We start from the raw sequence: 57,671 nt of genomic DNA, 5'->3' as shown, positions 1-57,671 counted from the left end.
GTAAACGGGAGTTCCCAGTCCGTATTGTTGACCAGCAAAACCTCTACTTCCCGCACGCCCCCGCGTTCGCTCGTCGGAACAAAAGCCAGGTAAATACCGACATTACCGATGATTTCTGTTTTGGCCGGTTTTTTCGGGTCAACCGTCGGTTCGGGTTTAAACCGGGTGGCCTCCATGGGCGACACCACCACTATCTCCGACCGCAGGACGGGTATTCGAAAACCGTCTTCAATTTCAATTTCTACCTGATTGCCGGGCAGAAACCGGGTCACAATGCCCTGCTCCTTGGCCCGCAGCATTCGTACTTTATCTCCAATATTCATAGTTAATGGTCATGTACCTACCTTACATCGTACGTACGTCAGTAATATAACGTGTGAAAACGAAAACCGTTCCGACCGTTGTATTCCAGCGTCGGCGCGGGCATTTTCAGGGTGTTCAACAGAAAAAACACGGTTTTTAACGTCTTGTTCCGGGTTTTTATCCGGGTAAAATCCACATCGAGGGAGAGGTAACACTGCCGGTACGGCCGAAAACCGCGCTCAATGCTTCCGGCAACTTCGGCTGATACCATGTCGTGAATGCCATAACCAACGGCTACATTCAACCACTTGGGGAATTTGGACTCCCGCCCGGCAAACGACGACGGATTGACTGAAAGCCAATAGGTTTGCCCGTTATAATCTTTCAACCATCGATCATTCCAGTGTTTTCCCAGCAAATTCGGGCGTTCTTTCGCTAACCGTGTGTAATGAAACGAGAATTTCGGCTGAATCCGCAATTCGCCCCAGGCCAGATATTGGCCCGTATATAGGGCTGGTCCGGCCACATTGGCAATCATATCGCCTACCGAAAAACCGTATTCGGGAGAAAAACCGTCCAGAATTTCAATCGGTGTTTGGAAAATCACGCCCGTAAGACCGGCATAAAGAGCGGCTTTTCGGTCCGAGACACCGGCCCAGCGGTAAGCCTGCGCCGAAACCCGGGCTATCTGGTAGGCCGTCACCATATGGCCGATTTTATCAAGTTGCAGCCACTCACGGTTGTCGTTGAAGAATTTGAAATTCGTCAGGGGGTTATTATACCACGCCCGGCTTAAACTGTAGAGTGTTCCGGCATACACAACAGACTCGCCAATGAGTAAACCCCGAAGCCGACAGCGGTAACAGGGCTCCTCAACCCGGCTGGTAGAATCCTGCGCAATGACCGCTGGTGCGCCGGTATGCAGAAGTAAAAAAAGCAAAACGACCTTCCATACGGTTTTTCCTTTGACGCTGCTCACTTCACTTCTATTAATACGCTCCATGGTACTTTCGCAGACCCCACTCGGCACTGATTAACAGGAGAATCAGGAAGAATATCCACCGTAAGCTGATGAGTTCATTCAGGGATTCGTTGCTGCTCAGGCGTCCGGCGGGTTTGCGGCTTGCCAGATCGTCGGCCAGCGATGCCAGGGTGGCGGCATTGTAAAAACGGCCACCGGTTTGCTGCGACAACTGCCGCAACATCAGGTGGTCGGCGGTGGTATTGATGGCTTCCAGTTGCTGCTCGCGCACGATAAACTCACCCGTTGCCGTCTCGGTTCGTCCGTTGAGCGATGCGGTTGCCCGGAAACGGTACACGCCTTCGGGCAGGCTGCTGACTTCGAAGCGGGAATTGCTGGCGGTTGGGGTGTAATTAAAACTCCGTGGTACATCCCGCTCGTTCGTAATTTCCAGCCGCACCGGCCGGTCGTACAGCTTCTCGTAAATATCGTTGTACATCTCCGTCTCGAAGACTACTTTCTCACCGGCCAGAAATTCGTTGCGGGTCGGATAAACCCGAAGCTTCCGACGGTCCTCCTTGATCGACACCAGTTGCATGACTTTCTGAAGCAGTTCGTCGATTACAGCCTGGTTATCGGTCAGGGCAAATTCTTCCAGACGCCACTCCCACAGGCCCTCGCCCGCCAGCACGGCAGCTTTGCGCTGGGAGGAAATATTCAGCGCTAGCAACGGTTTGCTCGTCCGCACGCTCCCGACCTGCTGCCACAGCACCACCTCGCTGCCCGGCGACAGTTTGAAATCGCCAAACGGTACGAGCAGGGGCGGCAACCGATCCAGCAGGGTCAGCTTTTGGGCATCCAGATTCAGTTGGCGGAAATCGGGGTTAAACCGTCCGGTCACTTTGTCAGTCTGCCCGCCCCCGGCTACGATCTGCATCACCGGGTTCAACCCGTTGAACGACTGCAAGCCGGACTGGTTGCCCAGCACAAAAAGCACCGGTCTATTTTTTTGCAGCGCCTTCTGAACCACCGCAGCCCCGGCATTCTGATTATCGGGCAACTGGTGCAGAATGACCAGATCATAGGCTTTGTCCGGAATCTCGGCGGTGCCGCCGTTCAGGATGCGGATGTCAAGTTCGTAGTTCTGATTTCGCTCGATGATGTTGCGTAGGGCCTTAATGTCTGGGTGCGGACTCAGGGCCAGCAGCAGAATCTTCTCCTTGCCGTCAATAATGTCGATGTAAACGTCCCGGCGGTTATTTCGGGGCGAAAATTCACCGCTCAGCGGCAACACCTCCACCACATAATGCTGCATTCCCTTCTGGCTGGACGAGGTCTGAAACGTCAGTTGCTGAAACGTTTCGGGCCGGTTGAAAGCAACGGTCTGCCGACCCAGTTCCCGGCCGTTCTGCCGCAAAACCACCGTACCGTTCTGGCCCTGAAAACCGTAGCTGGCCACATCCACCTGAATCGGAAACTGGTTGCCCAGGTACGCAATTTTGTTGGCAACGGCGTCTTTCAGCTGCACATCCCGTTTCGGAATGGTATCCCCCACACCAACGGTATGCACCGCAAAGTTGTAGCGCCCGAACGTCGGTGACAGGCCCTGATTGGCAATACCGTCCGAAATCAAAACCACATCGGTCAGGTTACGGCCTTCGTAAGCCGTCCGGATACCGCCCAGCAGGTTCGACAGGTCCGTAGTCCGTCGGTTGAAGGCCACGGTTTTCAGATCGCCCGCAACTAGGCTGTCGCCCAGCGTTTGCACCGACACATCAATATCTTCGCTCGTCAGCCGTTCGCGCAGTTGGCTGGCGGCTTCCAGCGCCCGGTCAAGCTGCGCCCGGCCACCCGCCGTCATCGACTCCGAATTATCAATCGCCAGCACCACCTTCGGCTTTTCGGTGACGGTCTGAATGCTGCGTATCAGCGGATTGAGCAGCAGAAAACACACCACGCTGACGACCACAAACCGGAACGCAGCCAGCGACAGATTCATCCGCTGGCTCCACCCCGAATTGGGTTGATACAACGCAAACGCATAAGCCGCACCCACCGCCAGACAAACCAGCAGCCACCAGGGCGACGATTGAAAATACAGTTCGGAGCGCATCTTTTTCAGTTAAGAGTGAAGAGTGAAGAATTATGAGTTGGCTGACGCATTAAACTCTTAATTCTTAACTCTTCACTCATCATTACTACGTAAGCATTCCCCCGTCGACCTGCAGCACCTGGCCGGTGATGTAGCGCGACAGGTCGGAAGCCAGGAACAGGGCGCAGTCGGCGACCTCTTCCGGTTGTCCACCGCGCTTGAGCGGGATCGACTGCTTCCATTCTTCCATGGCTTTCTCGTTGATTTCGCCGGTCATTTCGGTTTCGATAAAACCCGGAGCAATGGCGTTCGAACGAATGTTGCGGGAGCCCAGTTCCAGCGCCACCGACTTGGTAAAGCCGATGATCCCCGCTTTGGAAGCCGCATAATTGGCCTGACCAGCATTGCCCCGCAAACCAACGACCGATGTCAGGTTGATGATCGAACCGCTTTTGGCTTTCATCATCGGTTTGATGACGGCTTTGGTCAGGTTAAAGACCGACTTTAAGTTAACGTTAATAACGGCATCCCATTGTTCTTCACTCATCCGCATCAGCAGACCGTCGCGGGTAATACCGGCGTTGTTGATCACCGTATCGATGGTACCGAAATCGGCAATGACCTGATTAACCAGTTCTTCGGCGGCTTTGAAATCCGAAGCATCGGAGCGGTAGCCTTTCACTTTGCCCCCAAAAGCCGACAGTTCGGCTTCCAGCGCCTGTCCTTTTTCAACGCTTGAGAGGTACGTGAACGCAATATGGGCGCCTTCCTGAGCAAAACGCGTGGCAATGGCCCGGCCGATGCCGCGTGAGGCTCCGGTAATCAGCGCAACTTTTCCTTGAAGTAAACTCATGGAGTAGATTTGAGAGTAACGAAGGTTTATAAGATTGGCCGCAAAAATAGTAGTATATATTCGATCATCCGACTACTTTTGCCCGAAACCTTATAAAGAGTTACGCGACTTTTTTCGTGGTTCTTCCTTCGAAATGCGTAGTTTCAGGCGCATCGTCCGGAGATGCCCGAAAATTTTCCGTTGCCAAACAACCCTTGCTTTCTTCACTGTCATTCCATCCATAACCATGTTACGTTTTGCTCTGCTCGGTTTGATCGTTTGTTGCAGCCTGCAAAGTATCGCCCAGCAAATTCACGCCCATAACGATTACGAAAAACCGGAACCGCTCACCAACGCCATTCGTCACCGCGCCGGGTCCATCGAAGCCGACGTATTTCTGGTTGACGGTAAGTTAGTGGTTGCCCATGAGAAATCCCAAATAAAGCCCGGCCGTACGCTGGATTCGCTCTATCTGAAGCCGATTGCCGATCTGTTTGCCAGGCACAAAAACCGGTATTCGGCTGGTGCCGTCAGTGACGACCGGAAATACACCTTTCAGTTGATGATCGACATGAAGGACAATGGCGTGGAAGGCATCAAGCTCCTGGAAAAAGCCGTGGCCCCCTACCGCACCTGCTTCGACCGGTCGATGAACCCGATGGCAATTCAACTGGTAATCAGCGGCAACCGTCCGCCCATTGCCGACTGGATTGATTATCCGGCCTACATTCTGTTCGACGGACGGCCCAGCGAGCAGTACGACGACGAAACGATCAAGCACGTGGCGCTGTTCAGCGATTCCTTTCAGAACTACTCCCGCTGGAACGGTGAGGGTGACATGCCGGAAAAAGATCGTGAAACGCTGAAACGGTTTATCAAACGGGCGCACAGCCAGAATAAACCCATCCGGTTTTGGGCCACCCCCGACAACGCCAACACCTGGAAGCAACTCGACAAAATCGGCGTCGATTTCATCAACACCGACAAAGTCGAGGAATGCGCCAAGGTGATCAAGTGATCAGTCAAACACGTAATTGATGGTGAAGCTGGGTTGCAGGGTAGCCGATAAGCCGCCGTTCCAGGCAGTAGAACCGGTACTTTGCCGATAAAATGGTTTATTAAAATAGACTCCGCCCAGTTCCGCTTCTACAATAAACCGGTCGCCCAGAAGATACGCTAAACCGGCTCCTACAGCTAAGCCCGCCTGATGGGTGGTGTTCTTTGTCTCATTTACGTTGGACTTATTGCGAGTAGCTGCGTATGATAAATCGCCGGAAACATAAGGACGCAGACGGTTATCCGAAATATATTTCTTTATGTAAGGGTTGATACCGTAAACAAAAGTAGAACCGTCGTCCGAGCTGCTTAAGGCTAGCGGCACGGCTACACCCAATAAAAGATTCTTTTTTACAAACCATCCAATTGATGGTGATAGTGTAAACGTATTCGAGCGGTCCGTTTCGGCTCCGGGTCGGTTGATCGTCTCACCCATGGTCTCTACTTGAAAAGTTCCACCCACAACCCAACGGCCTTTTGTCGTTTGGGGGGCTTCGTACGATTCTACATTGCTGGTCGAGTTGACGCCCGTTAAAATGACCAGACCTATTCCTACCCCACTTACTGAAAATGGAAAGGAGCTAGACGTAGTCGACGCTTCCAGCCCAATACGGTCAGTTAGATAGTAGTTGGCACCTGCCTGAAACATCGGTGCAGCGCTAACTCTATTCTGGTCCTTAACTTGTCCTATGTTTACGTCATTCCCCTCATAATTGCTTCTGGTATAGTTTACCGAAAGACCACCTCCGAGGAAAACCCGCCACTTTCCCTGGCCCCAATATCGCCTAACGAACCCACTTATTCCAGGGTATATAGTCTGATAGTCAATAGTATTGGGCGGATTATAATACGAAGACTTCGAATAGTTGGTTCCGTATCCAATGTTTAAAGTCCCCCCAATCAGCCAATTGTCCCTGAAAAATACTCCTCTGCTAATCCTCAGGTTACTCTGCGATATACTATTTCTAAATCCGCTTTGATTATTCTTTTGCGAAGAATAGGAAAATGACAAGCTTCCGGACCAGAGGCCCTGGCCTTTTTCGGTTTGTGCCTGTGCAAGTGTGGAGACAGCAGCCAGGCTGGCTAAGAATAGTAGTTTTTTCATGATGCAGACAGTTAATCCGCTAAAAATATAGCGGATGCTACCCACATATGTATACTATTTCTTGTTAAAATTCCTTAAGTAGTCTCAAAAACTATCGATAACTTATTAGAAGGAATTGACCGGCAAGCGTATTGTCATGGAATGTCAACCCTAAAAGGGTCAGACTAGCCCGAATTCGTCAGCGGGAAGCTTTAAAATACGTATTGAACCGAAAAAGCCGGTGAGGTGGTCAGGTGCAATCCTTCAAGCCATGATCCGTTTTTTAACTGATTATGCTGCGTTTGCTTACTAACACTTAAATTGAGCAGGTTGGCTTCGGCAATGAAGTTTTTGCCCAGCAGGTAGGCCAGACCGCCGTTAAGCGTTCCGCCCACGGTATGACTAATCCGTTCGCGCGGATACGGGTCCTGTTTAAATGAGTAGGTCGAATAGGTGAACGTCGCTCCGGCGTAGGGCCGGAGCCGGGTGCTGGACAGGTACGCCCGCACGTAAGGGGCAAAACTGAGGTCCGTTTCGGCTGTTTTAGTGGTTCCGTTAGCCGTGTTCCAGGTAATCGGTACCGAAATACCGACCAGAAAATTATTGGCGACAAAAAAACCGACAGCGGGGGCGGCCCTCAGGCTGTGCGCGTTGGCCGTCTGGTTGTTTACCTCTTCATTGCGGCTTGAAAACACGATGCTCGCGCCGACCGTAAACCGCCCCGCCCGGGTTTGAGAACCCACCGTCGGCGGGGTGGCCGCCAGAATAGGGCGTTCCGATTGCGTCGAACCGGTCATGTACACCAGCCCGGCAGTCAGACCGCTGAACGTAAACGGAAAAACCGTGCTGCTGGTGGCCACTTCCAGGCCCCAGCGGCTGTTCAGGAAGTAGATACCGCCAACCTGGGTAAACGGGGCAACCTGATACGTATGGGTACGGTTTTCACTCCGGACGCTCGTGCTGGTGTTGTATACCTCCTGCCGAAGCTGATCGAGACTGCCCCCAATCCCGCCCCCGGCAAAAATCCGCCAGTTGCTGGCTCCCCAGTATTTCCGGGCAAATACCGACAAACCGCCCTGCCAGTAGTTCTGGTCCAGTGGAATAGTACTGGCGTTCCGTTGTTTATAATACGAACCGTTGACGGCCAGCCCCATCAGCCAGTTATTCTGCAAAAACACGCCATGATGAACGGAAAGATTAAGCTGCGGACTTCGGCGGGTATAGCCGTTTGGATATTCACCCGCCAGTTGGGTGGTGTTGATTTGCAGGTTGCCGCTCCACAGCGCCCGGCCCGGCTCAGTCTGGGCAAAGGCGGAAAAGGCAAGCAGAAAAGCAAGACTTAGGGTCGTGGTCGCTTTCATAGTCGTTGAGAGACAGCAGAGGGACGGTATTTCGTCAACCTGCTTCTTTTGATACCCCTAAGTAAAAAAAAATAGGCTGAACTTTCGTCCAGCCTATCGGTATTGATTTATTCAGAAGTTATTCTGATTCGGTTACCGGCTCCGATTTTCTCACCGTAATGGTCAGGTTTTCACCGTTATCATCGTAGTCGGCCTGAATCACATCGCCTTCTTTCAGATCACCCTTCAGGATTTCTTCCGCAACGGGATCCTCCAGGTATTTCTGAATGGCGCGGCTCAGCGGACGAGCACCGTACTGCGGATCGTAGCCTTTTTCTGACAGGAAGTCTTTCGCTTTTTCGGTCAGCTCGACTTTGTATCCCAGGCTTGTTACCCGGCCCAGCAGTTTGCCCAGCATCAGGTCGATGATCTTGTGGATGTCTTCGCGTTGCAGCGAGTTGAACACAATCACATCGTCCAGACGGTTGAGGAACTCCGGTGAGAAGGCTTTCCGCAGCGCGTTCTGAATCGTGCTCTTCATGATCTCGTCCTGATTCTCAGTCTTGCCACGGGTGGCGAAACCGATACCGGTACCGAAATCTTTGAGGTCACGAACCCCGATGTTCGAGGTCATGATGATGATGGTGTTCCGGAAGTCAACCCGGCGACCCAGACCGTCGGTCAGGATACCATCGTCCAGCACTTGCAGCAGGATGTTGAACACATCCGGGTGCGCTTTTTCGATCTCATCCAGCAGAACGACAGAGTACGGTTTCCGGCGGATTTTTTCCGTCAACTGACCACCTTCTTCGTAACCCACGTAGCCCGGAGGAGCTCCGACCAGACGGCTTACGCTGAATTTCTCCATGTATTCCGACATATCGATCCGCACCAGCGCATCTTCTTTGTCGAACAGATACGAAGCCAGTACCTTCGCCAGCTCGGTTTTACCAACCCCGGTCGGGCCGAGGAAAATAAACGAACCGATCGGCTTTTTCGGATCTTTCAAACCAACGCGGGTCCGTTGAATGGCTTTCACCAGTTTCTGAACGGCTTTGTCCTGACCAATCACACGACCGGTTAGCTGATCGGCCATGTTCAACAGCTTGGCACCTTCGTTGGTGGCTACGCGGTTGGTCGGGATACCGGTCATCATGGCGACAACTTCGGCCACATTCTCTTCCGTTACCGTATAGCGTTTTTTCTTGGTTTCTTCTTCCCAGGCCAGTTTAGCGCGGTCCAACTGATCGATCAGGCGTTTTTCCTTGTCGCGCAGTTGAGCGGCTTCTTCGTATTTCTGGCTTTTCACCACCTGGTTTTTCTCCTTCTTGATATTCTCGATGCTTTCTTCCAGCTTCAGAATATCTTCAGGAACCGAGATGTTGGAAATGTGTACGCGGGCACCTACTTCATCCAGAACGTCGATGGCTTTGTCGGGCAGGAACCGGTCAGAGATGTAACGCTCCGACAGCTTCACGGCCGCTTCCACCGCTTCCTGGGTGTAGTTGACGTGGTGGTGATCTTCGTACTTATCTTTGATGTTGTTCAGGATTTCGATGGTTTCTTCTACCGAGGTAGCGTCCACCATAACCACCTGGAACCGACGGGCCAGCGCACCGTCTTTCTCGATATACTGACGGTATTCGTCCAGCGTTGTGGCACCAATACATTGGATGTCACCGCGAGCCAGCGCCGGTTTGAACATATTGGAGGCATCGAGTGAACCCGAAGCACCACCCGCGCCCACGATGGTATGCAACTCATCGATGAACAGAATCACTTCCGGTGATTTTTCCAGTTCGTTCATGACCGCTTTCATGCGTTCTTCAAACTGGCCGCGGTATTTGGTACCGGCCACTAACGAAGCCAGGTCCAGTGTCACCACGCGTTTGCCAAACAGCACCCGCGATACTTTTTTCTGAACGATCCGCAGCGCCAGACCTTCCGCAATGGCGGTTTTACCAACGCCCGGTTCACCAATCAGGATCGGGTTGTTCTTTTTCCGGCGGCTCAGGATTTGGGCCACCCGTTCAATTTCTTTTTCACGACCCACAATCGGATCGAGTTTGCCGAGTTCGGCCAGTTTGGTCAGGTCACGTCCGAAGTTGTCCAAAACCGGCGTCCGCGACTTCTCAGACCCTTTCGGATCTTTTCCCGAGCCGGAGCTGCTGCCTCCAAACATACCGCGGTCGTTGTCGTCGTCGTCAGTTTCGGGGCCCATATGCGGACGTGTACCAGAAGATTGATATTCCAGCATCTCCTTGATTACCTCGTAGTTGACGTTAAATTTGTTTAGGATCTGGGTGGCTACGTTATCTTCATCGCGCAGGATTGACAACAGCAGGTGCTCGGTGCCGATCAGCGGGCTTTTAAAGATTTTGGCTTCCAGGTACGTAATTTTCAGGACTTTCTCAGACTGGCGGGTCAGTGGAATATTGGCCAGATTTTTGACATTGTTGGTTGCGGTTCCTTTGGTCGCCTGTTCGATTGTTACACGGAGTTCGTCCAATGAAATGCCCAATTTTTTCAATAACCCAACGGCTACCCCTTCTCCTTCCCGAATCATACCCAGCAGCAGGTGCTCTGTACCTATGTAATCATGACCCAGACGCAGGGCTTCCTCTCTGCTGAGCGAGATAACTTCTTTAACTCGGTTCGAAAATTTAGCTTCCATTCGCTTAGGGTTGTATTGTAATTGCGTCTTATCTAACTAACGAAAATTTTTTCGGTATTGTTCACTTGATTAATGACTGCCGTAAAACATTAGAGGCTTCGGTCCCCTGGCAGAAAATCAAATCCAGAATGCTTAAGTCCGGTACAAATACGTTGCCAAAGTTTTGCTGGTACGCAACCGGTCGATAAAACCTGCCATTTTGTGTATTCCCCCGGGCGTTAATCTGCGAATGAGCGTCTACGAGTTCGCTACCAAGCTGCTTTTCAAAGGATTCCGTCAAGACGACTTTTTTTTGCCAGCCCAGCCATTTCAGACATAATGTCAGCAGTTCAAGGTTTAGCTCGAACAGATAAACCCATTTCCGGTGAAATACCGATTCCAATTCATCAGCGTAGAACTCAAAAAAAGGAGCTTTGCTGTAAGCCGTTACCAAACACCGCCAGTGACGGTCGGGCCAGGCTTGCCGGTCGTCGATCCGAACCTCGCGAATCAACTGCTTATGCGTCCCATTCAGTACCGGAACCGTCAGGCGGTCGATGCCATTTGCCGTCAGGACATAACACCGATTTCTGTAACTTTGCTTTCCATAATGCTCGGCTGCTTCCAGCCAAACGGTATCGAAGGGTAAAAGTGCGGTGAAATAAGTCAGGCTCGGTAGATAGTGTGCTTCAATCCGAATGCCCTGAGTGACACGATCAACGTGGTACTTTTCCAATATACTCGACCTATTGATGGTATCAAATAAATGAATTTCGCCTTGAACAAGCAAACGGTTTAGCAAAATTTTAATTTGCGGTATGGTTTTGCCGACCAGATTCCCAATTTTACAATGACACTTTATTTTTTTCGCATTCTTTCCCGATTACCGCTTCCTGTATTTTACGCGATTGCCAACGTGCTGTATTACCTGCTGGCGTATGTGATTGGTTACCGAAAAGAGGTTATCCTTACGAACTTAAAACGTTCTTTCCCCGAAAAATCGGATGCCGAGCATCGCCGGATCGCCAAAAAATTTTACCGCAACTTTGCCGACGTGCTGGTCGAAACGGTCAAACTGCCGGGATTGTCTCCCAGCGCGCTGAAAAAACGGGTGCAGTTTACCAATAAACATATCGTGCTGGACAAACTGGCCGCGGGTCAGCCGGTGCTGATTATGGCGTCTCATCAGTGCAACTGGGAATGGGCGCCCTCGGCGTCGGTTGTAAACGGTATGCCCGCGGATGCTGTTTACAAAAAATTAAACAACGAGCTTTCCGAACACCTGGTTCGGTACATCCGCGCCCGGTTCGGCGCCAAACCGGTTCCGATGAAGTCTCTGCTGCGGGAAATGGCCAGCCGTCGGCACGAGCCCCGCTTAATTGCGCTGGTGGCCGACCAGATTCCCGATCAGCCAGAGTACGGGTACTGGACCCCTTTTCTGCACCAGGAAACGCCTTTTTACCCCGGCACGGAGCGGTTGGCCCGCACGTTTAAAATTCCGGTTTTTTACATTGAAATGGAACGCACCCACCGGGGCCATTATTCAATGACCTTCCACCCCATTGCCGAACCGCCGTACGACCATCTCCCAAACGGCGAAGTGATAAACCGTTACCGGGATTTACTGGAAAAAACCATCCAGAAAGCCCCGTCCGACTGGCTCTGGTCGCACAAACGCTGGAAGCATCAACGAAGTCAGTACGAGAAAACACAGGTAAAATGGTAGCACCCTTCTATTCCTCGAAGACTTGAGGAATAGAAGGGTGCGGCTATGCGTTACTGATACTATTGATACTGAATGTACAAGGGCTTGGGGTCAAGCGCCAGGACTTCTTCAGGTTCCATCAGGTGCGGAACTTTGTGTTTGGAGCGTTTATCGACTTTCTTCAGATCGTTCTTGTAGAAGAGTTTGAAACCCGTATACTGAACCGGTTCTTTGACGATGTAATCCCGGTACGAATCGATTTTCAGGGAAGGCGGGCCCCAACCGTCCATGTCAATGACCACGGCCACCCGCGGGTCGAGTTTGATGTTCTGGTAGTTGGTAACCATCCGTTGGGTAAACCGGTGGACTACAAGCACTTTGGGCGGCAGGTTATTTTCTTTCGCCACCCGGCTTAAAAACTGGATCGCCTTATTGATATCAGCGGCATCATAGGTGCCGATCTTGGTACCCGGTTTGGCGCCCGATTTCATCGAAAACTCCGGATCAATGCCCAGGTGAACATACGGCAGTTTCAGATATTTTTCGAGGTATTCCATTTCTCCTTTCAAGTCGGCCAGCCCCACCTGAATATCCAGAAACACAATGGCCCCGTGTTGCGCCCCCCAGCTAATCACTTTCCGGATGGTTTTGTCGCTCATCCGCAGCCGGTATTTGCCGTCTTTCTGCGGGCTACCCTGTGCCGAAATGGCCACCAGATGAAGGGCTTTCTGAATCGGTTTCGACGGATCAGCCTTTTGCCACCGGGCCGCTTCCTGGTCCAGCCGCCGAAGCATTTCCTTGCGGGGATACTCGCCCAGAATGCCCATACGGGTTGAATGCGGATTGCCGTAATACGCTAAAATCCGGTGATTAGGCAGAAGCGTATCGGGTAAGGTGCCCGAAAATTTCAGGGTGTCGGCCTTCAGCGGGTCGGCTTCCGTCGCGGTATCGGCTACTGCCGTTGGGGCTGAAGATTCTTTCCGGACGGAGTCGGCTACCGGAGCCGCGGCCTGCGTGGCAGCACTGTCGGTGGTCGTACTGGCCTTGCTGTCTCCATTACTGGACGAACAACCTGTTAACGCGTTAAATTGAATAAGAATTGAAGCGACTGCAACCATTTTCCATGCCGCCAGGCACGACTTACTCCCTCCGTTTACCACAGTGTTCTTGTTCTTTTTATGAATGTGAATAGAATGGACGCTCCCACAGAAAGGGGTACGTTCTGCCAAAAATAGAAACTCTCTTGTAAATCAAAACAGGAATCGAGAAATAATGAGTGGGTGGGATTCCCCTTCCATCCATCGTCTACTCCTCGAAGCCCCCCAACCCCTGACGCACAATTTCAAAGTCATCCGTGGTGGCATTGATAATCGTAGAGGGCACGTTGCCGCCCATGCCGCCATCGATTACCAGATCGACCTGATGCTGAAACCGTTCGAAAATAATTTCCGGGTCGGTAATGTACGGATCGAAGTCGTCTTCGATGTCCTTGATGGTGGTTGTGATGATGGGGTTGCCCAGTTCTTTGACAATCTCGCGCGGAATGGCGTGATCAGGAATCCGGATGCCCACCGTCCGTTTGCTGGTATGCAGAATTTTGGGTACCCGGTGGCTGACGTCCAGAATAAACGTATACGGCCCGGGCAGCAGCCGCTTCATGGTCTTGAACGCCTGATTGCCTACCCGCGCATAATCGGCGATGTGGCTGAGATCGTGGCAGATAAACGAAAAATCATTTTTCTGCGGCTTAATGCCCTTGATCCGGGCAATCCGCTCAATGGCCCGCGTGTTGTGAATGTCGCAACCAAGACCGTAAATCGTGTCGGTCGGGTAGATAATAACTCCGCCATTGCGCAGGACATCGACAACGTGATGGATTTTCCGCTCCTCGGGCGTATCGGGATGAATTCGCAAAAATTCGGCTGGCATAGTCTTCGGTTAATTACTTTATTAACTAACCGACGGCCATTTGGTTCCAAACAGGCGGTTTTCTACCCTTGCGGTACGGCATGAGTGCCGACTCAACCGTCTACATCAGGGGTTGAACAGTCCCCCGGCGGAGCTGTCGGTTCTGCTGCCACCGAGCATACCGTTGGTACAAACCGTTGACGGGAATATGCCATTTACAGAACCGTAAAACCAGGGCGGTTTGCCAGTCGGGCTTTTCCATATACTCCAGCAGTTCTTTAAACTGAAAGGCCAGTTCAAATTGCTCGGTGTAAAAACACTGCCGGATAAACCAGCGAATGCGGCCCGCCAGCGCCCGGTACTCTTCCTCAGTCTGGCACTGGTCGAAGGCTTTGTAACACACTTTCAGGGTGGAAGCGAGCAACGCACTGTTGCGGTTCTGAAACTGGGAGGAAAGGGATTGCTGGACGATGCGTTTGCTGGTCAGTACTTCGTCCTGGTAATAATAGCGGTAGTTCCGCGCCGACCGGACCCAGAAATCAAAATCTTCGTAGCTCAGCGATTCGTCGTAGCCGCCCAGGCTTTCCAGCACATCCTTGCGCATCATCATGGTGGGCGTTGACACAAAATAAGATGCCAGAATATCCTTGAATACCCAACCCGACGGTACGGGCCGGGTGGTCATTCCGGTTGGGGTGATCGGAAAGTGATAGCCGGTCAGCTGATCGTTTTCGTCGATGTAAGCCGCGTTGCTGAAAATGACGGCGTAATCGCCCGCCAGCCGCTCAAAACCGGCCACCTGCCGGGCAATCCGCTCCCGGTGCATCACGTCGTCGGCCGACAAATCGATGACATACCGCCCCCGTGCCAGTTTCAGACCCTGATTGAACGCCCGACAGATGCCAACATTCTCACTATTTCGGATGAACTGAATAGCCGGGTGCTGCTGCCTTAGTGCCTCCACCCGCGCCACTGACCCATCGGTGCTGTTGTTGTCAATTACAAGTAACTCAACCGCCGGATAGGTCTGATCCAGCACGGACTGTAAGGCAGCGGTAATAAAACGTTCATGGTTATAACTGATACAAATTACGGATACCAGCGGCCTGATCGACGACAGATAGTCTGCCAGCAAGCCGGAGGGTACGGTTCCAGGAGTTGCAGCCATACAGAATGATGAAGAAGAATACGCGGTTATCGGACATAGAGACTGTAACGCTCCCTAGACAATACTAAAAACTATTGGACAGATAAGTACCATAGTATTTAGCAAACGGTGAGCATAAATCAGACCAAACCGGAAAAATACCTTTTAAAGCCAATTTATTTTTGGCACGGTTTTCGTTACTATTCTTAATCAAGAAACAGTCTGAGCCTCTTGCGAGAGCTAGGCTTGTGATTTTTTGGGTTAGGGTTATCGTAAATGCTCTCTAAGCGGTTTGGGGAGCATTTATTGTTTTATCAGCTACCTGCGGATTTTTGTCGCCTTCCAGCTTATACAGAGCGACGTTCATGTCAAATCCGAGAATCAACAGTAAACAGACCAGGTTGATCCAGATCATCAGGACAATCAACGTACCGATGGAGCCGTAAAGTTTGTTGTAGGAACCGAAATTGGAGACGTAATAGGAGAAACCGTAAGTTGTTATAACCACCAGCACGGAAGCAATAATACCGCCCGGATTGACAAATTTCCACTTCATATCCATGTCCGGCCCAAATTTGTAAATTACCGAAATGGCCCCGACAAATACCGCAAATACCACCAGATAACGGGAAATACTCAACAGCGTAGTCACCACGATATTGTCCAGAATCCGGATCTGCTGGAGGTAATCCATAATGACGCCCCCAATTACCAGCACCGCAATCGCCAGAAACAGAGCAAAAGCCAGCATCAGCGTCAGACCGAAAGCAATCAGCCGGGTTTTCAGAAAACCGCGCCCCTCGTCGGTTCGGTGCGACGAGTTAAACGCCATCATCAGCGACAGAATACCGTTTGTTGCGGCATACATGGCCAGCACAAAACCCAGAGACAGGACGCCCCCCCGCGGACGGCTGATGATGTCGAAAATGGTTGTTTTAACGGTATCGTACGTGGATGCGGGCAATACCCGGGCAAAAAAATCCATTACCTGATTTTCCATATTCGGAATTGGAATGAGCGGAATCAGGGTAAACAGGAAAATGATGGATGGAAATACCGCCAGAATCAGGCTGTAGGCTACCGAAGCGGCCCGTTCGCTGGTGTCGTTGTCGGTTACTTTCGGAAGGAATTTCCGAAGAAAATCAAACCAGTTCTGTTTCGAATCAAAAGCCCGGTGCTTTTGCAGGAATATAATAACGCGCTGAACAGCGTTATACTGCATCAGTTTTTCCATCATACGTGTTGCGCATCATTTCTGGACAGAAATTAAACCGCTGGCTCGAAAAAAGGTTTGAGCCGGGTTGTCAGATCGGTGGGTGCTTTGGTGATCCGCCCCGTGCCCGACTGCATGAACACCAGCGTGGTTTCGCCGGTATTCAGATGCTCGCCGTTCTGGTTGTAAATGTCGTAGTGAAACACAATCCGGACGCCGGGCATCTCCCGAATCGTCACCCGGATGGTCAGCAGATCGTCATAACGGGCCGGGCGCAGGTAGCGCGAACGGTTTTCATATACCGGCATCATCACGCCCGACGCTTCCATTTCCTTGTAATGAAACCCCAGGCTTCGCAGGGCTTCGACCCGCCCGATTTCGTAGTAGCGGGCGTAATTGCCGTAATACACATAACCCATCTGGTCGGTGTCGGCATAGCGAACCCGAACGGGCGGCACATCGTAAGTAAACATTTGTTTTCAGACAAGAGAAGTGAGACGCGGGAAGATGGACAAGAGCGAGGAGACAAAATGCGTTTATCTTTCTTCTCTTGTCTATCCTCTCCTGTCTTATTTCATGATTCCTCTTTTAGTCAGTTCAGCCTGATAAATCCGGGCGTTGTTCAGGTGTTCTTCGTACGTTTTGGCGAAGGTATGGTAGCCGGAAAAATCGGCCCGGGCCACAAAATACAGGTAGTCGTGGTTTTCGTGGTTCAGAACGGCATCAATGGAACTCAGCGTCGGCAGGTTGATCGGTCCGGGCGGCAGACCTTTGAACCGGTACGTGTTGTAAGGCGAGTCGATCTGTTTATGAACGTTCAGCACCCGGCGGATCGTGAAATCACGATGGGCAAACACCAGCGTCGGGTCGGCTTCCAGCAACATACCCCGTTGCAGACGGTTGAGGTAGACCTCGGCCACGCGCGGTTTTTCGTCGTTCTTTTTGCTTTCGGCTTCCACGATGGATGCCAGCGTCTGTACCTGCGTTTGGGTCAGGCCCAGTTCCTTTGCTTTCTGCTGGCGTTCGGGCGTCCAGAATTTCTTGTATTCCTTGCCCATACGATCCAGAAAGTTGTCGGCGCTGGTGGTCCAGAAAAACTCATAGGTGTTCGGCAGAAACATGCACATGATGGTGGTCGTATCAAAACCGTACCGTGCACAAACCGCCGGATCTTTCAGCAGCGAATCCAGTTTCCGAGGCCCAAATTCAAACTTATTACCGAGTTTGGCGATCAGTTCGTCTTTTAGCCGGATGTTGTTGAACGTCAGGTTCATCGGGTCCTGGTCACCCGACCGCAGTTTGCGAATGGCGTCCTGGTTGGTCATCCCTTTCTCAATAACATACCGGCCGTGCTTTACGTGATCGGTGTATTTCATGAAACGGGCCAGAAACCGGAACGACATTTTATCATTCACCACCTCGTGCTTCTGGAGCGAATCCATGACGGTTTCGAAGGTAGCCCCGCGCGGAATCAGCAACGCAAAGTCTTTATCCCCATCCCCAACCTGGAGATTCGGCGTTTTAAAAATTTGCCACGCGTAAAACGAAAGCGTAGCCAATAACATGGAAACGGTAATCAGAATACCAGCAACAAGCTTACGAGACATAGAATGAGTAGTCGATGTACAGGATACGGTTTGCTCTCCTATAAACGATTAACGTTTAGATTAATTGGGACTGCAAAGGTAGCAACCACAGCGGTTCTCCACCAAGTAAATTAAATAGTTGCCTCCGACGACTTAGCCACCGCCCGGTACTTCGGCAGATTGACCAGCAGCACACCCACCAGAATCACCGCCAGTGCCAGCAGTTGCCGCCCCGAAAGCGATTCATTGGCAAACAGCCAGCCCAGCAAAACGGCAATCACCGGATTTACGTACGCATACGTGCTGACAATGGCGGGCGGACGGACTTTCAACAGCCACAGATAAGCCAGATACGTAAGGATAGACCCCATCAGGATCATATACGCCAGGGCCAGCCAGGATTTCAGCGTGACCTCCTCAAACCGAAAACCGGCCAGTTCGCCGGAAACCAGGCTGGTTAAGCCGCTGAAACTGCCCGCAGCCAGCAACTGAAGGCTGCCGTTGAGCGTGTTGGAGGCCGACGAAGTCCTGTATTTGGCGTACAGCGAACCCACCGTCCAGAAGATACCGCCCAGCAGCAACACGCCGATACTGAGCCAGTATGGACCGGTTGGCGGCCTCATCGGCACGGTCTGTCCCGGCTGCGCCAGCAATAAAATCACCCCGATAAACCCGATGATCAAACCGCCGGGAATCAGCCAGCTGGCAAAATAAACAGACCACTGCCGCCGGTCCAGCAGCACAAACCAGAAGGGCATGGTCGTCACCAGAATAGCCGCCAGACCGGACGGAATAAACTGCTCGGCCCAGATGACCGAAACCGTTCCGCCAAACAGCATCAGAATACCGCTCAGGGCATTCCGGCCCACCGTCTGCGCCGTTAGCTTCGCTTCACCTTTCATCAGACACCAGCCGTACAGCAGCAATCCGGCCAGCAGAAACCGCATCGACGCCATCAGAAAGGGTGGAATGCTCTCCAAACCCAGCAAAGCCGCCAGGTAGGTAGACCCCCAGATGATATAAACGGCCGCGAAGGCCAGCAAAACCGCCAACGGTTTCGGGGATGTCTCGTTCATTCGTTCGTTAGGCTCATTCGACGTCCCATTGCAGGTCAAACCGTTCGGCCAGTTCGCGCAGATTCTGAACAACCGGCTCAATTAAGGGCAATCCGTTCTGTTCGCGCTCGGCTTCCATCCCGCGCTCCGGATCGCCGGGAATCAGGACCTGTTTCCCTTCTACGGCGCGGGCGTTGCGGAAAGCCCCAATCCAGTTGTCCATGTGCTGCTTGAACTCATCGGCGGGTCGGAACGCATCCACCCGCATTGCCCCGAAGAAGTGACCCGTTCCGGCCCCAACGCCTTCCTGAGCGGCCATAAAACCCGCTGTGGCAAAGGGCGGCACCCACGGCCCGTAGTTGGCCCCCGACAACACGCCGGAAAAAATATCGACAATGGCCCCTAAACCGTATCCTTTGTGGCTACCGTGTTCGCGGTCAGAGCCCAGCGGCAGCAAAGCTCCGCCGTTCCGGATTGGGTTCGAATCGGTTGATGGCTGGCCCTGCGCGTCCTGCGCCCAGCCCAGCGGAGCCGCCTGCCCTTTCCGTTGCAGGATTTCCATCTTGCCGTAAGCCACCGCCGTAGAAGCAAAATCGGCCACAAAAGGCGGTTGGGTCAGCGCCGGAACGGCGACGGCAATCGGATTGGTTCCCAATAATTTATCGAGCGAAAACGTGGGGGCCACAAGCGGAGCCGCGTTGGTCATCGTCATCCCGATCATATCGTGTTCGAGGGCCAGCATGGCGTGGTAACCCGCAATCCCGAAATGGTTGGAATTCCGGACGGCCACCCAGCCCGTTCCGGCGACCCGTGCTTTTTCGATGGCAATCTGCATGGCTTTCGGCCCCACGACTAACCCCACACCCCGGTCGCCATCGACCACCGCCGTAGACGGCGTTTCGTGCACCACCCGAATGTCCGGCGTCGGGTTCAACCGACCGTGGTCGTACAGACGAACGTAACCCGCCAGCCGGGCCACCCCGTGCGAATCAACCCCGCGCAGATCGGCCTGCACCAAAACCGTCGTGGCTAAGTCGGCATCGGCTTCCGAAAAGCCGATTTTGAGAAAAACTTGTTTCGTAAACGCTTTAACTTGCTGAACTGAAATCATTTGCTTGGAGCTACAGACCGGAACGTTACATTCAGTCCGGCGGTTTTCACGACAAATTCAGGAATCGAATCCGAAAACGGTTTCGCTTTTTTCTGCAAAAATAGGGGTCAGATTAAACGAAACTGCCCCCGATCGTATCTATATTCTCGATGTACCATTTTCCACCACTGCTTACATGAAAACAATCCACATCTTTATAGCCGCCTGCCTGTCCATTACGACCACGCTGGCTCAGGACGACGAACAACGGGTTTCGTCATCGGTTCAGCACGTTACGGTCTTTCTGAACCGCGCCCAGATCAACGCCCAGGCCCGGACCACCATCGGCCCCGGTGTTACCCGGCTAATCATCGACAACGCTTCGGCCCAGACCGATCCGCAGAGTATTCAGGTCAGTGGCAAGGGCGACGCCATGATTCAGGGCGTTCAGTTCCGGACCAATTTTCTGACCCAGGTAACCAAACCCGTTTCCCTGCAACGGCTCGAAGATTCCCTGCGCCTGTCCCGCGAGACGTTCGACGGGTTAAGCCTCCAGAAAGATGTGCTGGAAAATGAAAAGAAAATGGTGCTGGCCAATCAGAAAGTAGGCTCCGAAAAAGGCACTTCCGTCAAAGAGGTGTCCGACATGGCCGACTTTTTCCGTCAGCGCCTGACCGACGTGGGCAAAAAACTGCTGGCACTCGAAAAGGACCTCAAGGAACAGAAAAAGAAAGTAGACCGGCTGGAGGGGCAGGTGAAAGAACAGAATGCCAAGCGCGAACGCCCCGTGGGCGAAATTGAAGTGACGCTGACGGCCAAAAACCGTACCGCCGTCGATCTGACGTTGAGTTACGTGGTGAATGACGCGGGCTGGACACCTTTCTACGATATTCGGGTGCGCGATACCAAAAGTCCAGCTACGCTGGCTTACAAAGCCAATGTGTACCAGAACACCGGTTTCGACTGGCAGAACGTCCGCCTGACGCTTTCGACCTCCAACCCCGCCCTGCCCGGCACCCAACCGCAATTGGAGACGCAGTTTGTCGGTTTTTACGAACCGCGCCCGGCGGTGCTCGTCCAGCCGCTCCGGGCCAAATCGGCCATGCGCCAACCGGAATTTGCGGGAGCGGCCAGTGAAGCCGCCCCGGCCGCCGACCTGGCCACGACGGCCAATTTTACGCAGGTTGTTGAGCAGCCAACGAGTGTTATTTTTGACATTTCAGTTCCCTATACGGTCCTGTCCAACAACCGCCCGCAGGTGGTGGATATCCAGACCGGCGAGCTACCGGCCACGTACCGCTATACCGCAACGCCCAAAATGGACACCGATGCGTTTCTGGTGGCCACCCTGAGCGGCTGGGAAAAGCTTAACTTGCTGAACGGCACCGCCCGGACGTATTTTGAGGGCACCTACGTGGGTGAATCGCAGGTGAGTCTGCAACAGGCGGGCGACACGCTGGCACTCGGGCTTGGCCGGGATAAGAAAATTGTGGTGAAGCGGGAAAAAACGGAGGATTTCAGCAGCCGCAAAAGCCTGAGTTCGTCGGTGCGTGACAGTTATCGGTACAAAATCACGGTTCGGAACACCAAGTCGGAAGCCGTCAATCTGACGCTTTTTGACCAGATTCCGGTATCGACCGACAGCCGGATTGAGGTGGAACTGGACGAAAGCTCCGGAGCCGAACGCAACGCCGAAACGGGCCGTCTGACCTGGAATCTGGCCCTCAAACCCGGCGAAAGCCGCGATCTGGTTTTTCGGTACACGGTTAAATACCCCAAAGGCAAACAACTCGTGAACGCCCAGTAATTCTGTTAAACACCGGCCAGCCTATCAGCGTCTGGCCGGTGTTTAACAGAATTTAAGTAAAAAACTGGCCTACCCAATTGGCTATTTTCTGGTTATTACCTTGATTTGGTGTTTGCTTCCAGGCAACCACCTGAACGCCATTAAAGGTATATTTATCCACTTCGCCGTTTTTATAGCGTATGATCCATCGCCTGCTTAGTACGGTTTTCCTGCTGTTCCTTGTTCAAACGCTTCAGGCTCAAAGCGACACCCTTTCGGTTGACTCGCTGATGATCAGGCAGAAATCACCGTATGCGGCCATGATTATACCGGGTCAGAAATACCTGGCGCTGGACGTGATGGGACGACTGGGCAGTTTCCGGCGGCACCGTTTTTTTCCAAATGAAGAAATCAAATTCCGCTACAACGGTCGAAAATACCGAGAAAAGATTTATCAGGTAACGGATTCGTCGCTGGTGCTGATTCTGGAAGATTCCAATACGTTTCTGGATGAAGCGGTTCATTTCCGGATCGACCGAATCGAAAAAATCTACGTCAATCGCCAGATTCCGTTTATCTCACAGGGAACCTATCTGTTCCCCATTGCGGGAACGCTTTTTTTCGTGGCCGACGTGGTTAATGTGTCCCGCCGGGAGAAACAACTAACCGCCGATACCCGCGCCCTGAAGGCTCCAGCCGTCCTGTATGCCCTTAGTTTTGTTTGCTACAAACTGAGCTTCCCCCGCTACCGAATCAATGAAAGTCACCGGCTTAAGGTCCTGGAAACCTATTAATTTTTAAGGATGAATAATGAACGATGGACCATAAACAGGGTTCACAACAGGCAATTCATTACTGAACGTTCATCATTCATCATTCACTTATCCGTTTCTCTCCTTAGTTTTGCGGAAAAATTAACTAATTCGTTTCCGATTTGAACGCTGTACGTCTGACCCCACCTGCCGGTCCCATTCGGGCTACCATCCCACTGGCTTCTTCTAAAAGTGAAAGCAACCGCGCCCTGATCATCAACGCACTAACCGGTTTTCGCGGTACGCTGCACAACGTTTCGGCGGCCCGCGACTCACAAACCATGATCCGGTTGTTGAAATCAGAAGACCCCGTAGCCGACGTACTGGATGCCGGAACAACCATGCGGTTTCTGACGGCGTATTTTGCCGTAACCGGCCAGCACAAAACCCTGACCGGAACCCCCCGAATGTGCGAACGGCCCATCGGTATTCTGGTGGATGCGCTGCGTACATTGGGAGCCGATATTCAATACCTGAAAAATGAAGGCTTTCCGCCCCTGAAAACCAACGGTTTTACGGCTGACGGCACCAACCGGCTGGCTATCCGGGGCGACGTAAGCAGCCAGTACATCTCGGCCCTGCTGATGATAGCCCCCACCCTGCCCGACGGCCTGACGCTCGAACTGACCGGCGAAGTGGGATCACGCCCGTACATCGAAATGACGCTGCGGCAGATGGAACACTTTGGGGTAACGAGCGTAGCCGACTGGACTGCCAAAACCATTACCGTGCCGCCAACACCGTATACCGCAACCGATTACGCCGTTGAATCCGACTGGTCGGGAGCGAGCTACTGGTTCAGCATGGTGGCGCTGGCAGAAGATGAATCCTCGGAAATTGAATTGTTGGGCTTGAAAGAAAATTCGTTGCAGGGCGACAGCGCCATTGTCCAGATCATGCGGCCCCTGGGTGTGGAAAGTACCTTCACCGATCAGGGCGTTAAGCTGACTAAAATACCGGCTCAAACGTCGCTGGCCTGGGACTTTACGGACTGCCCCGATCTGGCCCAGACCGTGGCCGTTTGCTGCGCCGTCAAAAACATCCCGCTCACGCTGACGGGCATCGAAAGCCTGAAAATCAAAGAAACCGACCGCGTTCTGGCCCTCCAGACCGAGCTTAAGAAAGTCGGTGCCGAATTGGTAGAGGTCGAGAAAAATACCCGTTACGAAGTCCGGCAGCTTGCAGAAATAACCGAAATCCCAACGTTTGCGACCTACGACGATCACCGGATGGCAATGGCCTTTGCGCCGATAGCCATGCGCCGGGAGGTCGTGATCGAAGAACCCGGCGTGGTGGCCAAGTCGTATCCTTCCTTCTGGGACGATATGGCGAAAGTTACTGGTATTCAATTCGTAGGCTAACAACCGTCCCGAAGCCCACAGGGCTTGCGATGATTTGTGAATGGTAGGGATGATTTTCGTTTTTCGTCATTCCGATTTCATTTCTGGTCATCTCCCCGCCGGTGCCCTCTCCCGACCTTTGTGCTATACCTAACGAAACCAGCACATGCAAACGATTCTGGGCGCCGGCGGAACCATTGGCCGCGATTTAGCAAAAGAACTTTCTTCGTATACCGACCGCATCCGGCTTGTCAGCCGTACTCCCCAAAAAGTCAATCCAGCCGACGAGCTGTTCCCCGCCGACCTCACCGACCGCGCTCAGGTGTTCAAAGCCGTCGAAGGCTCCGAGGTGGTTTACCTGACCGTCGGCTTTGAGTACAACATCAGCATCTGGCGCAAAAACTGGCCGTCCCTCATGCGGAACGTGATTGATGCCTGCAAGCAGTACAAGGCCAAACTCGTATTTTTCGATAATGTGTACCTGTATGACGCCAACTCCGTGGGGCACATGACCGAAGAAAGTCCCATCAATCCGAGCAGTAAGAAAGGCAAAGTACGGGCGGAAATTGCCGGAATGCTGATGGACGAAGTGAAGCAGGGCACCTTGACCGCCCTCATTGCCCGGGCCGCCGACTTCTACGGTCCGAACAACGACAAGAGCCTGATGGTACAAACCGTTGTGCAGAATTTTCGGAAAGGCAAAGCCGCCAACTGGTTCGCCCGGACCGACAAGGTGCATTCGTTTACCTACACCCCCGATGCCGCCAAAGCCACGGCCCTGCTCGGCAACACGGCCAGTGCCTACAACCAGGTCTGGCACCTCCCTACCGATCCTACGCGCCTGACCGGCCAACAATGGATTGAACGGGTGGCCAAAGAAATGAATGTAAAGCCTAAATCAATGGCGCTGCCCACCTGGCTGCTCCGACTGATGGGCATTTTCGTGCCCATCATGGGTGAGTTTCCGGAAATGGCCTACCAGTACGACCGCGACTACTTTTTTGACAGCAGCAAATTCGAGAAGGCGTTTAACGTTCGGCCAACCACCCCCACCGAGGGGGTGAAGCGGATGGTGGAGGGGAATTAAGCTTCTACCGGAACGAAAAGACATCGAAGGACGGGCCGCAGCGTAAATTACGGGCACTACACCGACCGTTCCGTCAATAGTTAGCGGCCTAAACCCGTATAAACGAATAAATTAACAGTATCTCCCGATGCTGTTATGGACAACCTGACGAAAGCAAATTCCTGGTGTTGCCCGAAATAAACTGTCGGTGAAGGGTGATTTTGACGATCCGGAATTAGTAATGAGCGCTGGGGCCGTCCCGCTGACGGCGCTGGCGTATTCCAGCGGTTTTTCGGGCCTGCGTCTTTAATTATCCGAATTTTAAAAATACCGGTTTTATCCTGCTCTCATTGCCCAACACACTAACTGACCCATTCAAACTTAATTCTCTTTCATGATGAATCGTTCACCCGCGTTTACCAATCTCTTTTATGGGAAATCTCCTATCCATGTATCTCCGGCAGGGTTCAACCCATGCGGCCGCTCCCTTCATGGCCTTTTGCGGGCTATTGATCTCCATCCTCACCAGCAGCGCTAGCTGGGGGCAGTGTTTTCAGCCGACCACGGTCGCGTTAAACTATGTCTCGTTCCCGGCGGGAAATTTTCCGTTTTCCGTGGCAAAAGGTGACTTCAACGACGATGGCAGGCTCGATGTGGTCACCGCCAACAGCCGCGCCAGCGATGTGTCCGTGTTATTAAATAACGGCGATGAGAGCTTCGGCCCACCAACCCAATTCAAGGTGGGGGATGCTCCTTTTGCCGTCGTCGTCGGCGATTTTAACACCGATGGCAAGCCCGATCTGGCTACGGCCAATCTGAGTTCCAATACCGTCACGATCCTGTCGGGCAACGGCAACGGCAGCTTTGCCCTCTCTACCACGGTTGCTGTCGGTGAACGACCCGTTGCCCTGACGGTCGGTGACATCAATCAGGACGGTAAACCGGACCTGGCGGTGGCCAATTCGATTTCCAGTATGGTTTCCATCCTCCTGAACCAGGGCAATGGCAGCTTCACAGTTACCCATATTGATGTCGGAAACAGGCCCGTATCGGTTGTCATCGGCGATTTTAATGACGATGACAAACCGGACCTGGCTGCTGCCATCAATGAATCCGGAGCTGTTTCCGTACTGTTAGGTGATGGCACGGGCGGATTCGGGTCAGGAACCTTTGTCGCCAGCATCACCAATATTGGCTTTCTGGCTACCGGCGATTTTAACGGCGATAGCAAGCTCGATCTGGCCGTAACCGCCCCGGATGAGGTTCAGATCCTGCTGGGCACGGGTTTTGGCAGTTTCAACTACGGAGCTTCCAGTTCCGGGAGCGGATTTCGGGAAATCGTGGTTGAGGATATGAACGGCGATAGCAAGCTCGATCTGGTCTTTACCCGAAGCGATACCCAGGAAGTGATGGTGTGGTTCGCCCAAAATGATGGCACCTTCACGCAAACTGCTCTTTATCCATTTAGGACTGGTGCGGGTCCGGCCTCCGTCGTTGCTGGTGATTTTACGGGTGACGGCAAGCTGGATCTCGTTACGGCCAGCGCCCTTTCCAACACCGTCTCACTGCTCAAGGCCCAGCCTAATGGTTCTTTTGGATCCGACGCCAGGAGCCCCCGCGCAGTGACAACCGGTGACTTCAACGGCGATGGAAAGCTGGATCTGGTAACGGCAAACTACACTTCACGTAATGTTACAGTGTTGCTAAGGAAAAGCACAGGTGGCTTTAGCCCACCCGTTAGCTTTAGGGTAAGGCTTAATCCCGTAGCCATCCAGACGGCTGACTTTACAGGCGATGGGAAGCTGGATCTGGCCACCGCCAATAGTGGTTCGAATGATGTCTCGATCCTGACCGGAAATGGCAATGGGACCTTTGACCAGATCGTCAATATTCCCACGGGTGGATCGCCGTCCGATCTGGTCGCAGGCGATTTCAACGGCGATAACAAACCCGATCTGGCCGTGGCCAATTCCAATTCAGACACCGTCTCGGTGCTGCTCAATAACGGCAGTGGCGGCTTTAACCCGGTTACGAATTTTGCCGTAGGTTCCCGCCCCATTGCAATCGTCATGGGGGACTTCAACGGAGACTCCTATCTGGATCTGGTCACCGCCAACGGCAAGAGTTACAGTCTATCGGTCTTACTGGGGAATGGCGATGGTGGCTTTAGCACTAAAGCCACCATCGCCCTAAACGACGGCCCTAAATCCCTGGCGGTTGGCGATGTAGATGGAGATGGCTACCTCGATCTGGCAGCAGGAACAGTGAATGTCAACATATTTTGGGGAGATGGCACTGGCAATTTTACTCCCGGCAACATTTATGCACCCACGAACCAGTACATTGATGCTCTTCTAACCAGCGACTTTAACAACGACAATCAGCTCGACATGGCCGTAGTAAATACAGTCGACCATACGATATCAGTGAGTCTGGGTGGTATCAATGGCACTTATAACCAGTGGACGAACTTCAATGTCGGTGCTTTTCCTACTTCAATCGCCCTGGGGGACTTCAACAGTGACGGTACACCTGATCTGGTCACGGCTAACCGTGGCCTGGATGACGTTACCATCCTGCTTAACTGTACAATTCCGGCAACCAACAACACCGCGCCGACGGTGGTCAATCCCGTTCCGGCTCAAGTCGCCACCCTGGGGCAGGGCTTTACCCTGAACTTAGCCAGCACCTTTACCGATGCCCAGACGCCGAACGATCTCAAATTGTCTGCCGCAGGTCTGCCAGCCGGACTGAGTTTGTCGGGTAAGTCCATCAGTGGTACGCCCTCGGTAGCTGGTGTTTCGACGGTCACCGTGACGGCTACGGACCCCGGCGCGTTGTCGGTCAACGTTACTTTTACCATTACCGTCACTTCGGTTCCAACACCCGCCGGTGCATTTGAAGGTTTTCTGGATAAGGTCGAATGCGAAAGCATCCGGGGCTGGGCCTGGGATGCCAACCAGCCCAACAGTCCCGTCACCCTCGAATTCTTTGCCGACGGAACCAGGCTCGGTACGGCACCGGCCGACATTTTTCGGCCGGATCTGCAAGAGGCCAGAAAGGGTAATGGTGCCCATGCCTACCGGTTTGAAACACCGCAAAGCCTGAAAGACGGAAAAGTGCACGTCATCAGCGCCAGGATTAAAGACACCGATTACGTGCTGAAATGGGCTCCCAAAACGCTGGCCTGCGGTAACGCCAATCCGGACCCGGGCAACCCCGGTGAACCACCGGTCGGCAACGGCTATTACGACGGCTATCTGGACAAGGTGGAGTGCGGCACCATGCGGGGCTGGGCCTGGGATGCCAGTCTCCCCAATAATCCGGTAACCGTGGAATTTCTGGCGGATGGTCAGCCCATCGGTACGGCACCGGCCAACATTTACCGCCCGGATTTGAAGAATGCGAACAAAGGCAACGGAGCCCACGCTTACAGTTTCCCGACACCCGCCAGCCTGAAAGATGGTCAGCCTCACCAGATCAGTGCCCGGATTGCCAACTCTTCGTATACACTTCGCTGGGCCCCCAAAACGCTGACCTGCTCGCCCGGCAGCCGTCTCGCGTTTGATTCACCGGAGAGAAGTACGCTCTGGACGGTAGCGGTTGCGGGCAATCCGGTCGAAGAGGATCAGGTAAACGTCGAAATCCGCCACGCGCAGGGGCAAACCCTACGGCTGGACCTTCTGGACCAGAAAGGCCGGGTGATGACGGGGCGGTGGCTCGACGTACAAACAGCCCGTCAGCAAGCCAGCCTGTCGTTGTTCGGGCAGGCTTCGGGGCTATATCTGTTGCGGGTTTACACGGCGCAGCGGCAGCAGGTGGTCAAAGTGCTTAAGAAATAAAATCAATGCCCCTTCCTGCCTTGCCAGCGCGTAAGGCAGGAAGGGGCATTGACTACCACCGGGGTAACCTACAAGTTGGCCGAAAAACCGCTAATCTGAACTATCGTTTCGTAACCAAACTATGAATCTCACCGATAAACCCAGAGTAAATTATGACGACTTCCGGGATGGAATAAAGCTATTTTTGCGAAATAAGGAGAATATTTTGTAAAATAGCTCTTATTTCATACCGGATTCTGCTTTATGAAAATCTGCGTCGCCCAAACCCGCCCCGTGAAAGGCGATATTTCTCAGAATATCGAAAATCATAAACGATTTATTGACCGGGCCGCTGCTCACAGCGCCGACATCCTCGTTTTCCCCGAACTCTCCATCACCGGCTACGAACCGACACTTGCCAGCGAGCTGGCCACCACACCGGACGATAGCCGGTTTGCGGTTTTTCAGCAACGGAGCGACGCCCATAATCTGACGATTGGCATCGGCGTTCCAACCCGTAACGAAGCGGGTGTCTGCATCACGATGGTGCTATTTCACCCCAGCCAGCCCTGGCAAACGTATTCCAAGCAATACCTCCACGCCGACGAGGAACCCTTTTTTGTCAGTGGGCAGAACGCGTCGGTGGTCATTCGCAACAAACCCGAGGTGGCCCTCGCCATCTGCTACGAACTATCCATTTCCGAGCACGCGGAAACCGCCCACCGAAACGGCGCAACCATTTATCTCGCCAGCGTTGCCAAAACCGCCAGCGGGGTTGAAAAAGCCGCGCAATCGTTGGCGGCTATCGCCCAAACCTATTCCATGACGGTATTGATGGCCAACAGCGTGGGACCAAGTGATGATTTTATTTCGGGCGGAAAAACCGCCATCTGGAACACACGGGGCGACTTGCTCGGCCAGCTTAACGATACCGTTGAAGGAATCCTGCTGCTCGACACCGACACGCAGGAAGTCGTTGTTCAAACACTTTAACCTATCTTCTGCCATGAAACTATCCGCCCGCATCGAAAGCACGTTGAATCAACACGGCATTACCGTCCAGACCAACGGCGCGTCCAAAACCGTCGAGATTGCGCCTAAACCGTCGGGGTACGGCTCGTCCATCAACGGCGGGGAGCTGCTGCTGCTGGCACTGGCGACCTGCTTCTGCAACGACATTTACCGGGAAGCCGCCAAACGCAACCTCACGGTATCGGGCGTAACGGTGGAAGTTACCGGCGAATTCGGGGCCGATGGCGAACCCGGTTCCAACTTTCAGTACAAAGCCCGCGTTACATCGGACGCCCCACCCGCCGAAATCGACGCCCTGATTCGCCATACCGACCAGATCGCCGAAGTCCACAATACGCTTCGTAATGGCCTGAACATCACACTGACGGCGTAAAGTCCACCGGCTTTTAAAACCGGTGGGCAGTCCGTGCACTAATTCGTTTTTCGTCACTATGATTTTCATGTTTGGTCACCCCGGCTCCGGCTTTTTCGGCGGACCTTTGTGTTACACAAAAACACAGATATTGCCATGAAATCGCTTTTAAAACTTGAAGAAGCCGCCCAGTTTGCCCTCGCCCTCGTTCTGTTCAACCAACTGCCTTTTGCCTGGTGGTGGTTTCCGGCCCTGCTTCTGCTGCCCGATCTGAGTATGCTCGGCTACCTCATTAATCCGCGAATCGGGGCTTATGCGTATAATTTTTTCCACCACAAAGCCGTCGCCGTGGCCGTTGGCGTTGTAGGTTTTTTGCTGGCCAGTCAGGTACTCATGCTGACGGGCGTGATGCTGTTCGGACATTCAGCGATGGATCGGCTGTTTGGCTACGGACTGAAATACCCCGACGGGTTTGCCAGCACACATCTGGGCCGCATCGGCAAAAATACCGTCAAGCCGACAGACGAAGAACTTCGGTCCGGTACGCACCGGGTGTCGAGCCCGTCCATTTCTTGAAGGTGCGGTAGAATACGCTGGGTTCGGAGAAGCCCAGCAGGTAGGCAATATCGGTGGTGCTGAAATGCGGTTCGCGGAGGTGGCGGATGGCCAGGTCGTGCCGGACTTCATCCAGCAGTTGCTGGTAGGTAACCCCCTCCTCTTTCAGGTGCAGTTGCAGGGTTCGGACGCCCATCGCCAGCCGGTCGGCCACGGTCGCCAGGGTGGGTTCTTCTCCTTTCAGCAGGGCCACAATTTCGCCCTTCACGCGCCCCACCAGCGCCTGCTCCTGGAGTTTTCGAAGCAGTTCGGCTGCGTGTTGTTCAAAGAGCGGAAACAAGCCGGGGTTAGCGTTTAACACCGGCGCATCCAGCCACGCTATGTCCAGCGCCAACACCGTTTCTTCGGCATCGAACACGGGTTTGACCGGCGCAAAAACCCGTTCGTGTTCGGTGGTGTCGAGTGGTCGCGGATACGCAAACGAAACCGCCGTGGGCGTCAGATGGTGGCCCGTCAGCGCCCGCATAGCCGCCAGATACATCACCATCTCGGAGTTCAGCGCGTGTTCGGGGTAGATAATATCCTCGCAGGTGATGTGCAGTGAAAACCGAAACCGATCTCCCTCCCGCTGCCCCACGGTTTTGATTCCTTCGCAGACAATGGCCTGATACTGACACACTTTCTCAAGAGCTTCGCCCAACGTCGGGCAGTGCATCATGACGTACGCCAGCACCCCCACCGCCGTCGGATTGATCATTTCACCGATGCGAAGGGAGAGGTACGGATCATTGGTTACGGCAATGATTTCGCGCCAGAGTGCCTGCACCGTCCGGATCGGAATCCGCCCGTCGGGGTTGCGCAGAACGGCCGGATCAACGCCTACGGCGCGGCACAAAGCGGCAGAATCAGCGCCTTTCTGCTGAGCCGCAAACAAAACCAGGTTAAAGGACCCGACCGAGAGTGTGTTATTGGTAGCCATCACCACAAAGATACAAGCAAAAACACGGATGTCATAAACTAAAAAAACTAAGTATTTCTCGCTAACTATTTTTTGCCAATTATATTTGCTCACAAAATCAAACATATGAAACACCTTTTACCTATCATTGCGCTTCTCCCCCTCGCCGTAACTGCACAGAAAGTTGACAAAACCGTTTCCGTTCAGTATGCCGATTTTTTAAAAACAGCCCATAAGCCCACCGTTGCCGCGGTTAGCTTTGATCCAGCGACCCAACTTGTTCAGCTATACGGCTGGCACCCCCTGGTAGGCCGACTGAAGGAGATAACCCCAAAGGGCGATAAAAAACCAGTGGCAGTCAGGAACCCAAAAAGAAAGGCGGAGGACTGCTGGGTGCCTTGAACAGGGCGACTGAAGCGAGCAATAAGCTCAGTGACGCCATAGGTATTAGTACGCTTGAAGGAAAACACGAATATTACGGTGCGCCACTGCTTAGCGCCCGGACTGTGGACCTGAAAACCGGACAAGTTACCAACGGCCCTCGCGAAATGATCTCCCAAAACGCTCTGGAGCAAGGCAAAACGTACGAATGGGAAAGTGTTGGGATGCTGGATCAGGGTGTACCCGCCAAAATGGCCGTCACGCTTGACATTAACCAAGTGAGCCAGAAATACCCGTCCCTGTCGTTTAAACAGGGCGCCATGCCCATAGCGCCCACGGAGTACGATATCGTTTTGGAAAGCGACGGATTACTTAGTTATAAAAACGCACGGTGCTACCTGACGACAAACCAACTTTCCCTGATGACCGAAGCCAACCTGGGTAAGTTGGGGGTCAGTACGGCAACGCAGCCGTTGCGGAAAGAGGAAGCCGTTCAGCAGTTACCCAAAATGTTGCCAACGCACGTGAAGGTCCTTGAATTGCCCAATGTCCTGCTGGGGCTGGTAGCGGGTCTGGACGAAAACGACAAGTGGAGCGAGAACAAACAGTTCAAATTAATTCAGTTTGACCCGACCGGCAAAGTCCTGAAGAAAACCGACCTGACCTTTGAGTTTGTACGGAATGTGGCGTTTGCCGATGTGGTCCGGGACCGGGATGGTCAACCGAAAGGGGCCTTGTACATTTTTTCAGGGCTGCTTTCCACGGCGGGCAAGAAACACCGCGATCCGGTCGAAAACCGGTTCAACGTCGTTTACGTCGGTCTGGATGGCGACGTTCAATACCGCTATGATCTGGAGTACGGCGATCCCGATAATCGGCGGGGTCTGAACCCTATTTTGGCGCTGGAAGAGAATGGTCAGGTGAACCTGCTTTCCGTCAATCTCAATAAGAACCTCAAGCCGGTTATTGAAAAAATAACGCTTAATGAAAAAGGAAAAGTGGCAGCGGTGCCGGTGACGATGCCGTTAAAAGGCAACAGCATGGATTATTTTATAGGTATGAATCCGAACCGTCAGTTGACCCGGATCAACGGCAACATCTGCTACATCACCCAGAAAGCCGAATCGCACGAAACCCCATCCCCAACCGGTATTGGCAAGCTGACCACATGGACGTACGGTCCTGTTCATGTCCTGCTTCTGAAACCGGACTTTTCGCTGCTGTCGGCTGGCATGATTCCCCTGGCGCCTTCGGCCAGCCCGGCCCAAATTGAGGCCATCCCTTCCGCCGATGGCGCTCCCCGCCTGCTGGTGACCACCGCCCACGGCAACCAGTTTGTCACCCTGAGCGAAACGCCCGTCGTCACGAACGTAACCCCCAAAGGCGGTATTGTCCCGGCAACGATGACGCAGCGGCCCAACTACGTGTGGAATGCAAGTGAGCAGAAGTATATCTTCGTCTACGAAACCACCAAGCTGGGTGAAGCCAGGCTTGTGGAGGTGTCCCTTTAACGAGTCAAAAGCCAAAGCAATAAAAAGGGCCTGTAATTTTGCAGGCCCTTTTTATTGGCATAAACACTATACCCTAACCCTCATGGCGGGGTGATGGTCAGGTTGGCAAAATCGCCCCCAGACGTTGCACCGACCCATAATCCGACGTTCCCTTCCCGGTGGTCGCTCAGCTTCCTGACGGTCAGACTGGGCGTGGCGTTATCGTTGACAAACACCCGAATGGTTTCGTTGTCGACCACAATTCGGGCGTGAAACCAGTCGTTCGGGTCGGGGGCCGGGTCAATGCCTTTTTCGTATTGGTCGGGAAACTCCTTGCGCAAAACGGGCCAGTCGTGTTTCGGCAGCGAAATATACTGCACGGCATGAACCCGCCGAACCGGATCAGCAGACCGGAAATTGAATGGCCGGAAGTAAACCGCGTCGTAATTCCGTTCGCCGGAACCGTGAAAGGCAATTCCGACAAAACTCCGCTGCAAAATATCTCTGCCCCGTATATCCACGTCAATCGTTCCCTGACTGAAGGTCGTGTTGGGCAGCCAGGCCACGCCTTCATTTGCATCCGGTTTTTCGTCCAGCCGAACGCCCTGCCGGTTTCCGTCCGTCAGCACCTGCAACGTCCGGTTTTCGAGTCGGAAGCCGTTTTGTTTCGCTAACGCGACGAGATTGATCACGCTATCTTTTTTCTGAGCACTAGCCAGTGGGAGGCTGAGCAGTGTAACCGCCCATAAAGCGAGTATGTATTTGTTGTTACGGTTTTTCATTGTAAAGAATTGGATCATTAACCAGCCTACAGAGTTCTGTCTGCCCACTGGCACTGGCCGACGATGGCCACCCGCCTGAACAGCGAAAAAGAAGGCTGTGGCGACAGGGTTCGGTTTGACTGAAACGGTTACTTCACGTTAAAATCAACTTTTGTATCGGCCCAGGCCAGCGAAACAACGCCATTCGGTGTGATATCGATGGTGAATTTTTCCTGAAAAGCGGGTGCTTTTCGGGCCGGAACCGTCACACGCAGAACGTCCTCATTCTGCTTGTAGCTGAAGGCACCCCACTTGATGGTTTTGTTTAGAATGATCGTCCAGTCTTTTTCGCCGGGAATGGTAAACAGGGCGTATTTGCCTTTCGCCACCGGCTTGCCTTCCAGTGTAACGTCGTCGGAAAACTCGATGGTCGTCGTTTCGTTTGCACCGGTTCGCCAGACCTGCCCGGCGGGGGCTACCTTGCCGGCGGGGTCCCAGACGTTCCGGCCTTTTACCGACGGCTGGCTGTAGTCGATTGTGACGGTTTTGCCGCCCACGGTTTGCCGGGCCTGCGCGGGCGGGCTGGGCCGTTTGGACTTGTCATCCTGCGCAAACGTCACTTGAGCAATCAGCAGTAATGTTGTGAAAATGAGCATTTTTTTCATGATGGTTTACGTAACTTTGGTTGAAAGGAATAATGGACCGGACAAAGGTGCAGAAAACCGCTAAAAGTTGAAACGTCGGCCCTTGTTCAAATCTGTTCAAGTTGATTCACGCTGATTATCAATGCACTCGGAAGACGACAATTTGCAGCAGTGCCGGTCGCTGATCGAAGAAAAATTAGGCTGGGGCGCTGGCCAGCAGTGGCAGAACGGGGATTTCGAAGCCCTGAGCGAACGCATTTTTGCCGAAACGGGCGTTTCCCTCAGCGTCAGCACCCTGAAACGAATCTGGGGCAAAGTCCGCTACGACAGTGCGCCCACGGCCACGACGCTCAACACCCTGGCGCAGTTTGTGGGCTACCAGAACTGGCGGTCGTTTAGGCAACCGGCTCCGGCCGTCCATACCGTCGAACCCGTTCGTTCCGCTCCCGAACCACCCGTTCGGGTTGCGCCAAACCGTTTGCCCGCCAGCCGCTGGCCGTGGGTGATCGGGCTATTGTTCGTGGCGGGACTAGTCGGCATCTGGGCCTTTCAGAACCGGGTCAAACCGTTAGAATACGGCGCCATTTCGTTTAGCAGCCGACCGGTGACCCGGGGACTCCCCAACACGGTTTTGTTTGATTATGACGCGGGCGATTCCAATGCCGACAGTGTTTTTATTCAGCAGAGCTGGAATCCGAAGTTGCGGTTTCGGGTCGAAAAAGGCGGTCACCATTACGCCAGCACGTATTATTACCCCGGTTATTTTCGCGCCAAACTCGTGATGAACGATTCCATTGTAAAGGAACACGACCTTTACATCACGACCGACGGCTGGCTTGGCACAATCAACTACGACTCGATTCCGGTTTACTTTCCGCACCAACAGATTTACCGCCATAAAACCGTCGCCCTGACCGAAGCCGACCTGAGCGGGCAGGGCATCAACCTCCAGCAAACCGTTCCTTCGGTCAGCCTGCATTACGTTCAGCCGCTGGGCGACGTATCGGGCCGTAATTTTGTGTTTGAAACCGAATTGAAAAGCACCTTCAACCGCAACGAAGCCGTGTGTCAGCAGACCGGCATTATGCTGTTGTGCTCTAACGGTATGCACTTTATTCCTCTCTCCGTCAAGGGCTGCGTAGGCCAGCTGACGCTGTCGTTTGCCGGAACTTCGGTTTCGGGCAAAACCAACGACCTCTCCGGTTTCGGCGTCGATTTCTCGGATTGGGTGCGGATGCGCTGCGAAGTAAAAGACAAACGGGTGACGGTTTTGGTAAACGGCCAGCGGGCGTACGAAGGGCCAGTTGATGGCAATCCGGGCAAGATTGTCGGCGTTCGCTATTATTTTCAGGGAACGGGAGCCATTAAATCTGCCCGCATCTCCGATGGCAAAACCCGGACGGTTTTACTGTAAACCAAGTTTTTGCCGCAATTTCAGCATGTAGTCAGCGGCTTTCAGCATCCGGCTGCCGTACCAGCTAAACAACTCGCCATCAACGAGCAGCACCCGCGCCGTCGGGCAGATTTGCTTTAATTCGCTCTGGTGTTTCTCCGCAAAGGGGTACGGTTCTGACGACAGAAAAATCAGGTCGGGCCGGGCGGTTTGCAGATCGGTTTCGGAAATTTCGGGATAGCGACTCCGTTCGGCAAACGCATTCCGAAAACCGGCCATTTCCAGCATGGAATGAATAAAGGTATCATTGGCCGCCACCATATACGGTTTTCGCCAGATAAAATAGGCCACGGTTGGCCCGGAACGGTTATCCGCCGGACGAAAACCATGGAACGAAGCGGCAATCTGCTCCGCCATCCGCCCGGCTTCCGACCCACGCCCCACCCGATTCCCCACCTCCCGAATCATCGCCAGCGCGTCGGTAACGGTCTGCATATCGGTGATGTGAACAGGGTAATGCCGCTGCAATTCTTCCATTTGTTCGCGGGTATTTTCTTCCTTGTTGGCGAGGATAAAATCCGGTTTCAGGGCATGAATCCGGTCGAGGTGCAGCGTTTTGGTGCCGCCCACAACGGTTTTACGCTTGACTTTATCGCCCGGATGAACGCAGAACTTCGTAACGCCCACAATTTCCTGATCCAGTCCCAGATCAAAGAGCAGTTCGGTTTGGGAGGGCACCACGGAAATGATGCGCTGGGGCGGTTTGTTTTGTATATCCTGCACTTTTTTACCAGACGAAAAATCATGAAACCCGCCTTTCTCAGCGTAATGCCAGCCAACGACACGCGTTTATAAACCTGAAAACGGATTGAACAAGCCAAAATTACGTTCTATTCTAATATGAGGGTTCCTTTTGTCCGAATGCCTATATTTGTCCATAGAATCGAATGTAAACAACACGATGCGTATTCAATCGGACAGCAACCCATCGCAGCCGTCGGCGCTGACGGAATTAGGACGAATTGCCGTAGGGGAGAAAGTGGAGCGGTCAGGTCAGGTTGTCCCCAGCAGCATTGACAGTTTTCGGATCCGCGGGGATCATGCGGAAGTTGTCCATAAAATGTACGGCGAAACCATCAACGAACTTCCCATTCTGTTTTATTCCGATCAGGAGGAAATTGTTTGTAACGAACGGCTGGAAATTCGGACCATCGATGGCAAGCTCTTCGGCTACGGCGACAACCATACCTTTCATATCTGGAACGACGAACTGAAAAAATACGCCGTCACTACTACCGAACGACGTCCGCAGATCAAGGACGAAACCGTTGCATTTTTGCAGAAGAACCTGCATCCGTCCAAAGCCAAACTCATCCGGTGGTTGCCGGTGCTGACCCTGCGGTTTGTGATTCGGGAAATACCGCTGCTGGGCTACTGGCAATTCAGCACCCGGGCCGTCCAGACAACCATTCCGAACCTGCGTAATAAATTCGATGAATACAAAAAACTATTCGGCAGTGTGCAGTATCTGCCGTTTCTGCTGAAAGTCAAGAAGGTAAAATCCAATAAACCAGGCATGGTGTATCAGTATCCGATTGTGGATCTGGTGCCGCAGTTTTCGTTTGAAACCGCCCACCGTCTGGCCCGTTACCTCCGCGAAAACCCGAATGCCGACGCCAGCCACTGGTTGAGCGAACAGGGTGCCTCATCCCAACTCCCTTCGGCGGAGGAAGGGGCCTGAAACTTCACACAATCAGCTTATACCCAATTCCCCGCACATTCACAATCTGCACCTGCGGGTCGTCTTTCAGATACCGACGCAAACGGGTGATAAACACGTCGAGGCTCCGGCCATTGAAAAAACTGTCGTCACCCCACAGGTCGAGCAGCACGGCGGAGCGTTCCAGCACCTGATTGCGTTGCTCATAAAGCCGCTTCAACAGCTCGGCTTCGCGGTGCGACATCGGTATTTCCTTTCCGTCCAACGCCAGTTTCTGTTTGGGATAATCGAACTGGTACTTTCCAATCGGCAAGCGATCCGGTGCAGCCGGGCGGACCGTCCGGTTGCGGTTCAGGAGGGCTTTGATCCGGACAATCAGCTCGTCGATGCTGAACGGTTTTTTGAGGTAATCGTTGCCGCCCAACTCAAAACCGCGCACTACATCGGCGGTCTGCGAACGGGCCGTCAGGAAGATAATCGGAACGTCGGGGTCGGTTTGTCGGATGCGCCCGGCCAGCGAAAAACCGTCGAGTCTGGGCATCATCACGTCGGCCACCACCGCATCGGGCTGGTGTTCCCGAAACAACGTATATCCCTCCTCGCCATCGGCGGCATACAGGACCGTAAAACCCCGGGCTTCCAGGCTGTCGCGGACAATCATGCCCAGGGAGAGTTCATCTTCGATTAAAAGTAGGGTTGGCATATTTTCAGGAGAGCTATTTCGCGAAGTTTAGCGGAGGTTTTTCAGAGGAAAGCGGAGTCTACCTAGCTCTTTTACGCTCCGCTCAACGCTGCGAAATGCCCTTAAATTGCTAATTCGGAATCCAGATCACAAATTCACTCCCGCGCCCCGGTTCGCTCGACACCTCAATGCGCCCGCCGTGTTTCTCAACCACTTGCCGGACATACGAGAGCCCCAGTCCAAACCCCTTGACCGGATGCAGGTTCCCGGTTGGAACCCGGAAAAACCGGTCGAAGATGGCTTCGTGGTAGGCTTTCGGAATGCCGTTACCGTTGTCCTGCACCGATAGTTGCCAGCCCTGCGCATCAATGCGGCTCCTGATCTGAATCCGAACCGAATCCGGCGAATAGTTGATGGCATTATCAATCAGGTTGTTGATCGCGTTGCCGATGTGCAGCCGGTCGGCCCGGACGGGAGCGTTTTCCGGCTCACCCGACACGTCAATCTCCACAGACTTGGCCGAAACGCCGGACCGCGCTTTCAATTGATGATTTTCAACCACTTCCTGAATCAGTTCGGCGGGGTTGAGCCATTCGCGGTGCAGTTCCAGTTCCTTCTTTTCCTCAACCGCCATGTTCAGCACCTTCTCCACCAGATCGGATAGCCGTTGCAGTTCATTTCTCGAAATACCCAGATACGCCTGCGTTTTTGCCGCATCGTTCAGTGCGCCAAAATGCTGGAGGGCTTCCACAGCCGCTGATACCGTGGCGATAGGCGTTTTTAGCTCGTGGGTCATGTTGTTGATGAAATCGTTCTTGATTTCCGACAGCTTTTTCTGCCTCAGAATCGTCGAAAGCATGTAAAGGAAGCACCAGGTTGTCAGGGCCAGCAACAATGCCGACCCCACCAGCGGCCAACTCATCTTTCGCAGAATATAACCCGCCGGACTGGCAAACGACGCTTGCAGAAACTGATTTTTAACCGGATTAATCGGCATGGGCGGGGTTTTGACGGGCCATTCGGGGCTCGCCTGAGTTTCCATCTGCTTCCGGAACAGCTCCGGTTTCAACTGAATCGTGTCCAGTTGGTAAACCACGTCCACATCCCGCAGCCGCAGATCCGCCCGGTAGGTTGAATCAAACTTTTTCAGGTCGAAACGGTGTCCGCCCATCCAGTCGACGATGAGCCGGTCGGAAATTTTCCGGGCCAGGGTGTCAATGAAAATTCGGTTGCCGGATTGCCGCAGCACCCGCACGTTTATTCTGGACCCGTTCGTCCGCACGTAAATACTGTCTCTCAGATGGTTAACAACAAGGCGTTCTTCCGCGGCATCGTCCGGCTCCCGCTCCCGAAAACGGAACCGCCAACGCTTTTTGCCATCCGGCGTTTCGCCCTGAAACAACTGCTGGGCGTCGTTAAACTGCTGTTTTTCGACGGCCGAGATAAACGCCCCCCGAACCGCCCGCCGAAACTGCTGTTCATGAAGCTGATAGCTGGTATAAAGCCAATACCCCTGAAAAGCCACGACGCCCAGGATACAAACCGTCATCAGAACAAAGATCGACCGAATGCGCTGTTTCATATCCGTCAAAAATACCAGCTTTTCCGGTGGCTTCCCAAAGCCGTTAACACTACTTAACACTAAATAACAGTGCTTTACAAGCCCGCCCTGCATCTTTGCTTCGTCCTTTTTGTAACCCAGTTTTCCATCTAATTTCGTATGAAACCGTTTCAATTCGTCGTTAGTGTTCTCACGGGCCTGAGTCTGGTCGGCCAGACGGCTTTTGCCCAGCCCCAATCCGGCCGGATTACGTATGAAGTCATGCAAAAGGTTGACCTTTCGCAACTGCGGATTGTAATCAATGGGCAGGAAATCCGGCCCGGTAGCGCCGACGCCCCCGCCGTTGACATCCCCGAAACCCGGTCGTTTACGCAGTATTTTATTTTTTCCGGTAACTACGGCAAGGAAGAACAGGACCGCAACACGGGCGGAATGGTGGTCCGGCAGTTTAGGCAGGATGGCGGACCGGGTGGCCCTGGCGGTCCGGAAGGGCGCGAAAACCGGAATGTCAATGGCCGCCCCTTTGAGCGGACGGTCTTTCTGGACCTCGCTGCGCAAAAAACCGTTGAAGTAGTAACCATCCGAAAAGATTCGGTAACGAAACAGTACCAGACCGAACTCCCCCTGAAACGGGAAACCGGCTGGCAGCCATCCGGCAAAACAAAAAAAATTGCGGGTTATACCTGCCAGAAAGCAACGGTTCCGTTCCGAAACCTGACTTATACAGTATGGTACACCACCGAATTGCCGTTTACGTACTCGCCCATCCCGGGTCTGACGCCCGAAAAGGGTGTGGTCCTGCAAATTGAGAGCGATAATGAAGCGTACAAAGCAACAAAAATTGCGGAGGGGAGCGTTACGGAAAGAGACGTAATGCCGCCCAAAGACGCTCAGGTGGTAACATCCGATGAACTGAACACGATCCGGCAGAAAGCCATGGCCGACATGCGCCAGAAAATGATGAACGAATTTCAGAACCGTAACTAATTAACCGAAATCCATTCCCTCGTATGCGTCCACTTCTCTCCCTCCTCCTGCTGCTGGTCGGCTTCACAACTGCGGTTGCCCAATCGCAGGTGCGGGGCGTCGTGGTAGATTCGGCCACCCGCAAACCCCTGATGGAAGCCACGGTTTCGCTGCTGTCGGCGCGGGATTCATCGGTGGTTACCTTTATGATTACCAACGGAGACGGGGCGTTCGCGTTCAGCAAGGTGGCCGTCGGCACGTACCGGATTCTGATCTCTTACGTCGGCTACCGCAGTCAGTCAAAGCGCATTTCGGTCACTGCCGACAAGCCGACGCTCGACGCCGGAACGTTTGAACTGACCGCTCAGGCCGTTAATCTGAACGAAGTCATTGTGAAGCAGGAAGGTCCGCCGATTACGATTAAGCAGGATACCGTCGAGTTCAACGCCGGGTCGTTCAAAACCCAGCCGAATGCGATGGTGGAGAACATGCTGAAAAAACTGCCGGGCGTGGAGGTAGACCGCGACGGCACGATCAAGGCGCAGGGGCAGGAAGTGAAAAAAGTGCTGGTGGACGGCAAACCGTTCTTCGGCGACGACCCCAAAATGGCGACCCGCAACCTGCCAGCCGACATCATCGACAAGATTCAGCTCTACGATCAGCAGTCCGATCAGGCCCAGTTTACGGGCATCGACGACGGCGACCGGAACAAAACCATCAACCTGGTTACGAAAAAAAACAAACGCAAGGGGTATTTTGGGCAGCAGTCGATTGGTGCCGGACCCAACGAAACCAGCGATGCCATCCGGTATGGCGCCCGGCTGAACCTGAACCGCTTTAACGGTGAGCAACAGATTTCGCTGGTCGGTCAGGCCAACAACGTCAATTCGCAGGGCTTTACCGGGCAGAGCATTTTCGGCGGTGGGGCCGGGCTGGGCGCTAATTTTGGCGGGGGCGGTATCATCGCAGCGGGTGGGCGTGGTGGAAGAAGCGGAGGTGGTTTTGGAGGCAGCTCGAATGCCATTACCCGGACGCTGGCCGGTGGTCTGAACTACCGCGACGCCTGGGGCAAGAAAGCCGACCTGTCTGCCAGCTATTTTCTGAACGATCTCAACACCATCACCGATCAGCAAAGCCGCCGGCAGTATGCCCTGCCCGACACCTCCTATCAGGTCAATCAGAACAGCACCTCGCGCAACCAGACCACCAGCCACCGGTTTAACATGCGGTTTACCTACCGGATTGACTCGATGACGACGCTGCGGATTGAGCCGGGTTTTACGGTACAGAACTCCTTGTTCCAGAGCCTTAACCAATCCCGGACGCTGACCAGTGACGCCATCGGTACGGGCGGCCCGGTGGATTCGACGAACCTGATTAACACGAGTAATACACGGTATAACTCGACCGGCAACGGTATTTCGGGCAACAACAACGCCCTGCTGATGCGGAAATTCAACCGCAAAGGCCGCACCCTGTCACTCAACTGGAACATGGTTATTAACAATCAGAACACGGACGGTATTAACCAATCAACCAACGCGTTTTTCGGGGAAACCGGCGGGAGGAACCAGAACATCAATCAGCGCAATGAGCAGAGCCGTCGGTCGGTTACCAATACCGTGAATCTGGCTTACACCGAACCGTTGTCGCTGAGCAAATCGCTGGAATTTCACTACAATTATTCCCTTAACCGCAACACTTCCGACCGAACGGTAAACAACTACGATGAATCCACCGGCACCTACACGGTTTTCAACCCGGCCCTGAGTAATAACTTTGTCAATACCTACCAGACCAACCGCCTGGGGTCGACGCTACAAACGAAGCGATTGAAATATACCTACGCCGTCGGTTTCGACGTACAACAGGCGAACCTCCGAAGCAATAATCAGACAACGGATACAGAATTACGCAAAAGCTTCACGAACGTGCTGCCCAACGCGATGGTTACGTATACCTTCAGCAAAAGCCGTACGCTCCGGTTTATGTATCGCAGCCGGACCAACGCACCGTCCGTCTCGCAGCTACAACCCGTGCCGGATAACACCAACCCGCTGAACATCCGGCTGGGCAATCCGAATCTGAAACAGGAGTTTACCCATACCGTTTCGCTCAATTACAACAACTTCCAGCAGACCACCTTCCGCTCGGTATTTGCAATGCTGAACGCCAGCCAGACAAACAACAAAATCGTCAACGCCACTTCATTTAACAACCAGGGGGCGCAAACCACCCAGCCGGTCAACACCAACGGCTATTACAACATGAACGCGTTTCTGGCGCTCGGTCGGCGGATTCAGCCGTTGAAAGCCAATGTTAACCTGACGAGTAATGTTAATTTCAACCGGGGTGTCAGTCTGGTCAACAACCAGACCAACCGCTCGCATCACTGGACACTCAGCCAGGGTGCCCGGATCAACTCGAACTTTGACGAAAAACTGGAGTTTGGCCTCAGCGGAAACATTAGTTATCAGACAGCATTATACTCGCTCCAGTCGTCGCAGAACACCGAGTTTTTCAACAAATCGCTGAGCGGTGATCTGTATTATCAATTACCGTTTCGGCTGGTTTTTACGACCGATATAACCTACAATAATTATTCGGGTAAATCGGCGGGGTCGGTGCAGAACTTTGCGCTCTGGAACGTGGCCTTAACGCGGCAGTTCTTCAAAAATAAACAGGGCGAATTACGGTTACAGGTATACGACCTGCTGAATCAGAACCGGAGCATCAACCGCAATGTCACGGAAACCTACACCGAAGAAATGACCAGCCGGGTGCTGAACCGGTATTTCATGCTTAGTTTTACGTATAACCTGCGCCGGTTTGGCAGCGGTCCGCAAGGGCGTTCAAACCGGCAGGAACGCGGCCAGTATGATCCGCAACGAGGCATGCCGCGTCCGGGAAGACGGAATTGATCAGTCGGTCTGCGACGGCAGTTTACTGGACGAACCGGTATTTTTGCCCTGCCCGATCCGGTACGTCAGTGACAGCAGAATGTTGTTTTTTCCGGCGGCCGACTGGGGCGAAAAAACGCCTTTCTCGAAACTCGCCGGGCTGTAGTTGGTCTGGTTGACCCACCCCGCCTGCACAATCCAGTGTTTATCGACCTGGTAGCCAATACCGGCATACACCCGGTTACGCTCGAAGGTCGGCCCTTTGGGGTTAATGAAAATCTCGTCGAAAAGCGACAGAAAAGCCGTTTTGGCCGTGATGGTAGGTTTGTTGAGCGGCACGAACGCATTCAGCCGGTACCGAATCCGGTTGCGGAACGGCGTGGAACCGTCGCGGTAGGTAAACCAGCGTTGTTCGATGCGATACCGCTGCTCGAACTTGATCCGGGAAAGATGCTGATTGATTACCAGTTGCTGCCAAAGTCGTTTTTCGGTGTTGAGCGGACCGTCCGAAAGCTGGCGGTAATCGTAGGTGGCGTAGTGACCACCCGCCAGTGTAAAGGTAAAATACGGGCTTGCATCGTAACTGAGCCCCCCCTTTAATTCGCGGTAAAAAAACTGCCGCATGACGGAATTTCCCCGCGTCTGCACTTCGGCGAAACCGCCCCATTTGTCACTGCCGCCCGGCACCTGAACGGTACCGATAAACCAGGTTCCCCAAGGCGATGATGGCGTGAGCGAAGTTTGAGCAAAAGATGTCGAACGGGAAATTAAAAACAGACTGATAGTCAAACCAATAACGACGAAAAGCCGCTTCATACAAACGATTAAATTGAGTGTTCAAATTTACAATGGCGTAATGAAACGGCCCTCATCTTTACTTAATCTTAACAATTTGATAATAATGGCGTAATGCCTTAAACAGTAGCTGAACGTTACCGCCGGGGCACCCGTGAAATTCCGGCAGCGCCCGGTATGAAACAATACCGGACCGTCGAATCATTTATGCGGCCGGAACGGACTCGTTTTGGACCTTTCCTTCAAAATCTCCCGGGCTTATCGTAATTTTGCTTCAGATGCAGACAACGCCCGTTAAATTTTTAATTCTCCGGTTTTCTTCCATTGGTGACATTGTGTTGACAACACCGGTTATTCGGTGCCTGAAACAACAGGTGCCGGGGGCGGAAGTCCATTTTTGCACGAAGCGGGCCTATCAGTCGGTTGTTGAATCCAATCCGTATATCGACAAACGGATTTACCTGGGCGATAAGCTGGCCGACCTCATCGGCGAGCTGCGGGCCGAACGCTACGATTACATCATCGACCTGCACAATAACCTGCGCACCCGGATCATTAAACTCCGGCTGGGCCGACCGTCGAACAGTTTTGACAAACTAAACTGGGAAAAGTGGCTGTATGTCCGCTTCAAGTTGAAAACCATGCCAAACCTGCACGTCGTGGACCGGTATCTGAAAACCGTTGAACCGTTCGGTGTGGTTAACGACCTGAAAGGGCTGGATTATTTCATCCCCTACCGCGACATTGTGGAGCGGGAATGGCTTCCGGCGTCGCACCGGCAACGGTTTGTTGCCTACGCCATTGGCGGTCAGCACAATACCAAAAAACTGCCTGTTGCCCGGATGATTGAACTGTGCCAGAAAATTAACTTCCCGATTGTGCTGCTGGGCGGTAAAGAAGATGCGCAGGCCGGGGAAGAAATCCGTCAGGCGCTGGGCAACGATCTGATTTACAACGCCTGCGGCAAATATAACCTCAACCAGTCGGCTTCACTGCTGGAGCAGTCGGTGCTGGTGTTCAGCCATGATACGGGCCTGATGCACATTGCGGCTGCCCTGCAAAAAAAGGTGTATTCAATCTGGGGGAGTACCACGCCCCAACTGGGCATGTATCCCTACAAAACGCAATTTGTTACCCTCGAAAATAAACCCTTAGGCTGCCGTCCGTGTTCTAAAATTGGATACGAACGTTGCCCTTTAGGCCATTTCAAATGCATGAACGAACTTCCGTTTGACTTCGATCTTACCGAGTTGAAGCGGGGCGCCGGCCCCTCGACCCGGCGAACGGGTCCGGAACGTTAATCACTTATTCAGATGTCAAAAAAAGTAAACATTGGCCTGGTGCAGATGTCCTGCACGGCCGACCTGGAGGCTAATCTCGAAAAAGCCATCAACGGCATCCGGGAAGCTGCCGCCAAAGGAGCGCACATTGTGTGTTTGCAGGAACTGTTTCGCTCGCTGTATTTCTGCGATGTCGAAGATCACCATAATTTCAGTCTGGCCGAAGCCATTCCCGGTCCGACGACCGACCGGTTAGCAAAAGTAGCCCGGGAAACCAATACCGTTATCATTGCGTCGTTATTTGAAAAACGGACGGCCGGTTTGTACCACAACACCACGGCGGTGCTGGATGCCGACGGCACGTATCTGGGCAAATACCGGAAGATGCACATTCCGGACGATCCGGGTTACTACGAGAAGTTTTACTTTACGCCCGGCGACCTTGGGTACAAGGTTTTCGAAACCCGGTACGCCAAAATTGGCGTCCTGATCTGCTGGGATCAATGGTATCCCGAACCCGCCCGGATTACGTCCCTGATGGGTGCGGAAGTCCTGTTTTACCCCACGGCCATTGGCTGGGATACGGAAGAAACGGACCCCAAAGTGGATGAGGAGCAATACAGCGCCTGGCAAACCATCCAGCGCAGCCACGCCATCGCCAACGGGGTTCACGTCGTTTCGGTGAACCGGGTCGGCACGGAAGGCGGGCAGAAATTCTGGGGTGGATCATTCGTAGCCAATCCGCACGGATCGCTACTGTATCTGGCCCCGCACGACCAGGAGGTGGTTCACGTTCAGGAGGTTGATCTGGACCTCACGGACCGTTACCGTACAACCTGGCCTTATTTCCGTGATCGGCGGATTGATTCGTACCAGCCGATCACCAAACGTTACATTGACGAATGACCAACCGCATGAAGTTTTTTTTGATTTCATTAGTAGCCGGAACGATGGGCGCCGGGTTGTGGTACCTCAATTACGTACGCGGCCCGGAACCCATCGTTGTCGTTCATCAGGGAGCCCTTCCGCCTTCTACCGCCCTTGCGCCGACGCCCCGGCAACCCTTTACCCCCACCACCCGCAAAGGCTACTGGAATCCGGATGTGGTCGGTGATTTTACCCTTCCCGCCACCAAAACCCTCACATTTCATGCCGCCGGTCGAAACCTGCACGTCGATCAGGACTGGTCGAAACTGTTCCGCCGGGGGTTTTCAGCCATCGACAAAAGCCGGATGGTCCCGGACGAGTTCCGCAGTCCGTGGAATCCCAAACCAGAAGGCTGGACCAGTCGCCTGAAACCGTCCCAACGGGCTTTAACCATCGGGCAGGGCTACATGGCCGATCCGCCTTTCAACATCAGCTGGTCGCGGGCGGGCGACAACGCCCCCGGCACCTGGTACATTCGCCCCTGGGGTGACCAGAATTTCAAAAACAGCATCGCAGTGGCCATGCAGGAACTGAACGGCGAATGCGAAAACTTTGGCGACTGCCCGCCCGACAAACGCCTGAACACCTACGGCAAGATTTTCTTCGACATTGAGAACGAAGGCGTCAACAACCCAATGAACCGTCAGGAACAGGCTAACTTGTACGTCTTTATGATGAAGACGCTCCGGCAATGGATCAGTCCGTATACCGAAGTGGGTTCCATTGCGCCGGTTCCGCACAACAGCTATGGCTACTCCCGCGCCCGCGACTACAACGCGTCGCCCGACTGGCTTTGGGACATGCCCGCCAAGCAAACGGATATTTCCCGCCAGCGGGGTATGCCCGACGATATTGTTGGTAAAACCTTTGCGGATTACGCGGATTTTCAGATGCCCGGCACCTATTATCTGTATCCGGAATTTGATTACTCCATTCCGCACAACGACGACGGCGCACGTCACTGGCTGGCGGCTTTGCTGGGGGAGCAGGAAGTAAACATGAAGTTGTCACCGAAAAAACGGATTGCGTGGCACTGGCTGTTCAACACCCAGAGCAGCGATTTCCCGAATAGCGAAAAAGCCAAAAATGCCGCCCCGCCCGCCATTGCCGAAGGAATGGCAATCTTTTACTGGTTTACGGGTGCTTACGGGGCGCTTTTCTGGGATGACGCCAATGAGCTAAAACCCGACCAGCCCACCCCCGCTGATGTCAACCTTCAGGGCCTCGGCAACGACCGGGTGTATGCCTGTTACGAGCACTACATCCACGGTTTGTGGCGCCTGTTCAAACACCACGGCGACCTGTTCAACGGTCGGGAGAAATACCTGAACGAACAAACCGAGTGCTCGGTCGATGGTGGCAAAACCTGGTACAAATTCAACGCCAACCAACTCAAAACCAACGACCTGCCCTTCGTGCGGGCCCTTGTCAACGGCAACCAGATTCTGGTGGCGGCCACCCAGCCGTACGGCAAAGCGGGCGAACGCAAAGAGGTGATGATGCGGTATGTGGAGGACGGCTACCAGTTTTATACGACCATCAACCTGACCGGTGACGAAATTTACCTGGGCCGGGCCACCCTGCGAAAAGCCGCCGGAGCCCGCAAAAAAGCGTAATTGAGTAAGACCATCTATAGCCATTTTGACGCTAAAAGCCGGTTTTTCCGGCTTTTGGTGCGTTAATACAGTTCGGCCCGGTTTTCATCCTTACAGGCCATCAGGGAACCGTTTGGCTTAAAACAGTTATAGTATCATCTGGCGGCTTTCTAGTATTGTACCGTCTTTCATCCGCGAGAGCGAACGTTTTAACGAAAACACGATGGCAGAACAAGAAACAAGTCCCGGGCTGGAGGGCTTCGGAAAGAAACTTCTGAGTCTCTTTATCAAAGACGTACCGGAAAATAGGCCGCGACCGGTCGTCCCTCAAGCCCCAAACAATCCGGTTATCCCCCCGGCCGTACAGGCCAACCCGGTTTCGACCCCGTTGGCCCCGGTCACCCCATCTGCGGAGGGGTCGGTGGATACCAAATTTGTGGATCACTTTGCGTCGGTGCTGTCGAAAGCCAATCAGCCGGGACCCGATTATTTTGAGTTTCGGGAGACGCTGAAAAACCTGTCGAACCTCAATCTGAGCGAGGACCAGCAGTATCAGGCGGCCTGGGCCAGTTTCCGGGCAATGGGCGGCCCGGCAGACGTTTCGTCGCTGATCAACTCGGCCAATCAGTACCTGACGGCCCTGAACAACGACCAGCAGGCTTTTTCCCGAACCGTAGACGCGGCCCTGAACGAAAAAGTCGGCGGCTTGTCCAACGAGCAGAAGCAACTACAGGCGGAAAACGAGCAACTCGCCAAACAGATTCTGGAGCTTCAGCGCAAGATCGACGCCAACAACGGTCGGCTGGCCCAGATCGGGGGCGAAATTGACGAACAAAGCCGGAAAATTGCCCAGAACAAGAGCAACTACGAAGCCACACTGGCCGTATTCGTTGGGCAAATCAAACGGGATTTATTAAAACTTGGAGAATACATAAAGCAGTAATCAACGGTTTATAGTTTTTCGTATACTTGGTTGCCGGAAGACGTACATCACCGGCCCAACGAAACTGAAAATACCGTACACGTCATACTATCTTAAAACAACGCAATAACAAATGGCATCAACACCTGATTTTTCACAAGTGGGTGGCCGAACCGACGACGGCGACAAGCGCTCGTTCTGGAGCCGCCCGGAAGGCATCACCGGCATGTTTTTTCTGGCCGCCATTGGTGCGCTGGGACTGGTTTATTTCAACCGGATTGTCGAATTTCTCATTCGCGTGACCGAAAATACGCTGTATCTGGCGGGGTTGCTGGCCGTTCTGGGCTTTCTGATCTTCCTGTTTACCAGCAAGGACGTTCGGACGGCGGTTTTCTTCCTGTACAAAACCCTGATGCGTAAACTGACGGGAGTTGTCATCCAGCTTGATCCCATTGCGATCATGAAGATTTACGTGGACGATCTGAAGGATAAGCGCCGGAAGATGCAGGGGCAAATCGACACACTGGCCGGGCAACTGGTGAAGCTAAACCGGAAGATTGCCGAAAACAACGAAAACATCAAGCAGAAGTTTGCCGAAGCCAACAAGGCCAACACCATGGTCGACCGCCCCGGTATGCGCGAAGCCGCCCAACTGGCCACCATCGAAGGCGCTGGTTTGCAGGAGATGAACGAAAAACTGCAACCGCTTCAACGGAATATGCGGACGGTCCTGGAGTTTATGGAAAAAGTAAACAAAAGCGCCGATTATATTATCAAGGAAACCGAAATCAAGGTTAAACTCAAAGAGGCCGAATACCAGATTGTTAAGGAAAGCTCCAACGCCCTGCGAACCGCCATCAGCATCTTTAAGGGTAACCCGGACAAGAAGTTCTACTTCGACGAGTCGATGGAGTACATTCAGGACGACATGAGCAAAAAACTGGGCGAAATGAAGCGGGCGATGGATATGTCAATGGACTTCATCAACTCGGTGGACATCCAGAACGGTATTCTGTCGGACAAAGGGCAGGCGCTGCTGGAAGCCTACAACCACGGCGAATTTAAGATTATCCAGACCAGCGACACGACTCCGCCCCCGGTGCCGAACCGCCAGATTAATCCTCCGAAAGACGAAGGATACCGGAGTCTGCTCGACTAATCAATTGTGAATGAGCGAATGACAGAATGGGTGAATAAATAGCTTGATCTGTCATACGCTCATCATTCCGGTTTTTTGTTCCTATTCACTCATTTTATCATTCAAAATTAAATCTATGCAACGCTTAACCGTAGCCGGAAGGCTCCTGATTACGGCCCTGATTTTAGCCGCTATTTACTTTGGTTTCAAATACATTGGCGGAGTTGACTTGCTGAAGAAACTCGCGCCGAAAAATAATACCGAACAGGCTGCCGACTCGCCTTCCATGCCGTCGGGGTCGTCGGAATCGGAAGAACAGGCTTCGACCGAATCTACGGCCAGCACGGACACGGAAGCTACCGACGAAGCGGGCTCCCGGCCTACGTTTAGCTACTCCCCTCCCGCGCCGGAGAACGGCAAGCTGAAAGGCGTGGTTGAACTGGGGGCCAGCGGCTTTAACTCGTTCATCATAACCGTTGATCCACAGAAAAACTGGAAGCTGGAAAAATCGGAATTCGGCAACAGCCTGGTGCTGGAGAACATGGCGACCGATCAGGATATCCGCGAGGGTCTGAAAAAATACATTGCGCAGATGCTGAACTTCGGTGTAGCCGGGCGCGATATTCACTTCGTGGTTAGTTCGGGGGCCGTAAAAGCCGAGAATACGCAGAAAATCATCAAAGCGCTGAAATCGCTGAACTACGTGGTCAACACCGTTACGCCCGAGCAGGAAGGAAAGCTGGCGCTGCGGTCGGTGTTGCCGAAGGATTTTGAAAGCAACGCCTTTGTGGTTGACATCGGCTCCGGAAACACCAAGATTTCGTGGAAAGAAGGCGGCAAAACCTCGGCCCTCGAAAGCTACGGCGCCAAGTATTTCCAGAACGGTGATGACGATTCGAAGGTGTATAACGAAGTCAAAGCCAAAGCGGCTGAGATTCCGTCGGCCAACCGTAAAACCTGCTTCATCATCGGCGGGGTACCGTTCGAGTTAGCCAAAGAAGTTCGTAAAGGCAAAGAACGTTACACGGTTTTGAACGCTCCCTCGGCTTACAAATCGACGGAAGCCAAAACCAAAGCCGGGGTCAACATCTACAAAGCCATCGCCGACGGCACCAACTGCAACCAGTTTGTCTTCGACTGGGATGCCAACTTTACCATTGGTTACTTGCTGACCTTGTAAGATTTTAATTGTTACACAGAGTTTATCAGAGAACATCAGAGGTAATCGGAGAAACTCTGATAAACTCTGTGTAACAATTCACTCCCCCACATGACGCTACAGGATTTCTTCCAGTCGGTTTCTTCCAATCCCGCTCTGCTGACGGTTTTGCTGTTGTCCATTCCGGCGCTGGCCTTTCTTGTCAATTTGTGGTCGGGCGAGCAGGCAGCAGAAATCTGGCGATGGCGGTTTGTATACGCAACACTGGTGTATCTGGCCTGCATCCCCGGTATTTTCGCCGTCACGCTCAACATCTATTTATTCCTCTTCGAACGCCAGAGCATCTGGCAAATGAACCTGATCACGCAGGTCCTGCCGGTGATCACGATGGTGGCGACGCTGATGCTCATCAAACGCAAGCTTCCCTTTGCCTACATTCCCGGCTTTGGCAAACTGTCGGGTTTCATGACGCTGATTACGGCCGTGATCGGTATTTTGTGGTTTATCGACCGCACCCGTATCTACGCCGTTACCTACATCCCGTTTGCCTACATCGCTATGGGATTTGTGGGAGTGCTGCTGCTCATCCGGTTTGCCTGGAGCAAGCTCTTTTGATCGTGAGGTTTTCCAATCGCTGCCGTGAAGCCGCCAGAATTTTGTAGTTTTGCATCAGGAATCGCAATTGCTTGAGAATGGCTACACACACCCAACCGCAACCACACAATACCCATTTCATCCCCGCCCAGCACGGATTTTTCTTCCCGGCCGAGTGGCACCCCCACGTCGCTACCTGGCTGAGCTGGCCGCATACCGAAGCCTCGTGGTCCAGCGAGCGGCAGGAAAAAATGTTTCCGGCTTACATTGATTTCATTCGGACCATCAGCGAAAGCGAGCAGGTTTGCATCAACGCCCACAACGAAACCGTCATCCAGACCGCCAAAATGCGGCTCCTGATGGCCGGGGTCGATCTGTCGAAAGTTACGCTGCTGCCCAACCCCACCAACGATTCGTGGTGCCGCGATCACGGCCCGGCGTTTTTGATCAACCCGACGTCGAAGGAACGACTGATCGTCAACTGGGAATACAACGCCTGGGGTGGCAAATACCCACCCTACGACCGTGACAGCCTGATTCCGGTCGAAATTGCGCACTACCGGAAACTTCCCTACGTCAATCCGGGCATCATTATGGAAGGGGGCGCGGTGGAATTCAACGGCAAGGGAACCGTACTGACCAGCCGGGCCTGTCTGCTGAATCAGAACCGCAATTCGCACCTGACCCAGGCCCAGATCGAGCAGTATCTGTGCGATTATTACGGTGTTCAGCAGGTTCTATGGGTGGAAGAAGGCATTGTGGGCGACGATACCGACGGACACATCGACGACACCGTACGGTTTGTCAACGAAGATACCGTCGTGGTAGCGACTGAACCGAATCCCAACGACGACAACTATCCGTTTTTACAGGAAATCCGCCAGGAACTGAACGAAATGCGGCTGGTCAATGGCAAGCAACTGAACATCATTGAACTGCCCATGCCCGACCCCGTAATCAGCGAAGGCCAGCGGTTACCGGCTTCGTACGCCAATTTCTACATCAGCAACGGCGCGGTTATTGTACCGACGTTCCGGTGCGCCAAAGATCAGACGGCCATCGACATTCTCGAAAGCTGTTTCCCGGACCGGAAAGTGGTGGGTATCGACGCAACGGATATCGTCTGGGGGCTGGGAACATTCCACTGTCTGAGTCAACAGGAACCCGCCATCGACTGATGAACTACGATAAAAAGATTTTTCGCTCGGTAGCCAATACCGACAACGGCGAGGTAAGCGCAGCCACCACCTTCTGGTACCAGCAGGACGGCGAGGTCGTTTGGGCCGAATACCGGGGCGGCTCGGTAGTCAAAGGATTTCTGATTGCCAAAGTGCTGGCTAACGGCACGCTGGATATGTCCTACCAGCACCTGAACACGGACGGCCAGTTTCGCACCGGCGTTTGTCATTCGACGCCCGAAGTGCTGGCCGACGGTCGCATTCGTCTGCACGAACGCTGGCGGTGGACCAACGGCGACGGCTCGGAGGGCGCGTCGGTTATTGAAGAAGTTGTCTGATTGCGTATGAAACCGTATCTTTTGCTGTTGCTTCTGGTCCTTTCAGCCTGTTCGAGCCTGAAACCGCTGACGGCGGAAATGAAGCCAACCAGCCTGAAAGCCATCAATCTGGAAGAAACCCTCAGCCGCAGGGATGAACTGATGATGACCTGGTCGCTGACGGCTTTCGATAGCCGCAATAACCTGGTGGGGGCCGCTTCCAGCGCCTGGGGTGTCGAAACCGTAAAAAAGGGCGCAACGCTGTCGTTTGACAAGCAGGCTCCGGTTCAGGTAACCATACCCAAAGGCGGCAAAGTGGTCGCTTCGCTCGTGCTGATTGAAGTGGATGATTACAGCCAGACGCAGCAGTTGATCAAGCGCATCCGCGACGTCAACGGCTGGATTCAGGTACCGGTTGGTTTTTTTGCCCTGGGCGTCGAATTACTCACACCGTTGAAGTATGTCACAACCGCCCTGACAGCCGCCGGTTTGGGAATCCAGTTCACCGACCGGCTGGACAAAGACGATGTGCTGGGCCAAAGCAGCGTGGAGCTGCGCGACACCCCAGAAAGCCGCAAAAAGCCGGAATCGGTCATGCATATACCGGCCCGGTTTACGGGACGCCACCTGCGTGATTCGTTTGAATACGTGGTTGAGTATGATATTCAACTCAAACGAATGAAAATAAAGCCGGTTTCCGGTCGTTAAAAACGTAACGTTTTCCGGCAAATATCTGTTTCCGAATAGAATCTTATCCAACTACCATTCATGCGTCTGGATCGCCGAAAAAACTATTCACCGCAATTCATACCTGTTTTGACATCAACTCCTTTCATTAAAAAAGCGTCGGGCATTTTGATTATTGGTGGCTTGCTGACGGGCTGTAAGCCCTCGGCTCCGGTTGTTACCAAGGCCCCCGAACCGGTTATTTTAAAACTGGGCAATAAATCGTTTACCACCGACGAGTTTTTTCAGTCGTTTACCAAAAATCAGATCAACGGCGACTCAACCCGCCGGACGGATCTCCGGGAATACGTTGACTTATACACCAATCTGAAGCTTAAAGTGCTGGCTGCCGAACAGGAAGGCCGCGACACGACGGAAGGCTTCCGGGAGGAAATTGCCAGTTACCGCAAACAACTGGCGCAGTCGTATCTCAATGATAAAGAAGTCATTGAACACCTGACGGCCGAAGCCTACGAACGGCTAAAGGAAGAAATTAACGTTTCCCATATCCTGTTTCCTGTTACCGACGATGCTGCCCCGGCTGATACGCTGGCCGCTTACCAGGCTGCGCTCGATGTTCGCAAACAGTTACTCGACGGAACCGATTTTTCGACGGCGGCCCGGCAGTATTCCAAAGACCCGACGGCGGCCACGAACGGCGGTAATCTGGGGTACCTGACGGCTTTTCAGGTGGTTTATCCCATCGAAACCGCTGCGTATACCACTCCAATGGGCAGCGTTTCGATGCCGGTTCGTTCGCGTTCGGGCTATCATCTGGTGAAAGTGCTCGACAAACGGCCCAGCCGGGGTAAAGTGCAGGTGGCGCATATTCTGGTGCGGGTAAGTCCCAGCGCGGCCGCTTCCGGGAGTGGCGATGAAGGGCAGAAAGCCGCCAAAACCCGGATCGACGAAGTGTATAACCGTCTTGAAAAAGGCGAACCGTTCGATTTACTGGCGAAAGAATTTTCGGACGACCGCGAGTCGCGCAACGCCGGGGGTGTTTTGCCGGTCTTTGGAGTTGGGCAGATGGTGCAGCCGTTTGAGGAAGCCGCGTACAGCCTGACCAAACCCGGCAGTTATTCGAAACCCTTCCAGAGCAACTACGGCTGGCACATTGTCCGGTTGATTGAACGCCAGCCGCTGGAACCGTTTGAATCGCTGACGGCCACCATCCGGCAGAAAGTGGTGACCGATACGCGGGGCGAAATTGTCCGGAAGGCGCTGGTGGAACGGCTTCGTAAAACGTATACCGTGACGGAATCGCCGGACGTGCTGGCCAAAACGCTGGCCCTAGCCGATAGCAACTTACTGGCGGGCAAATGGAAATTACCCGCGACGCTTGACCCGGCCATTGATAAAAAACCGATTGTACTTGTCAACAAGCAACCCTACACGGCCAACGAATTTCTGGAAACCGTGGTCCGGCGGCAGCAACCGCGTCGGGGACCGACCTCATCCGCTACGGTCCAGATGGAGCGGCTGTTCCGGCGGTTTGTCGATGATAAACTGATTGAGCAGGAAGAAGCCGGTCTGGAAAAGAAATACCCGGAATTCCGGGGGCTGATGAACGATATTCGGGATGGTGTGCTGCTTTCGCAGGTGATGGAAACCAACGTCTGGGAAAAATCGCTGACGGATTCGCTCGGCCAACGGGCCTATTACGAAGCCAACAAAGAAAAATTCCGCTACGATCAGCGGGCTGTGGCTTCCGTGCTGGTAACACCCAACGACGAGACGCTGAAACAGGCATCGGAGATGCTGGCCAAAAGCCCGTACCAACTCCGGCGGTCGGTTGCCGAACTGACTTATGGGGCCAATCAAAGCGCCCTGACGGCGCAGCAGCGCGAATCGCTGTTTGACCTGCTGGTGCTGATGATTAAAAATCCGGACTACATCGTGGAAGTGTCGGGATCGGCCGATGGCACGGAGCGGGACACGGTTTCGGCCAGCCGGGTACGGACGGTGGTTAATTTTCTGACGACAAACCGCATCCCGATTGTCCGGATTATGGAAAAAGACTACGGTAAGTTTCGGCCCGGTGCATTGGGCGGTAAGGGCAAAAATGATAAAGCCCGTCGGGTGACTTTTCAGTTATTCTCGACTTCTAAACAGGATGTTGAGAAAATACTGAATTCGAAAGAGCCGGGAGCCGTTAAACTCACGGAAGGGATTTTTGCCAAAGGAGCTAACCCGTATCTGGATGCCGTCGAATGGAAGCCCGGCACGACTACGGTTCGGCGCGACGGCAAGGTGGTGCTGGTGAAAATTGACCGGATTGACCCGCCCCGCATCAAAACCTTTGAAGAAGCCCGTGGTGCGGTGATTAACGATTACCAGGCCATTCTGGAAAAGCAGTGGCTCGACCGGCTCAAACAACAGTATCCGGTGCAGCTGAACGAAGAAGAAGTGCGCAAACTTGCTAAATAAGTCCCTGATTAACATCATTTAACAGATTCGCTTCTTCGGCATATCAATAAATCCTGCCGAAATACGTAATATTGAATAATAAACCTGAATAAAGTTTTAATGAAATCAACCATTCTCTCCTCCTTTGCGCTGACGGTGTTGCTGGCTCTGGTAACGTCGACCGGTTTTTCGCAGGGAAAAGGGGTCAGTTTGAACAAGATCATTGCGAAAATTGACAACTATTACGTGCTGAAATCGGATCTTGAGCAAACCCGCCAGTCGTACGCGCAGCAAAACCAGAAGGCCCCGGCCGACTGCCAGCTTCTGGAAAGTCTGGTGGTTCAGAAAGTGCTGCTGGCGAAAGCCGAAATTGATTCCGTTATGGTCGA

General features: G+C 53.3%; 50 protein-coding genes (2 of these 50 running past the window's edge). 27 read left to right on the top strand and 23 right to left on the bottom strand.

Translation table 11 applies throughout. From position 1 onward, the window contains the following. The 4 genes from LX87_RS08765 to fabG all read right to left on the bottom strand — a co-directional run. Positions 1–323: the 5' end (the start) of a Smr/MutS family protein gene (locus LX87_RS08765; RefSeq protein ID WP_111627836.1), read on the bottom strand. 676 nt of this gene lie to the left of the window's left edge; 323 of the gene's 999 nt are visible here — the first part of the coding sequence; it begins with the start codon at positions 321–323; the stop codon falls past the left edge of the window. A gap of 38 nt (positions 324–361) precedes the next feature. Further along, positions 362–1,243, bottom strand: a complete 882-nt coding sequence (locus tag LX87_RS08760) for a DUF2279 domain-containing protein (RefSeq protein ID WP_229310598.1) — start codon at positions 1,241–1,243, stop codon at positions 362–364. Between the two features lie 49 nt (positions 1,244–1,292). Next, on the bottom strand, positions 1,293–3,377 hold the full coding sequence (locus LX87_RS08755; protein ID WP_111627834.1) for a vWA domain-containing protein: 2,085 nt from the start codon (positions 3,375–3,377) through the stop codon (positions 1,293–1,295). A gap of 85 nt (positions 3,378–3,462) precedes the next feature. Beyond that, positions 3,463–4,209: a 3-oxoacyl-[acyl-carrier-protein] reductase gene (gene fabG / locus LX87_RS08750; protein ID WP_111627833.1), complete on the bottom strand. Its 747-nt coding sequence runs from the start codon at positions 4,207–4,209 to the stop codon at positions 3,463–3,465. Between the two features lie 226 nt (positions 4,210–4,435). On the opposite strand from fabG, the gene LX87_RS08745 reads away from it, so the two are divergent. Next, positions 4,436–5,206 (top strand): phosphatidylinositol-specific phospholipase C/glycerophosphodiester phosphodiesterase family protein, encoded by a 771-nt coding sequence (locus tag LX87_RS08745; protein WP_111627832.1) that lies wholly within the window; start codon positions 4,436–4,438, stop codon positions 5,204–5,206. On the opposite strand, the gene LX87_RS08740 is transcribed toward LX87_RS08745, so the two are convergent. The 4 genes from LX87_RS08740 to LX87_RS08725 form a co-directional block, all read right to left on the bottom strand. Further along, a complete protein-coding gene (locus LX87_RS08740; RefSeq protein WP_111627831.1) occupies positions 5,207–6,349 on the bottom strand; it encodes an outer membrane beta-barrel protein in 1,143 nt (380 codons plus the stop codon). 191 nt (positions 6,350–6,540) lie between these two features. Further along, positions 6,541–7,689 (bottom strand): hypothetical protein, encoded by a 1,149-nt coding sequence (locus LX87_RS08735; RefSeq protein WP_111627830.1) that lies wholly within the window; start codon positions 7,687–7,689, stop codon positions 6,541–6,543. A gap of 118 nt (positions 7,690–7,807) precedes the next feature. Further along, positions 7,808–10,342 carry an ATP-dependent Clp protease ATP-binding subunit gene (locus LX87_RS08730; RefSeq protein WP_111627829.1) on the bottom strand — a complete coding sequence of 845 codons (2,535 nt, stop codon included), beginning with the start codon at positions 10,340–10,342 and terminating at the stop codon, positions 7,808–7,810. Positions 10,343–10,403: 61 nt separating this feature from the next. Then, complete coding sequence (locus LX87_RS08725) at positions 10,404–11,057, bottom strand: WbqC family protein (protein ID WP_111628339.1); 654 nt, start codon at positions 11,055–11,057, stop codon at positions 10,404–10,406. A 114-nt stretch (positions 11,058–11,171) separates the two neighbouring features. Between LX87_RS08725 and LX87_RS08720 the strand changes: the two genes are divergently transcribed. Further along, positions 11,172–12,047 carry a lysophospholipid acyltransferase family protein gene (locus tag LX87_RS08720; RefSeq protein WP_111628338.1) on the top strand — a complete coding sequence of 292 codons (876 nt, stop codon included), beginning with the start codon at positions 11,172–11,174 and terminating at the stop codon, positions 12,045–12,047. 59 nt (positions 12,048–12,106) lie between these two features. Here LX87_RS08720 and LX87_RS08715 read toward each other — a convergent pair whose 3' ends face one another. The 8 genes from LX87_RS08715 to LX87_RS08680 form a co-directional block, all read right to left on the bottom strand. Further along, positions 12,107–13,144: a hypothetical protein gene (locus LX87_RS08715; RefSeq protein ID WP_229310597.1), complete on the bottom strand. Its 1,038-nt coding sequence runs from the start codon at positions 13,142–13,144 to the stop codon at positions 12,107–12,109. A 187-nt stretch (positions 13,145–13,331) separates the two neighbouring features. Beyond that, positions 13,332–13,955, bottom strand: a complete 624-nt coding sequence (locus tag LX87_RS08710) for an L-threonylcarbamoyladenylate synthase (protein WP_111627828.1) — start codon at positions 13,953–13,955, stop codon at positions 13,332–13,334. Between the two features lie 100 nt (positions 13,956–14,055). Beyond that, positions 14,056–15,102, bottom strand: a complete 1,047-nt coding sequence (locus tag LX87_RS08705; protein WP_211325283.1) for a glycosyltransferase family 2 protein — start codon at positions 15,100–15,102, stop codon at positions 14,056–14,058. A gap of 262 nt (positions 15,103–15,364) precedes the next feature. After that, complete coding sequence (locus LX87_RS08700; protein WP_111627827.1) at positions 15,365–16,318, bottom strand: YihY/virulence factor BrkB family protein; 954 nt, start codon at positions 16,316–16,318, stop codon at positions 15,365–15,367. 29 nt (positions 16,319–16,347) lie between these two features. Then, entirely contained in the window at positions 16,348–16,767 is a 420-nt protein-coding gene (locus LX87_RS08695) for an acyl-CoA thioesterase (protein ID WP_111627826.1), read from the bottom strand. Between the two features lie 96 nt (positions 16,768–16,863). Further along, positions 16,864–17,901 (bottom strand): endolytic transglycosylase MltG, encoded by a 1,038-nt coding sequence (gene mltG, locus LX87_RS08690; RefSeq protein ID WP_111627825.1) that lies wholly within the window; start codon positions 17,899–17,901, stop codon positions 16,864–16,866. A 110-nt stretch (positions 17,902–18,011) separates the two neighbouring features. Beyond that, positions 18,012–18,956 (bottom strand): EamA family transporter, encoded by a 945-nt coding sequence (locus tag LX87_RS08685; RefSeq protein ID WP_111627824.1) that lies wholly within the window; start codon positions 18,954–18,956, stop codon positions 18,012–18,014. A gap of 13 nt (positions 18,957–18,969) precedes the next feature. Next, the gene (locus LX87_RS08680; protein ID WP_111627823.1) at positions 18,970–20,046 is read right to left on the bottom strand and encodes an Ldh family oxidoreductase; all 1,077 of its coding nucleotides are present in this window, start codon (positions 20,044–20,046) and stop codon (positions 18,970–18,972) included. A gap of 175 nt (positions 20,047–20,221) precedes the next feature. On the opposite strand from LX87_RS08680, the gene LX87_RS08675 reads away from it, so the two are divergent. From LX87_RS08675 to LX87_RS08640, 8 genes are all read left to right on the top strand, one after another. Beyond that, positions 20,222–21,832 (top strand): DUF4139 domain-containing protein, encoded by a 1,611-nt coding sequence (locus LX87_RS08675; RefSeq protein WP_111627822.1) that lies wholly within the window; start codon positions 20,222–20,224, stop codon positions 21,830–21,832. Between the two features lie 179 nt (positions 21,833–22,011). Beyond that, positions 22,012–22,605, top strand: coding sequence for a hypothetical protein (locus tag LX87_RS08670; RefSeq protein ID WP_111627821.1), 594 nt, complete (start codon positions 22,012–22,014; stop codon positions 22,603–22,605). 140 nt (positions 22,606–22,745) lie between these two features. Next, on the top strand, positions 22,746–23,984 hold the full coding sequence (locus LX87_RS08665) for a 3-phosphoshikimate 1-carboxyvinyltransferase (RefSeq protein ID WP_111627820.1): 1,239 nt from the start codon (positions 22,746–22,748) through the stop codon (positions 23,982–23,984). A gap of 145 nt (positions 23,985–24,129) precedes the next feature. Then, positions 24,130–25,050 carry an NAD-dependent epimerase/dehydratase family protein gene (locus LX87_RS08660; protein ID WP_111627819.1) on the top strand — a complete coding sequence of 307 codons (921 nt, stop codon included), beginning with the start codon at positions 24,130–24,132 and terminating at the stop codon, positions 25,048–25,050. Positions 25,051–25,460: 410 nt separating this feature from the next. Further along, a complete protein-coding gene (locus LX87_RS08655) occupies positions 25,461–28,871 on the top strand; it encodes an FG-GAP-like repeat-containing protein (RefSeq protein ID WP_111627818.1) in 3,411 nt (1,136 codons plus the stop codon). Positions 28,872–29,114: 243 nt separating this feature from the next. After that, positions 29,115–29,843, top strand: coding sequence for a carbon-nitrogen hydrolase family protein (locus LX87_RS08650; protein ID WP_111627817.1), 729 nt, complete (start codon positions 29,115–29,117; stop codon positions 29,841–29,843). Positions 29,844–29,856: 13 nt separating this feature from the next. Then, positions 29,857–30,255, top strand: coding sequence for an OsmC family protein (locus LX87_RS08645; RefSeq protein ID WP_111627816.1), 399 nt, complete (start codon positions 29,857–29,859; stop codon positions 30,253–30,255). A 135-nt stretch (positions 30,256–30,390) separates the two neighbouring features. Then, on the top strand, positions 30,391–30,810 hold the full coding sequence (locus LX87_RS08640) for a DUF4260 domain-containing protein (protein ID WP_111627815.1): 420 nt from the start codon (positions 30,391–30,393) through the stop codon (positions 30,808–30,810). On the opposite strand, the gene LX87_RS08635 is transcribed toward LX87_RS08640, so the two are convergent. Then, the gene (locus tag LX87_RS08635) at positions 30,746–31,768 is read right to left on the bottom strand and encodes an AraC family transcriptional regulator (protein WP_111628335.1); all 1,023 of its coding nucleotides are present in this window, start codon (positions 31,766–31,768) and stop codon (positions 30,746–30,748) included. The two genes, LX87_RS08640 and LX87_RS08635, sit on opposite strands and share 65 nt — an antisense overlap. Before the next feature lie 527 nt (positions 31,769–32,295). Here LX87_RS08635 and LX87_RS08625 point away from each other — a divergent pair. Continuing rightward, on the top strand, positions 32,296–33,639 hold the full coding sequence (locus LX87_RS08625; protein WP_146624449.1) for a hypothetical protein: 1,344 nt from the start codon (positions 32,296–32,298) through the stop codon (positions 33,637–33,639). An 80-nt stretch (positions 33,640–33,719) separates the two neighbouring features. On the opposite strand, the gene LX87_RS08620 is transcribed toward LX87_RS08625, so the two are convergent. Both LX87_RS08620 and LX87_RS08615 read right to left on the bottom strand, forming a co-directional pair. Continuing rightward, positions 33,720–34,400: a hypothetical protein gene (locus LX87_RS08620; protein ID WP_111627812.1), complete on the bottom strand. Its 681-nt coding sequence runs from the start codon at positions 34,398–34,400 to the stop codon at positions 33,720–33,722. A gap of 128 nt (positions 34,401–34,528) precedes the next feature. Continuing rightward, positions 34,529–35,044, bottom strand: coding sequence for a DUF2911 domain-containing protein (locus LX87_RS08615; protein ID WP_111627811.1), 516 nt, complete (start codon positions 35,042–35,044; stop codon positions 34,529–34,531). Between the two features lie 121 nt (positions 35,045–35,165). Here LX87_RS08615 and LX87_RS08610 point away from each other — a divergent pair, with 121 nt between their 5' ends. Beyond that, on the top strand, positions 35,166–36,437 hold the full coding sequence (locus tag LX87_RS08610; RefSeq protein WP_111627810.1) for a hypothetical protein: 1,272 nt from the start codon (positions 35,166–35,168) through the stop codon (positions 36,435–36,437). On the opposite strand, the gene LX87_RS08605 is transcribed toward LX87_RS08610, so the two are convergent. Beyond that, complete coding sequence (locus LX87_RS08605; RefSeq protein ID WP_229310596.1) at positions 36,429–37,199, bottom strand: ABC transporter substrate-binding protein; 771 nt, start codon at positions 37,197–37,199, stop codon at positions 36,429–36,431. The two genes, LX87_RS08610 and LX87_RS08605, sit on opposite strands and share 9 nt — an antisense overlap. Positions 37,200–37,377: 178 nt before the next feature. Here LX87_RS08605 and LX87_RS08600 point away from each other — a divergent pair, with 178 nt between their 5' ends. After that, positions 37,378–38,157, top strand: a complete 780-nt coding sequence (locus LX87_RS08600; RefSeq protein WP_111627809.1) for a recombination directionality factor — start codon at positions 37,378–37,380, stop codon at positions 38,155–38,157. Between the two features lie 4 nt (positions 38,158–38,161). Here the strand turns inward: LX87_RS08600 and LX87_RS08595 are convergent, their stop codons facing one another. Next, complete coding sequence (locus LX87_RS08595; RefSeq protein WP_111627808.1) at positions 38,162–38,839, bottom strand: response regulator transcription factor; 678 nt, start codon at positions 38,837–38,839, stop codon at positions 38,162–38,164. 109 nt (positions 38,840–38,948) lie between these two features. Next, on the bottom strand, positions 38,949–40,400 hold the full coding sequence (locus tag LX87_RS08590; protein WP_111628333.1) for a sensor histidine kinase: 1,452 nt from the start codon (positions 40,398–40,400) through the stop codon (positions 38,949–38,951). Positions 40,401–40,538: 138 nt separating this feature from the next. Here LX87_RS08590 and LX87_RS08585 point away from each other — a divergent pair, with 138 nt between their 5' ends. Then, complete coding sequence (locus LX87_RS08585) at positions 40,539–41,366, top strand: GLPGLI family protein (protein WP_111627807.1); 828 nt, start codon at positions 40,539–40,541, stop codon at positions 41,364–41,366. 23 nt (positions 41,367–41,389) lie between these two features. Beyond that, positions 41,390–44,266 carry an outer membrane beta-barrel protein gene (locus tag LX87_RS08580; protein WP_111627806.1) on the top strand — a complete coding sequence of 959 codons (2,877 nt, stop codon included), beginning with the start codon at positions 41,390–41,392 and terminating at the stop codon, positions 44,264–44,266. On the opposite strand, the gene LX87_RS08575 is transcribed toward LX87_RS08580, so the two are convergent. Beyond that, positions 44,267–45,061, bottom strand: coding sequence for a DUF2490 domain-containing protein (locus tag LX87_RS08575; protein WP_111627805.1), 795 nt, complete (start codon positions 45,059–45,061; stop codon positions 44,267–44,269). Between the two features lie 257 nt (positions 45,062–45,318). Here LX87_RS08575 and LX87_RS08570 point away from each other — a divergent pair, with 257 nt between their 5' ends. The 12 genes from LX87_RS08570 to LX87_RS08515 all read left to right on the top strand — a co-directional run. Further along, entirely contained in the window at positions 45,319–46,341 is a 1,023-nt protein-coding gene (locus LX87_RS08570; RefSeq protein WP_111627804.1) for a glycosyltransferase family 9 protein, read from the top strand. Positions 46,342–46,353: 12 nt separating this feature from the next. Then, on the top strand, positions 46,354–47,226 hold the full coding sequence (locus LX87_RS08565; protein ID WP_111627803.1) for a carbon-nitrogen hydrolase: 873 nt from the start codon (positions 46,354–46,356) through the stop codon (positions 47,224–47,226). A gap of 8 nt (positions 47,227–47,234) precedes the next feature. Continuing rightward, positions 47,235–48,863 (top strand): hypothetical protein, encoded by a 1,629-nt coding sequence (locus LX87_RS08560; RefSeq protein WP_111628332.1) that lies wholly within the window; start codon positions 47,235–47,237, stop codon positions 48,861–48,863. A 202-nt stretch (positions 48,864–49,065) separates the two neighbouring features. Then, a complete protein-coding gene (locus tag LX87_RS08555; protein WP_111627802.1) occupies positions 49,066–49,785 on the top strand; it encodes a coiled-coil domain-containing protein in 720 nt (239 codons plus the stop codon). A 112-nt stretch (positions 49,786–49,897) separates the two neighbouring features. Further along, positions 49,898–50,923 carry a hypothetical protein gene (locus LX87_RS08550; protein ID WP_111627801.1) on the top strand — a complete coding sequence of 342 codons (1,026 nt, stop codon included), beginning with the start codon at positions 49,898–49,900 and terminating at the stop codon, positions 50,921–50,923. A gap of 115 nt (positions 50,924–51,038) precedes the next feature. Continuing rightward, positions 51,039–52,082 carry a Ppx/GppA phosphatase family protein gene (locus LX87_RS08545; RefSeq protein WP_111627800.1) on the top strand — a complete coding sequence of 348 codons (1,044 nt, stop codon included), beginning with the start codon at positions 51,039–51,041 and terminating at the stop codon, positions 52,080–52,082. Positions 52,083–52,172: 90 nt separating this feature from the next. Then, a complete protein-coding gene (locus tag LX87_RS08540; RefSeq protein ID WP_111627799.1) occupies positions 52,173–52,676 on the top strand; it encodes a hypothetical protein in 504 nt (167 codons plus the stop codon). 77 nt (positions 52,677–52,753) lie between these two features. Further along, complete coding sequence (locus tag LX87_RS08535; protein WP_111627798.1) at positions 52,754–53,833, top strand: agmatine deiminase family protein; 1,080 nt, start codon at positions 52,754–52,756, stop codon at positions 53,831–53,833. Beyond that, entirely contained in the window at positions 53,833–54,171 is a 339-nt protein-coding gene (locus LX87_RS08530; RefSeq protein ID WP_111627797.1) for an avidin-fold protein, read from the top strand. Before LX87_RS08535 ends, LX87_RS08530 begins: the two co-directional genes overlap by 1 nt. 6 nt (positions 54,172–54,177) lie before the next feature. Continuing rightward, positions 54,178–54,858 carry a hypothetical protein gene (locus tag LX87_RS08525; RefSeq protein WP_111627796.1) on the top strand — a complete coding sequence of 227 codons (681 nt, stop codon included), beginning with the start codon at positions 54,178–54,180 and terminating at the stop codon, positions 54,856–54,858. A 108-nt stretch (positions 54,859–54,966) separates the two neighbouring features. Continuing rightward, positions 54,967–57,303: a peptidylprolyl isomerase gene (locus LX87_RS08520; protein WP_229310595.1), complete on the top strand. Its 2,337-nt coding sequence runs from the start codon at positions 54,967–54,969 to the stop codon at positions 57,301–57,303. Between the two features lie 99 nt (positions 57,304–57,402). Next, positions 57,403–57,671 carry the beginning of a peptidylprolyl isomerase gene (locus LX87_RS08515; protein ID WP_111627794.1) on the top strand. 1,093 nt of this gene lie beyond the right edge of the window, so 269 of the gene's 1,362 nt are visible here — the first part of the coding sequence; it begins with the start codon at positions 57,403–57,405; its stop codon lies off the right edge, out of view.

The sequence above is a fragment of the Larkinella arboricola genome, from assembly GCF_003259745.1.
GTDB lineage: Bacteria > Bacteroidota > Bacteroidia > Cytophagales > Spirosomataceae > Larkinella > Larkinella arboricola.
The sequence above is the reverse complement of the archived record's forward strand: the minus strand, read 5'-3'. Positions and strand labels throughout refer to the sequence as shown.

What these genes read in the sequence shown, in the direction of transcription:
- LX87_RS08610 (WP_111627810.1), top strand. Translation starts at nt 35,166, where the DNA reads ATGCACTCGGAAGACGACAATTTGCAGCAGTGCCGGTCGCTGATCGAA.
- LX87_RS08575 (WP_111627805.1), bottom strand. Translation starts at nt 45,061, where the DNA reads ATGAAGCGGCTTTTCGTCGTTATTGGTTTGACTATCAGTCTGTTTTTA.
- LX87_RS08720 (WP_111628338.1), top strand. Translation starts at nt 11,172, where the DNA reads ATGACACTTTATTTTTTTCGCATTCTTTCCCGATTACCGCTTCCTGTA.
- mltG (WP_111627825.1), bottom strand. Translation starts at nt 17,901, where the DNA reads ATGTCTCGTAAGCTTGTTGCTGGTATTCTGATTACCGTTTCCATGTTA.
- LX87_RS08740 (WP_111627831.1), bottom strand. Translation starts at nt 6,349, where the DNA reads ATGAAAAAACTACTATTCTTAGCCAGCCTGGCTGCTGTCTCCACACTT.
- LX87_RS08525 (WP_111627796.1), top strand. Translation starts at nt 54,178, where the DNA reads ATGAAACCGTATCTTTTGCTGTTGCTTCTGGTCCTTTCAGCCTGTTCG.
- LX87_RS08615 (WP_111627811.1), bottom strand. Translation starts at nt 35,044, where the DNA reads ATGAAAAAAATGCTCATTTTCACAACATTACTGCTGATTGCTCAAGTG.
- LX87_RS08530 (WP_111627797.1), top strand. Translation starts at nt 53,833, where the DNA reads ATGAACTACGATAAAAAGATTTTTCGCTCGGTAGCCAATACCGACAAC.
- LX87_RS08565 (WP_111627803.1), top strand. Translation starts at nt 46,354, where the DNA reads ATGTCAAAAAAAGTAAACATTGGCCTGGTGCAGATGTCCTGCACGGCC.
- LX87_RS08685 (WP_111627824.1), bottom strand. Translation starts at nt 18,956, where the DNA reads ATGAACGAGACATCCCCGAAACCGTTGGCGGTTTTGCTGGCCTTCGCG.
- LX87_RS08545 (WP_111627800.1), top strand. Translation starts at nt 51,039, where the DNA reads ATGCAACGCTTAACCGTAGCCGGAAGGCTCCTGATTACGGCCCTGATT.
- LX87_RS08730 (WP_111627829.1), bottom strand. Translation starts at nt 10,342, where the DNA reads ATGGAAGCTAAATTTTCGAACCGAGTTAAAGAAGTTATCTCGCTCAGC.
- LX87_RS08625 (WP_146624449.1), top strand. Translation starts at nt 32,296, where the DNA reads ATGATCTCCCAAAACGCTCTGGAGCAAGGCAAAACGTACGAATGGGAA.
- LX87_RS08650 (WP_111627817.1), top strand. Translation starts at nt 29,115, where the DNA reads ATGAAAATCTGCGTCGCCCAAACCCGCCCCGTGAAAGGCGATATTTCT.
- LX87_RS08755 (WP_111627834.1), bottom strand. Translation starts at nt 3,377, where the DNA reads ATGCGCTCCGAACTGTATTTTCAATCGTCGCCCTGGTGGCTGCTGGTT.
- LX87_RS08640 (WP_111627815.1), top strand. Translation starts at nt 30,391, where the DNA reads ATGAAATCGCTTTTAAAACTTGAAGAAGCCGCCCAGTTTGCCCTCGCC.
- fabG (WP_111627833.1), bottom strand. Translation starts at nt 4,209, where the DNA reads ATGAGTTTACTTCAAGGAAAAGTTGCGCTGATTACCGGAGCCTCACGC.
- LX87_RS08585 (WP_111627807.1), top strand. Translation starts at nt 40,539, where the DNA reads ATGAAACCGTTTCAATTCGTCGTTAGTGTTCTCACGGGCCTGAGTCTG.
- LX87_RS08680 (WP_111627823.1), bottom strand. Translation starts at nt 20,046, where the DNA reads ATGATTTCAGTTCAGCAAGTTAAAGCGTTTACGAAACAAGTTTTTCTC.
- LX87_RS08580 (WP_111627806.1), top strand. Translation starts at nt 41,390, where the DNA reads ATGCGTCCACTTCTCTCCCTCCTCCTGCTGCTGGTCGGCTTCACAACT.
- LX87_RS08570 (WP_111627804.1), top strand. Translation starts at nt 45,319, where the DNA reads ATGCAGACAACGCCCGTTAAATTTTTAATTCTCCGGTTTTCTTCCATT.
- LX87_RS08535 (WP_111627798.1), top strand. Translation starts at nt 52,754, where the DNA reads ATGGCTACACACACCCAACCGCAACCACACAATACCCATTTCATCCCC.
- LX87_RS08590 (WP_111628333.1), bottom strand. Translation starts at nt 40,400, where the DNA reads ATGAAACAGCGCATTCGGTCGATCTTTGTTCTGATGACGGTTTGTATC.
- LX87_RS08550 (WP_111627801.1), top strand. Translation starts at nt 49,898, where the DNA reads ATGGCATCAACACCTGATTTTTCACAAGTGGGTGGCCGAACCGACGAC.
- LX87_RS08555 (WP_111627802.1), top strand. Translation starts at nt 49,066, where the DNA reads ATGGCAGAACAAGAAACAAGTCCCGGGCTGGAGGGCTTCGGAAAGAAA.
- LX87_RS08700 (WP_111627827.1), bottom strand. Translation starts at nt 16,318, where the DNA reads ATGATGGAAAAACTGATGCAGTATAACGCTGTTCAGCGCGTTATTATA.
- LX87_RS08620 (WP_111627812.1), bottom strand. Translation starts at nt 34,400, where the DNA reads ATGAAAAACCGTAACAACAAATACATACTCGCTTTATGGGCGGTTACA.
- LX87_RS08710 (WP_111627828.1), bottom strand. Translation starts at nt 13,955, where the DNA reads ATGCCAGCCGAATTTTTGCGAATTCATCCCGATACGCCCGAGGAGCGG.
- LX87_RS08670 (WP_111627821.1), top strand. Translation starts at nt 22,012, where the DNA reads ATGATCCATCGCCTGCTTAGTACGGTTTTCCTGCTGTTCCTTGTTCAA.
- LX87_RS08595 (WP_111627808.1), bottom strand. Translation starts at nt 38,839, where the DNA reads ATGCCAACCCTACTTTTAATCGAAGATGAACTCTCCCTGGGCATGATT.
- LX87_RS08645 (WP_111627816.1), top strand. Translation starts at nt 29,857, where the DNA reads ATGAAACTATCCGCCCGCATCGAAAGCACGTTGAATCAACACGGCATT.
- LX87_RS08660 (WP_111627819.1), top strand. Translation starts at nt 24,130, where the DNA reads ATGCAAACGATTCTGGGCGCCGGCGGAACCATTGGCCGCGATTTAGCA.
- LX87_RS08715 (WP_229310597.1), bottom strand. Translation starts at nt 13,144, where the DNA reads ATGGTTGCAGTCGCTTCAATTCTTATTCAATTTAACGCGTTAACAGGT.
- LX87_RS08540 (WP_111627799.1), top strand. Translation starts at nt 52,173, where the DNA reads ATGACGCTACAGGATTTCTTCCAGTCGGTTTCTTCCAATCCCGCTCTG.
- LX87_RS08695 (WP_111627826.1), bottom strand. Translation starts at nt 16,767, where the DNA reads ATGTTTACTTACGATGTGCCGCCCGTTCGGGTTCGCTATGCCGACACC.
- LX87_RS08635 (WP_111628335.1), bottom strand. Translation starts at nt 31,768, where the DNA reads ATGGCTACCAATAACACACTCTCGGTCGGGTCCTTTAACCTGGTTTTG.
- LX87_RS08675 (WP_111627822.1), top strand. Translation starts at nt 20,222, where the DNA reads ATGAAAACAATCCACATCTTTATAGCCGCCTGCCTGTCCATTACGACC.
- LX87_RS08745 (WP_111627832.1), top strand. Translation starts at nt 4,436, where the DNA reads ATGTTACGTTTTGCTCTGCTCGGTTTGATCGTTTGTTGCAGCCTGCAA.
- LX87_RS08600 (WP_111627809.1), top strand. Translation starts at nt 37,378, where the DNA reads ATGCGTATTCAATCGGACAGCAACCCATCGCAGCCGTCGGCGCTGACG.
- LX87_RS08655 (WP_111627818.1), top strand. Translation starts at nt 25,461, where the DNA reads ATGGGAAATCTCCTATCCATGTATCTCCGGCAGGGTTCAACCCATGCG.
- LX87_RS08735 (WP_111627830.1), bottom strand. Translation starts at nt 7,689, where the DNA reads ATGAAAGCGACCACGACCCTAAGTCTTGCTTTTCTGCTTGCCTTTTCC.
- LX87_RS08560 (WP_111628332.1), top strand. Translation starts at nt 47,235, where the DNA reads ATGAAGTTTTTTTTGATTTCATTAGTAGCCGGAACGATGGGCGCCGGG.
- LX87_RS08705 (WP_211325283.1), bottom strand. Translation starts at nt 15,102, where the DNA reads ATGGCTGCAACTCCTGGAACCGTACCCTCCGGCTTGCTGGCAGACTAT.